This window comes from Aeromonas sp. ZOR0001 (assembly GCF_000801015.1).
Lineage (GTDB): Bacteria > Pseudomonadota > Gammaproteobacteria > Enterobacterales > Aeromonadaceae > Aeromonas > Aeromonas veronii.
On sequence record NZ_JRJY01000164.1, the window covers coordinates 1 to 57,671 of the forward strand.

Annotated in this window: 49 protein-coding genes and 1 other RNA gene (1 of these 50 running past the window's edge); 29 read left to right on the forward strand and 21 right to left on the reverse strand. The window is 55.0% G+C overall.

The features are described from left to right. From L972_RS19325 to L972_RS19365, 9 genes are all read right to left on the reverse strand, one after another. Positions 1-446, reverse strand: a 446-nt coding sequence (locus L972_RS19325) for an aminotransferase class III-fold pyridoxal phosphate-dependent enzyme (protein WP_047440398.1), incomplete at its 3' end; no start/stop codon positions are given. Further along, complete coding sequence (locus L972_RS19330) at positions 443-1,198, reverse strand: cytidylyltransferase domain-containing protein (protein ID WP_052200103.1); 756 nt, start codon at positions 1,196-1,198, stop codon at positions 443-445. The genes L972_RS19330 and L972_RS19325, both read right to left, overlap by 4 nt. Continuing rightward, the gene (locus tag L972_RS19335) at positions 1,195-2,040 is read right to left on the reverse strand and encodes an aldo/keto reductase (protein WP_047440400.1); all 846 of its coding nucleotides are present in this window, start codon (positions 2,038-2,040) and stop codon (positions 1,195-1,197) included. The genes L972_RS19330 and L972_RS19335 overlap by 4 nt, the downstream gene beginning before the upstream one ends. After that, entirely contained in the window at positions 2,031-3,173 is a 1,143-nt protein-coding gene (gene pseC / locus L972_RS19340) for a UDP-4-amino-4,6-dideoxy-N-acetyl-beta-L-altrosamine transaminase (RefSeq protein ID WP_047440401.1), read from the reverse strand. Before pseC ends, L972_RS19335 begins: the two co-directional genes overlap by 10 nt. Further along, positions 3,170-4,174, reverse strand: a complete 1,005-nt coding sequence (pseB, locus tag L972_RS19345; protein ID WP_047440403.1) for a UDP-N-acetylglucosamine 4,6-dehydratase (inverting) — start codon at positions 4,172-4,174, stop codon at positions 3,170-3,172. Before pseB ends, pseC begins: the two co-directional genes overlap by 4 nt. Before the next feature lie 105 nt (positions 4,175-4,279). After that, the gene (locus L972_RS19350) at positions 4,280-5,125 is read right to left on the reverse strand and encodes a cobalamin-binding protein (RefSeq protein ID WP_047440405.1); all 846 of its coding nucleotides are present in this window, start codon (positions 5,123-5,125) and stop codon (positions 4,280-4,282) included. Beyond that, positions 5,118-6,080 carry a cobalamin biosynthesis protein CobD/CbiB gene (locus L972_RS19355; protein WP_047440407.1) on the reverse strand — a complete coding sequence of 321 codons (963 nt, stop codon included), beginning with the start codon at positions 6,078-6,080 and terminating at the stop codon, positions 5,118-5,120. Before L972_RS19355 ends, L972_RS19350 begins: the two co-directional genes overlap by 8 nt. After that, entirely contained in the window at positions 6,077-6,769 is a 693-nt protein-coding gene (gene mtnN / locus L972_RS19360; RefSeq protein WP_040067225.1) for a 5'-methylthioadenosine/S-adenosylhomocysteine nucleosidase, read from the reverse strand. Before mtnN ends, L972_RS19355 begins: the two co-directional genes overlap by 4 nt. A gap of 168 nt (positions 6,770-6,937) precedes the next feature. Then, complete coding sequence (locus tag L972_RS19365; RefSeq protein WP_047440409.1) at positions 6,938-7,870, reverse strand: ZIP family metal transporter; 933 nt, start codon at positions 7,868-7,870, stop codon at positions 6,938-6,940. 337 nt (positions 7,871-8,207) lie between these two features. On the opposite strand from L972_RS19365, the gene L972_RS19370 reads away from it, so the two are divergent. Continuing rightward, positions 8,208-9,839 (forward strand): methyl-accepting chemotaxis protein, encoded by a 1,632-nt coding sequence (locus L972_RS19370; protein ID WP_047440410.1) that lies wholly within the window; start codon positions 8,208-8,210, stop codon positions 9,837-9,839. A gap of 405 nt (positions 9,840-10,244) precedes the next feature. Here L972_RS19370 and suhB read toward each other — a convergent pair whose 3' ends face one another. Continuing rightward, positions 10,245-11,048: an inositol-1-monophosphatase gene (suhB, locus tag L972_RS19375; RefSeq protein WP_005352992.1), complete on the reverse strand. Its 804-nt coding sequence runs from the start codon at positions 11,046-11,048 to the stop codon at positions 10,245-10,247. Positions 11,049-11,247: 199 nt separating this feature from the next. On the opposite strand from suhB, the gene L972_RS19380 reads away from it, so the two are divergent. From L972_RS19380 to emrD, 3 genes are all read left to right on the forward strand, one after another. Further along, positions 11,248-11,703 carry a hypothetical protein gene (locus L972_RS19380; protein WP_047440412.1) on the forward strand — a complete coding sequence of 152 codons (456 nt, stop codon included), beginning with the start codon at positions 11,248-11,250 and terminating at the stop codon, positions 11,701-11,703. A gap of 168 nt (positions 11,704-11,871) precedes the next feature. After that, entirely contained in the window at positions 11,872-12,534 is a 663-nt protein-coding gene (locus L972_RS19385; RefSeq protein WP_047440414.1) for a glutathione S-transferase family protein, read from the forward strand. Between the two features lie 262 nt (positions 12,535-12,796). After that, on the forward strand, positions 12,797-13,993 hold the full coding sequence (gene emrD, locus L972_RS19390; RefSeq protein ID WP_047440416.1) for a multidrug efflux MFS transporter EmrD: 1,197 nt from the start codon (positions 12,797-12,799) through the stop codon (positions 13,991-13,993). 196 nt (positions 13,994-14,189) lie between these two features. Here emrD and ssrS read toward each other — a convergent pair. Both ssrS and zapA read right to left on the reverse strand, forming a co-directional pair. Beyond that, positions 14,190-14,371: non-coding RNA, 6S RNA (gene ssrS, locus L972_RS21180), on the reverse strand. Between the two features lie 16 nt (positions 14,372-14,387). After that, positions 14,388-14,720 (reverse strand): cell division protein ZapA, encoded by a 333-nt coding sequence (gene zapA, locus L972_RS19395; RefSeq protein WP_005333910.1) that lies wholly within the window; start codon positions 14,718-14,720, stop codon positions 14,388-14,390. A 173-nt stretch (positions 14,721-14,893) separates the two neighbouring features. On the opposite strand from zapA, the gene L972_RS19400 reads away from it, so the two are divergent. The 3 genes from L972_RS19400 to L972_RS19410 all read left to right on the forward strand — a co-directional run bounded on the left by L972_RS19400 (position 14,894) and on the right by L972_RS19410 (position 18,270). After that, entirely contained in the window at positions 14,894-15,463 is a 570-nt protein-coding gene (locus L972_RS19400) for a UPF0149 family protein (RefSeq protein WP_047440418.1), read from the forward strand. Positions 15,464-15,641: 178 nt separating this feature from the next. After that, a complete protein-coding gene (ubiH, locus tag L972_RS19405) occupies positions 15,642-16,865 on the forward strand; it encodes a 2-octaprenyl-6-methoxyphenyl hydroxylase (RefSeq protein WP_047440420.1) in 1,224 nt (407 codons plus the stop codon). A gap of 136 nt (positions 16,866-17,001) precedes the next feature. Next, complete coding sequence (locus tag L972_RS19410) at positions 17,002-18,270, forward strand: FAD-dependent 2-octaprenylphenol hydroxylase (protein ID WP_047440423.1); 1,269 nt, start codon at positions 17,002-17,004, stop codon at positions 18,268-18,270. Between the two features lie 212 nt (positions 18,271-18,482). Here the strand turns inward: L972_RS19410 and L972_RS19415 are convergent, their stop codons facing one another. Then, the gene (locus L972_RS19415) at positions 18,483-18,710 is read right to left on the reverse strand and encodes a hypothetical protein (protein ID WP_047440425.1); all 228 of its coding nucleotides are present in this window, start codon (positions 18,708-18,710) and stop codon (positions 18,483-18,485) included. Between L972_RS19415 and gcvT the strand changes: the two genes are divergently transcribed. The 15 genes from gcvT to L972_RS19490 all read left to right on the forward strand — a co-directional run bounded on the left by gcvT (position 18,687) and on the right by L972_RS19490 (position 41,010). Next, on the forward strand, positions 18,687-19,784 hold the full coding sequence (gene gcvT / locus L972_RS19420) for a glycine cleavage system aminomethyltransferase GcvT (RefSeq protein ID WP_047440426.1): 1,098 nt from the start codon (positions 18,687-18,689) through the stop codon (positions 19,782-19,784). The two genes, L972_RS19415 and gcvT, sit on opposite strands and share 24 nt — an antisense overlap. A gap of 86 nt (positions 19,785-19,870) precedes the next feature. Continuing rightward, on the forward strand, positions 19,871-20,260 hold the full coding sequence (gene gcvH, locus L972_RS19425) for a glycine cleavage system protein GcvH (protein WP_047440428.1): 390 nt from the start codon (positions 19,871-19,873) through the stop codon (positions 20,258-20,260). Between the two features lie 299 nt (positions 20,261-20,559). Beyond that, positions 20,560-23,436 (forward strand): aminomethyl-transferring glycine dehydrogenase, encoded by a 2,877-nt coding sequence (gene gcvP, locus L972_RS19430; protein WP_047440430.1) that lies wholly within the window; start codon positions 20,560-20,562, stop codon positions 23,434-23,436. Between the two features lie 308 nt (positions 23,437-23,744). Continuing rightward, positions 23,745-24,335 carry a restriction endonuclease subunit S gene (locus L972_RS19435; protein WP_047440432.1) on the forward strand — a complete coding sequence of 197 codons (591 nt, stop codon included), beginning with the start codon at positions 23,745-23,747 and terminating at the stop codon, positions 24,333-24,335. 50 nt (positions 24,336-24,385) lie between these two features. Next, entirely contained in the window at positions 24,386-25,909 is a 1,524-nt protein-coding gene (locus L972_RS19440; RefSeq protein WP_043850675.1) for a type I restriction-modification system subunit M, read from the forward strand. Beyond that, complete coding sequence (locus tag L972_RS19445; RefSeq protein ID WP_047440435.1) at positions 25,899-27,125, forward strand: restriction endonuclease subunit S; 1,227 nt, start codon at positions 25,899-25,901, stop codon at positions 27,123-27,125. Before L972_RS19440 ends, L972_RS19445 begins: the two co-directional genes overlap by 11 nt. Before the next feature lie 12 nt (positions 27,126-27,137). After that, the gene (locus tag L972_RS19450; protein ID WP_047440438.1) at positions 27,138-29,054 is read left to right on the forward strand and encodes an ATP-dependent nuclease; all 1,917 of its coding nucleotides are present in this window, start codon (positions 27,138-27,140) and stop codon (positions 29,052-29,054) included. Between the two features lie 56 nt (positions 29,055-29,110). Further along, positions 29,111-32,380: a type I restriction endonuclease subunit R gene (locus L972_RS19455; protein WP_231560960.1), complete on the forward strand. Its 3,270-nt coding sequence runs from the start codon at positions 29,111-29,113 to the stop codon at positions 32,378-32,380. 4 nt (positions 32,381-32,384) lie between these two features. Then, positions 32,385-33,158, forward strand: coding sequence for a M48 family metallopeptidase (locus L972_RS19460; protein ID WP_047440443.1), 774 nt, complete (start codon positions 32,385-32,387; stop codon positions 33,156-33,158). Between the two features lie 440 nt (positions 33,159-33,598). Then, positions 33,599-34,471: a TnsA endonuclease N-terminal domain-containing protein gene (locus L972_RS19465; protein ID WP_047440445.1), complete on the forward strand. Its 873-nt coding sequence runs from the start codon at positions 33,599-33,601 to the stop codon at positions 34,469-34,471. After that, positions 34,461-36,617 (forward strand): transposase, encoded by a 2,157-nt coding sequence (locus L972_RS21185; RefSeq protein ID WP_081990767.1) that lies wholly within the window; start codon positions 34,461-34,463, stop codon positions 36,615-36,617. Before L972_RS19465 ends, L972_RS21185 begins: the two co-directional genes overlap by 11 nt. A 2-nt stretch (positions 36,618-36,619) precedes the next feature. After that, complete coding sequence (locus L972_RS19475; RefSeq protein WP_047440447.1) at positions 36,620-38,059, forward strand: AAA family ATPase; 1,440 nt, start codon at positions 36,620-36,622, stop codon at positions 38,057-38,059. Beyond that, a complete protein-coding gene (locus L972_RS21190) occupies positions 38,056-39,015 on the forward strand; it encodes a TniQ family protein (RefSeq protein WP_081990768.1) in 960 nt (319 codons plus the stop codon). Before L972_RS19475 ends, L972_RS21190 begins: the two co-directional genes overlap by 4 nt. A gap of 3 nt (positions 39,016-39,018) precedes the next feature. Next, positions 39,019-40,650: a TnsD family Tn7-like transposition protein gene (locus tag L972_RS19485; protein WP_081990769.1), complete on the forward strand. Its 1,632-nt coding sequence runs from the start codon at positions 39,019-39,021 to the stop codon at positions 40,648-40,650. Positions 40,651-40,710: 60 nt separating this feature from the next. Continuing rightward, entirely contained in the window at positions 40,711-41,010 is a 300-nt protein-coding gene (locus L972_RS19490; protein ID WP_047440453.1) for a hypothetical protein, read from the forward strand. Positions 41,011-41,226: 216 nt separating this feature from the next. Here the strand turns inward: L972_RS19490 and L972_RS21195 are convergent, their stop codons facing one another. Beyond that, entirely contained in the window at positions 41,227-41,724 is a 498-nt protein-coding gene (locus tag L972_RS21195; RefSeq protein ID WP_320615031.1) for an antitoxin Xre/MbcA/ParS toxin-binding domain-containing protein, read from the reverse strand. Between the two features lie 392 nt (positions 41,725-42,116). On the opposite strand from L972_RS21195, the gene L972_RS19495 reads away from it, so the two are divergent. After that, positions 42,117-42,809, forward strand: a complete 693-nt coding sequence (locus L972_RS19495; protein WP_047440455.1) for a CopG family ribbon-helix-helix protein — start codon at positions 42,117-42,119, stop codon at positions 42,807-42,809. A 229-nt stretch (positions 42,810-43,038) separates the two neighbouring features. Here L972_RS19495 and L972_RS21200 read toward each other — a convergent pair whose 3' ends face one another. Then, on the reverse strand, positions 43,039-43,626 hold the full coding sequence (locus L972_RS21200) for a helix-turn-helix domain-containing protein (protein ID WP_047440456.1): 588 nt from the start codon (positions 43,624-43,626) through the stop codon (positions 43,039-43,041). A 225-nt stretch (positions 43,627-43,851) separates the two neighbouring features. Between L972_RS21200 and L972_RS21685 the strand changes: the two genes are divergently transcribed. Beyond that, positions 43,852-44,028: a hypothetical protein gene (locus L972_RS21685; protein WP_162849154.1), complete on the forward strand. Its 177-nt coding sequence runs from the start codon at positions 43,852-43,854 to the stop codon at positions 44,026-44,028. Between the two features lie 469 nt (positions 44,029-44,497). Next, positions 44,498-44,620, forward strand: a complete 123-nt coding sequence (locus L972_RS22185; RefSeq protein ID WP_269428994.1) for a hypothetical protein — start codon at positions 44,498-44,500, stop codon at positions 44,618-44,620. A gap of 323 nt (positions 44,621-44,943) precedes the next feature. On the opposite strand, the gene L972_RS19505 is transcribed toward L972_RS22185, so the two are convergent. Both L972_RS19505 and L972_RS19510 read right to left on the reverse strand, forming a co-directional pair. After that, positions 44,944-46,497 (reverse strand): methyl-accepting chemotaxis protein, encoded by a 1,554-nt coding sequence (locus L972_RS19505; protein WP_047440458.1) that lies wholly within the window; start codon positions 46,495-46,497, stop codon positions 44,944-44,946. Between the two features lie 325 nt (positions 46,498-46,822). Next, entirely contained in the window at positions 46,823-47,893 is a 1,071-nt protein-coding gene (locus tag L972_RS19510) for a permease (protein ID WP_047440460.1), read from the reverse strand. 106 nt (positions 47,894-47,999) lie between these two features. Between L972_RS19510 and L972_RS19515 the strand changes: the two genes are divergently transcribed. Further along, positions 48,000-48,326 (forward strand): ArsR/SmtB family transcription factor, encoded by a 327-nt coding sequence (locus tag L972_RS19515; RefSeq protein WP_005344826.1) that lies wholly within the window; start codon positions 48,000-48,002, stop codon positions 48,324-48,326. A 100-nt stretch (positions 48,327-48,426) separates the two neighbouring features. On the opposite strand, the gene L972_RS19520 is transcribed toward L972_RS19515, so the two are convergent. After that, positions 48,427-49,809 (reverse strand): amino acid permease, encoded by a 1,383-nt coding sequence (locus L972_RS19520; RefSeq protein WP_005333893.1) that lies wholly within the window; start codon positions 49,807-49,809, stop codon positions 48,427-48,429. A gap of 386 nt (positions 49,810-50,195) precedes the next feature. Here L972_RS19520 and L972_RS19525 point away from each other — a divergent pair, with 386 nt between their 5' ends. After that, the gene (locus L972_RS19525) at positions 50,196-50,492 is read left to right on the forward strand and encodes a hypothetical protein (protein ID WP_231560961.1); all 297 of its coding nucleotides are present in this window, start codon (positions 50,196-50,198) and stop codon (positions 50,490-50,492) included. Positions 50,493-50,731: 239 nt separating this feature from the next. On the opposite strand, the gene ppsR is transcribed toward L972_RS19525, so the two are convergent. Next, positions 50,732-51,544: a posphoenolpyruvate synthetase regulatory kinase/phosphorylase PpsR gene (ppsR, locus tag L972_RS19530; RefSeq protein WP_005344832.1), complete on the reverse strand. Its 813-nt coding sequence runs from the start codon at positions 51,542-51,544 to the stop codon at positions 50,732-50,734. A 347-nt stretch (positions 51,545-51,891) separates the two neighbouring features. Between ppsR and ppsA the strand changes: the two genes are divergently transcribed. Next, the gene (gene ppsA / locus L972_RS19535) at positions 51,892-54,264 is read left to right on the forward strand and encodes a phosphoenolpyruvate synthase (RefSeq protein ID WP_047440462.1); all 2,373 of its coding nucleotides are present in this window, start codon (positions 51,892-51,894) and stop codon (positions 54,262-54,264) included. A gap of 67 nt (positions 54,265-54,331) precedes the next feature. On the opposite strand, the gene L972_RS19540 is transcribed toward ppsA, so the two are convergent. Together L972_RS19540 and asp are read right to left on the reverse strand one after the other, a co-directional pair. Next, positions 54,332-54,790, reverse strand: coding sequence for a serine protease chaperone (locus L972_RS19540; protein ID WP_047440464.1), 459 nt, complete (start codon positions 54,788-54,790; stop codon positions 54,332-54,334). Between the two features lie 18 nt (positions 54,791-54,808). Next, positions 54,809-56,683, reverse strand: coding sequence for a serine protease Asp (gene asp, locus L972_RS19545; RefSeq protein WP_047440466.1), 1,875 nt, complete (start codon positions 56,681-56,683; stop codon positions 54,809-54,811). A 603-nt stretch (positions 56,684-57,286) separates the two neighbouring features. Between asp and L972_RS19550 the strand changes: the two genes are divergently transcribed. Then, on the forward strand, positions 57,287-57,671 hold the beginning of the coding sequence (locus L972_RS19550; protein ID WP_052200106.1) for a MetQ/NlpA family ABC transporter substrate-binding protein. The gene runs 401 nt beyond the window's last position; only the first 385 of its 786 coding nucleotides appear in the window; its start codon is at positions 57,287-57,289; its stop codon lies beyond the right edge, outside the window.

Below are 57,671 nucleotides of genomic sequence, written 5' to 3' on the forward strand. Positions count from 1 at the left end.
CAGCCGTGGTAGCCACAAACGGCTACCCGCTCGCGGCCTGTGACCGCACGGGAGAGCCTGATACAGGCTGAGGTGGCATCAGTCCCGTTTTTGCCAAAGCGAACCATTTCGGCGCAGGGGATGAGCTCAATGAGCTGTTCAGCGACTTCGGTTTCCAGCCGGTGAGGAAGGGAGAAGATCGAGCCCAGATTGAGCTGTTCCATTACCGCTTCATTCACATCCGGATCACAATATCCAAGACTGATGGCCAACAGGCCGCTGGCGAAATCAAGATACTCGTTGCCATCTACATCCCAGACATGTGCACCTTTGCCGCGCTCGATAAAGAGTGGGGCGGCGCCATAGGGAAAACAGAGGCGGCTTTTGGAGAAGGTTTGGGAGCCGAGTGGAATGCTCTGTTCCGCCCGAACCGAGAGAGCAAGTGAATGTTGATAACGTGGGGTCATATGTGATTCTCCTTGGCTAGCGAATTAGCCAATCCTTCGTTGCGTTGGTGCCGGGTATTCAGTGTTGCCAACTCCGGCTGCTGCGCCAGCAGGTCGAGGATATCGTCGGTCGTAAAGGTTGGGTTGGCAGGATAGAGAGCCTGATAAATGCGCTCCACCAGCTCAAAATCGGCAGGCTCATCGACAGTCCAGCGCAGGTGGGCCAGCGAAGGCGAGCGCTGCAGTTCGCCGATAGAAAACTGTTCGGAATGACAGCGAACGTAATAGGTGACATGTTCCCGCTCGGTCTGCGTGGCGGCCTTTTCCTGCAAGGTTGCCAGAGTCGCTCCACTCATGATCTCGGCATCCAGCCCATCCGGATAACTGGGATTGCCGCAGTTGCTGCTGTAGTCGAACTTGCCCGAGAGATGGAGGGCTATCAGCTCGTCTATTACCATAGGGTCAGCCAGTGGGCAGTCACCGGTGAGACGTACAACATGGGTCGGACTGTAGGGTTGGGCCGCCAGATAGAAACGCAGCAACACATCGTCAAGAGGACCGCAGAAACAGGGGATATTCAACCTCTCGCACAGCTCGGCAATGGCGCGATCTTCCGACTGATCGCTGGTGGCAACCAACAGTTTATCCAGCAGCTTGCTCTGTTGCAGCCGTTCAATCTGCCTTGCCAGCATGGGTTCGCCCAGCAGTTCCTTTAGTACCTTGTTGGGCAGGCGGGAAGAACTGGTTCTGGCCTGCAGAATACCCAAGATCATCGTGTTCTCCAGAGTCCGGGGTTGATAAGTTCCTGTTCCATAGACGCCAGGTGTGCGATATCGGCCTCGTAGCACTCGTGCTGTACTTGACTGGCCGCAACGATGGCGGTCAGCTCTTGGGCATGACAAACACCGACAACAAAGCGGCTCACCTGTGGTAGGGCTGTCATGATGGAGAGGGCTCTGCCAAGCGGGGCCATCGAGGGATGCCAGTGGTCAAACCGTTCAAGTGCGGTAGCGAAACGCTGAAAATAGTCAGGTCGCTGCGCTGGTTGCATCAATAACAGACCCTGTAAAAAGAGCGAGCGAACATGGATTTCACACCCCATATCTACCAGTTTGTCGAGCCATCCAGTGCGTAAAAAGCGTTGATCGAGCAAATTGGCAGGTAATTGCACCAGTTCCAGAGGATAGCCAGCTGCGCTCCAGGTATCGAGCTCCTCCGGGGAGTAGACGGAGATCCCGAGTTTTCCGATCGCGCCCTGTTGCTGCAAATCGGTGAGTAACTCGAACAAGGCAGGTGAGGCATCTTGGCTACGGTGCAGCAGCAAACCATCGAGCCGTTTTCGCCCCAGCCAATGCAAGCTGTTGTTTAGCGCTGCCTTAACATCGGACAGCGGTAGCCCTGGTGCCAGCTTGTCGATGAGAGTGAAGTCGGTGATATCTCTTTGCCCCAGCCTCTGTTCGGCATTGCCATAGGCCTGCGCCGTATCCAGGGTATCGATACCTGCATGACGAGCCAACGCAATGATCGTGTCGAGTTCCTCATCACTGACTTGTCCGTCGTGATTGCTGATCCCGTAATCCAGACCGAATTGCACCGTGCCCAGAGCTAGTCGCATAGTGCCTGCTCCAGCACATCTACGACCTGTTGCTGCTCTGAGTGTGTCAGAGCCGGGAACAGCGGAAGGGAGATTGCACCCTGATAGTAGGCTTGCGCGCCCGGATAGGCAGCCGGATCATGTCCCAGACCACGGTAGTAGGGCTGGGCTGGGATAGGAATATAGTGAACGTTGGCGCCAATACCGGCAGCACGCAGCCGGGCAAATACCTGATCGCGTTTAGCTACTTGGATGACATAGAGGTGATAACCGCTCTGGCGGTGATTACTCTGCTGCAACGGCTGGACTGGCAAGGGTGATAACAGCGCGTCATATCGCCTGGCAAGGTCACGTCGCTGGGTAATGAACTGATCAAGACGGCTCAACTGACTCAGCCCGAGTGCCGCCTGAATATCGGTCAAGCGATAGTTGAAGCCCAGAAGTTGTTGCTCGTAATACCACTCTCCGGGGGAGGGCATGAGCAGCGCTTGTGGATCTCGAGTGATTCCATGGCTGCGATAGAGTCGCAATTTGTCGGCCAGCACCTGATCCCGAGTGGTGACAGCGCCTCCTTCTGCGGTCGTAATCGGTTTGACCGGATGAAAGCTGAAGACCGTCATATCGCTGTGACGGCAACTACCGATAGGTGACCCCTGATAGTGGGCACCCAGTGCATGGCAGGCATCCTCGATCAGAACGATTCCGAACTGGCGACAGAGCGCACCGATCTCTTCGAGATCGCAGGGCTGTCCGGCCAGATGTACAGCAATCAGCGCTTTTGGAAGGGAGTGGGTGCGCACAGCTTGCTGCAGTTTCTTATCCAGTGCCACTACATCGAGGTTACCGGTAGCAGGGTCAACGTCGACAAAATCAACGTTGGCATTGCAGTAGCGAACGCAGTTCGCCGAGGCAACAAAACTGACCGCAGAAACCCAAACTGTATCTTTGGCGCCAATATCCAGTACTGCGCAGGCCAGATGAAGCGCAGTGGTGCCGTTACTGCAAGCAACCGCATGCGGCACTTGGCAGTAATCGGCCAGTCCTTGCTCGAAGGCAGGAACGGCTTGGCCTTGGGTCAGATATTCAGATTTCAGTACGGCAACGACGGCCTCAATATCGGCATCGCTGATCGATTGGCGGCCATAAGGGATCATTCGGACAGCACCTGCTGGTTCATGCTCTGTAGTTCGGCTATCGACAGAAAGTGCTGATTATTTAGGGAATTGTATTCAAAACCTGGAGCGACCAGCGTGGCCGTTTCACCCAGAGCATTAATGCTGAAATCATTGTTGCAGCTATTGAAGCTGATGCTGGGGGCAATCACGTAGTAGTCGCTGAACTCATAGGTGTGGAAAGAGTCGTCTGCCGGGCACATTACCTCGTGGAGCTTCTCCCCGGGGCGGATCCCGATGATCTCCTGTTTGAGGGCTGGTGCCATGGCCGCCGCCAGATCGGTGATCCTGACCGACGGTATTTTTGGTACGAACAACTCGCCGCCACGCATGCGCTGGAAATTGCTGAGGACAAAATCCACCCCTTGCTGCAAGGTCAACCAGAAGCGGGTCATCTCTGGATGAGTGATGGGAATCGTATTAGCACCGCTCTTGATCAGATTATCAAAGAAGGGAACTACCGAGCCCCGTGAACCGACGACGTTGCCATAACGCACGACCGAGAAGATGGTTGGATTCTTGCCCGCCATATTGTTGGCGGCGATAAAGAGTTTGTCAGAACAGAGCTTGGTGGCGCCGTAAAGGTTGATCGGGTTGGCGGCTTTGTCTGTTGATAGTGCGATAACCTTTTGGACACCATTGTTAAGTGCGGCCTTGATGACGTTCTCGGCCCCCCCAACGTTGGTTTTGATGCACTCCATCGGGTTGTATTCAGCGGCGGGGACTTGCTTGAGCGCCGCGGCATGCACCACGAAATCGACATCGCGCATCGCCATGTCGAGGCGTTCGCCATCGCGAACATCGCCGATAAAGTAGCGCATGCAGGGGTCATTGAAATGCTGCTGCATTTCAAACTGCTTGAGTTCATCACGGGAGTAGACGATCAGTCGTGCCGGTTGGTAGCGGGATAGCACGGTTGCAATAAATTTTTTGCCAAATGATCCGGTGCCACCGGTAACGAGAAGTGTTTTTCCATTAAACATGACGGTGTCCCACAATGAGGTTTGGTATCTATAGAATTTTAAAGCACTTTTTATGCCATTTGCAGACGTATATTGGCAGGTGTGATCTGAATGGCTGTTTTTTGGCTACTTGTCACCACGCATGGTGCTAGCGCTGGCGAGTGTGCGGCATATATCCTCCACCGCATTGAGGGCTCTTGGGGTGAATCGGTGCAGTTCATCGGAGTTGACCAGCATCAGTCGGTGATGTTTAACCGCATCAAGGTTTGGCCACTGCTGCCAGTGACGCAGGGCGTCAGGATCTTGACTCCCGGCCAGGATCAGCGCGGGGTTGGCTCTGATCACCTGTTCCATGTCCACTTGAGGGTAGGGGGTCTTGGCATTCGCCATGACGTTGATCCCGCCGCAGAGCTCGATGGCCTGAGCGGGCCAGGCGTTGCCGCTCACGCTGGTGAGCGGCGGGTACCAGAGCTGGTAGAACACCTTGACGCCGGTTGGTTGGCCATAGCGCTGTTGCAGGGAATGCAGGCGTGCCAGATAGCGATCGGCGGCTTCGTCGGCGCTCTTTTCCACCCTCAGCAATTTGCCGAGAGCCCGCATCTCGGTAGCCAGCGAGGCAAAATCGGTGGGCTCCGAGTAGAAGATCGGGATCCCGAGCTGTTCCAGCGGGGCCAGCATCCGTGACTGGGCCGATCGCCAGCCGAGAATGAGATCCGGCTTTTGTGCCAGCACCGCCTCGACGTTGATGCTGCGATAATTGGCTACTTTGGGCTTAGTTTTGACCTCGGGGGGATAGTCTGAGGCATCGTCGATGGCCACCAGTTTGTCACCGGCGCCGATGTCATAAAGCAGCTCGGTCAGGTGGGGCACCACGCTCACCACCCGGCTCGGGGTCGCCGCCAGAAGCACACCGGGTAACCAGGCAGCCAGCACGCAGGACAGCCAGATAGGCAATCGCAACCATCTAGCCATGAAATAACCCCGCCACCGTGACAACCAGCGCCAGCATCAACCAGCCCCAGCCCATTGCTTGCAGAATATTGAGTACCTTGCGTGGTGACTCGCCATCGGGGTCACCACTGTTGCCAAGTACCGGCCAGCGTTGCAAGGTTCCATGATAGTAGCGAGGGCCACCAAGGCGGCTCTGGCACTTGTCAGCAAGTAGCGTCAGCAGCATCCCCATGGCGGGATAGGGCCAGAGCGCACCATCGCGCAGCAGCTGGGTGGCCTGCTGGAGCCGTGGTAGCAGGAGCGGCAACCCCAGCAGCAGGATGGTAGGGGCATTGAGTCCCTGATAGAGGGCGCTGGCGGCACGGCCAAAGTAGCCAAAGGCGGGGTCTTTGCGACTCCAGCTCTGGTTCATCAGCTGCACCAGCCGCCAGAGCAGGGCGCCCTGTACGCCAGCCAGAGCAAATCCCAGCAGCGGGCCAGCCCATTGGCCGACCAGACGCAGGGCGCAGCTCTCCGTCACCGCTTTGGCGAGCCCCATGGCCGAGAGTTTACCGGTCTCCCGTTTGAGCCAGGGGGCAGCCTGCAATCTTGCCAGCGGCAGGGTCTCCTGGGTGGCGAGCGAGCGGGTGGCATGGGCGAGTTCGCGCAGTGGACGGGATTCGAGCATCAGCAGCAGGAACAGCAGGTCGAAGAGCGGCTCGCTCAGGGCAAGATTGCGCAGCGACCAGAGCCCGGCGGCGCAGGGTACCCATACCACCAGCATCGCCAACATACCAGCTTGTACCTGCTGGCGTGGCGTGCCATCGGCCCTGTGTACCTTGTGCCCCAGCCGGGTCAGCAGGGTCGTGACGGCCGAAAGACGCAGATGGGATGGCCACGGGATCACCGCCTCCAGCAGGGCAGCCCCCACCAGAATGGCCGCCGTCGTCGAGAGGAGGGCGTCGGCCATCAAATCAAGCGAGCCGGTCTCGATCACAGCTTGCCGAGCATCTTGATAATCACTTCGGCGGAGTGTTTACCCGCGACTTCAATAAAGGCGTCGAAGGATTCAACCTGTTCCTTGCCAGCGATATCGGACATGGCGCGCACCACCAGATAGGGCACTTTGAACATGTGGCACACCTGACCGATCGCGGCACCTTCCATCTCGACCGCCAGCATCTGCGGGAAGTCGGCGCGAGCCTTGGCGATGGCGTCCGGTTTGCACATGAACTGATCGCCGGTGCAGATAAGGCCGACCTTGGTCTGGTGCTTGCCCTGCTCGGCAATGCAATCCTGAGCGACCGCGATGAGCTTCTCGTCGCAGGGGAAGGCGGCGGGTTGCTGCGCCATCTGGCCCATCTCGTAACCAAAGGCGGTCACGTCGACATCGTGGAAACGCATCTCGCTGGCGATCACCACATCACCGATATGCAGGTCTTGGGCAAAGCCGCCCGCAGAGCCGGTATTGATGACGCAGTCGGGGGCGAATTTTTCCAGCAGCAGGCTGGTGGCCACGCTGGCGGCGACCTTACCGATACCGGAGCGGGTCAGGATCACCTCTTTGCCTGCCAGCATCCCTTGATAAAACTCGCAGCCGCCCAGTTGCAGGGTGGTGGGGTTACTCATCTGGCTGCGCAGCAGGGCTACTTCTTGCTCCATGGCGCCGATAATACCTACTTTCATTGCTGACCTCGTCTTGATAGCCGTGTGGCTGAATTTAAGTTGCTGTAGATCATAACAAAAGATGGCGTCGGCGCCGAGAGGCGCAAGCGAAAGGAGAGATGAAACGCGGCGCTCCATATGGGAGCGCAGCAGGTGACAAAAAGCATTGATGAGGCAGGGAGAAGGCCTTTAGCCGAGCGCGGTATCGAGGGTCATCATCAGGGCAAAGCCTGCCATCAGGCCGAGGGTGGCATAGGTCTGGTGACCGTTGCGGTGGGTCTCAGGGATCACCTCGTGCGAGACCACAAACAGCATGGCGCCGGCGGCGAGCCCCAGTCCGATGGGATAGGCGATGGCAAGGCCGCTGGAGAGCCCGACCCCGAGCAGGGCGCCAACCGGTTCGAGCAGGCCGCTGGCGATGGCAACCAGCACCGCCACCGAGGGGCGAAAACCGGCAGCGCACATGGCCAGCGCCACCGCCAATCCCTCCGGAATATCCTGCAGTGCGATGGCAGTGGTAAGCGGCAGCCCCACCGACATATCCCCCTGCGAGAAGCTCACCCCGATGGCCATCCCCTCCGGCAGGTTGTGCAGGGCGATGGCAAAGACGAACAGCCAGACCCGGGAGCAGCTCTCATGGCCGGGGCCGCAGGGGCCGGTTTTGTCATGCTCGTGCGGGGTGAACTGATCCAGTCCCAGCATCAACAGTACCCCGAGGGTCATGCCGACCACCACCACGGCGGCGGCGCTAAAGCCGTTGCCGGTGATCCCCTCGGCGGCCTCCAGCCCAGGCAGCAGCAGGGAGAAGGCACTGGCCGCCAGCATCATGCCGGCGGCAAAGCCCAGCATGGTGTCCTCTACCTTTTGCGGCACCGAGCGCAGAAACAGGGCGGGCAGGGCGCCGATGGCGGTGGCGGCAAACCCGGCGGCACCACCGACAAGGCCGTAGCGCACGCCGCTGGTTACCTCGCCGGTAGCGAGCATGATGAGACTCTGCAACAGCAGCAACAAGACGGCAGCCAGCGCGATAAATAGGCCGAGAGCAGTGAGCGGGCGACTTTGCATCTGGCTGCGCAGTTGCTGTGACCAGGATAACGGAGGAAGAGCTGAGAGATGGTCCATGGCATGGCCTCGAGTGTGCAAAGTGGATGGTGGCATTACATCCACTTGGCCGCCCCTTGTCTATGTCTGCAAGGCGATTGCCGCTATCGAAAAATGGCGTCAGGTGAATATGAAGTTTTTTGTGATCCGGCTCCGATTGTTGGTTTTGTTAAGTTGCTTTTAATTTTTAAAGAAAAGTGAGGGCGTGGTCGCTTTGTGCTAGAGTGCGCGCCTTTGCGGAACTCTACCTTCCCGGTGTTCTGCATTTTTTCCCGTCAGGAAGGTCCGGGGATTTGCTCATAGGGACGTGATCGCCACACTCCATTCGCCTGTCAGCAGTAGAGGATCACCCGCCACTATGTTTTACAAGAATCTCTCCATCGGCAAAAAGATTGCCGTGGTTTTTGCGGTCATTGCCGCAGTCAACGTTCTCTTCGGTGTTTTTCTCTCCAGCGAATTGCGCGGTGTGCGTGATCGGGTGCTGAACTTTACCGACTCTACGCTGCCGAGTGTCCTGTCGGTTGAAACCCTGCTCTATGACGTCTCCTATGTCCGTCGTGCCCAGTTCGCCTTGCTGATGGTGAACGATGCCGCTGATCTGCAGGCTCGCCGCAGCCGGATCCAGCAGAATATCCAGAAAGTAGACAACGCATTTCACGCCTATGAGGCGACCGTCGGTGCTGATCATGAGCGTCAGGTGTTTAATCAGGCCAAACAACAGTGGCTCAGTTACCAAGGTGCAGTGAACGAGTTTGATCAACTGCTGGTACAAGGACAACAAGAGCAAGCCAAGGCACAGTTATTTGCCTCGAATGCGGCTTTTGGATCTTTGGAGCGGGCTGTTAATGCTCTGATCGATGTGAACCTCGGTTTTGTGAAGGAAAACCGCAGCAGCTTGCTTGGCAGCGTCAGCATGGTGACCACTTTCGCCATGGTGAGCATTGGTGCTCTGCTGGTGTTCATGGTGGTGATGACCTGGTTCCTGACCCGCCAGATCTGCCTGCCGCTGCAAGCGGTAGTGGCTCAGGCCAACGCCATTGCCGCCGGCGATCTGACTCATCAGCTGGAGCGTCAGCATATCGGCCGCGACGAGCTTGGCATGCTGGCCAAAGCTTCCCTCAAGATGCAGGACAACCTGCGTGGTCTGATTGAAGAGGTGGTGGCTGCGGTTACCCAGTTGGGGGCGGCGATTGACGAAGTGAGTGCGGTTTCCGAACAGTCTGCCAAGGGTATTCAGAGCCAGCAGCAAGAGATTTCGCTGGTGGCGACAGCCATGACCCAGATGAAGGCGACCGTTGCTGATGTGGCGGGCAATACAGAGCACACCTCTGAGTCTGCCAGTGCAGCTAATACCTTGGCCCGCAAAGGCAACCAGGATGTGCAGCGTTCGCTGGTGGCGATCACCCGTGTGGCTGAAGAGATTGAGCAGGCTGGCACGCTGGTGGCCGAACTGGAGCGTGAATCCGCCCAGATTAACGTAGTGGTCGATGTTATTCGCAGCATTGCCGATCAGACCAATCTGTTGGCTCTCAATGCCGCCATTGAGGCAGCCCGTGCCGGTGAACAGGGCCGTGGCTTTGCGGTGGTTGCCGATGAGGTGCGCACCCTGGCGGGCCGCACCCAGGCCTCTACCGGCGAGATCGTCGCCATCATCGAAACCCTGCAGTCTCGCGCCAATCAGGCCAAAGAGGTGACCGGGCTGAGCTGTGACATGATCCGTCAGTGCGTCACCCAAAGCGAGCAGACCGGCACCGGTATCCAGCAGATCGAAGAGGCTGTCGCCCAGATTGCCGATATGGCGATCCAGATTGCCAGCGCCTGTGGTGAGCAGGATGCGGTGTCTGATGAGCTGGGTCGCAATGTTGAGCGGATCAACGAATCCGCCAATGAGGTGGCGCAGGGGGCGGATCATACTGCCCGCGCCTGTCTGGAACTGAGCCAGCTGGCGGTGGGTCTGAAGCAGACTATCGGTCGCTTCCGCCTCGCCTGATAAAAAGGCTGGCGTACGCCGGCCTCTTCATTCAGAAAACTCGGGGGCTTTGCTTGCTCTCACGACACCCGGCCATGTGCCGGGTGTTTTTTTATCTGGCGATGGGGACGAGGCCAGATGGTCGGGGTTCTTCGCAAGGGGATGAAGGTCAGGGCAACAAACAGGGGGCAGATGATTATCCCGGCCTGTGCGCGGTGATATTCAAGAAGGTTGGTTAAGGCGTATTTGCTAACGAGAGAAGGGCGACGAACGGTTTTGGAGATGGGAACCGGGGCGAGCGGTTGGGGTGTGCGCTACGGGGAAGAAGAGCATAAGCAGTTGGTTGGAATGCCCGAACAGGGCATATCGCAGCAATAAAAAAACCGGCTTGCGCCGGTTTTTTTATCTGTCTGCTCGAAGGCTGGCTTATTTAGCCAGAGACTCCGGCAGCTCTTCACGGATCTTGCCGAGCATCTCTTTCAAGACGCGCGGGTTGGCAACCACGATGTTGCCGGAGTTTTCGTAGTTGTGACCACCTACGAAGTCGGTGACGATGGCACCAGCTTCTTTGGCCAGCAGTTCACCGGCAGCGGTGTCCCAGGGCTTGAGGCCGATTTCCCAGAAACCGTCGACACGACCGGCAGCCACGTAGGCCAGATCCAGTGCGGCAGAGCCGGAGCGGCGGATGTCGGCACACTCGATGAACATGCTCTGGAACATCTTCAGGTAGGACTCGATGTGGTGCTTTTGCTTGTAGGGGAAACCTGTGGCCAGTACGGTGCCAGCCAGCTCTTTGGCTTTGCCGACACGGATACGGTAGCCGTTCAGCTGGGCGCCGCTACCACGAGTAGCAGTAAACAGTTCGTCACGGATGGGATCGTAAACAACGGCTTGTTCGGTTTTGCCTTTTACGCGCAGGGCGATGGAAACGGCAAAGTGCGGAATGCCTTTGACAAGGTTGGTCGTGCCATCCAGTGGGTCAATGATCCATTGGTAGTCCGGATTGGTACCGGCAATCTCACCAGACTCTTCAGCAACAATGCTGTGCTCCGGGTAAGATTTTTTGATGGTGTGAATGATGGCCGCTTCGGCTTCACGGTCAACGTTGGTCACGAAGTCATTGCTGCCTTTTTGGATAGCCTCAATGTTCTCAGGCTGGGAGAAGGCTTTTACTACAACTTGACCGGCGTTGCGCGCAGCGCGCACGGCGATATTCAGCATCGGATGCATAGGTTCACCACTGGATGTTAAAGAACGGGGGATAAAAGGACGCGGTATGATACCAGTATTTTGTGCGATGGCAACTGTTATCCCCCTACGACCAATTGATTACCACTGCCAGATTTGACGGCTCCAATATAGACCAGATCTGCGCTAGTCTTATCCCAGCAGCCGGATACAGGCTGTCATGAGCATAGGGATGTGAACCATGAATTTGTCATTAGTGAGTCAGAACGTGTCAGCGGCCAGCGAGGGACTGTTGGCCATCTTGCGGTCATCACCCGAATATGGTGATCACTTTGCCCACATCACCGTGACCCCCCTGGCCCAGTGGCAACCGGCCAAGACGGAGGCGGCGATCCTGCTGATCGACGGCGATGCGCCCTGGCAGGATGCCGGATTTGCCCGGGGAGAGGATGAGACGATCGGTTTGCCGGTCTTGCCGCTGTTGATCCGCAAGGGAGACAAGGAGCTGACGGTCTGCGGGCCGGATGTGCGTGACCCCCGTTTCTATTTTGTCTCAAACGACATCGTGCTGGATGAGTCGGAGCTGGCCGAGCCTGCCTGCAGCCGGGTGCTGTTGCGCAAGCTGGAGTCCTACTTCCCGCTGCTTTCCCGCCTGATCATGCTGCGCCAGCGCAAGCCGGTCGCCGTGATTAACTAATATCAACTATTGCCAGAGAGCACCAGCGGCGCACCGTGGCCTTGTTTGGCCTACGGTGCGCCGCTTTTTAATGGTCTGGAGCCGGTCACTTGTTGCAAGATGAGGCGGCTATGGTGTTGCACCCTGTTCCAACCGTGCAATCTGGCTATGACCAACAAGGAGTGAATCATGATCGACTTTTACACCGCCGCGACCCCCAATGGTTTCAAAGTGGCGATCGCCCTCGAAGAGTTGGGTTTGCCCTATCGGGTCATTCCTCTCGATCTTTCGGCGCTGGATCAGAAGAAGCCCGAGTTTCTTGCCATCAACCCAAATGGCCGTATTCCGGCTATCGTCGATCGGGATAACGACGATTTCGCCGTATTCGAGTCGGGGGCCATCCTCATCTATCTGGCGGAGAAAGCAGGCAAGTTGCTGCCCGCTGATCCCAAACGCCGCTCTCAAGCCATCCAGTGGCTGATGTTCCAGATGGGCGGGGTAGGACCCATGATGGGGCAGGCCAACGTCTTCTACCGCTACTTCCCCGAGAAGATCCCCGCCGCCATCGAACGCTACCAGAAGGAGGGGCGCCGCCTGTTCGAGGTGCTCGACAGCCATCTGGCCCATCACGAATATCTGGCGGACGAGTACAGCATCGCCGACATTGCCACCTGGCCCTGGGTGCGTATTTATGACTGGAGCGGCATCTCCATCGAGGGGTTACCCCATCTACAAGCCTGGATGGATCGGATGGTCGAGAAACCTGCCTGCCAGAAGGGGATCACCATACCGCCACGCAAGGAGCAGCCCGATGAGCTGATCAAGCAGGCGCAGCAGATGGTAACACGTTGATTTTTAACTGCTGACGGGGCGTGCTGCCCCGTAATATTAGAAAAACTAAGGCAAGCCGATTATAAAGATTCGTTCGTTTTCTGTGAGCTGAATCACTATGATGCCCCCATACCACCAAGCGTCCTGTGCGGTGGCTTGGCGGGCTCCCCGCCTACTGTTTCCAACACTGTTTTTGATTGCATCACAGCCTCTGTGATCAGATTCCTCTGGGCCATTTTGTGCCAGAGGGGCGGCAGCATTTTTTCGATTTTTTGGGACTGATATGGATCGGCACAGTTTTTATCCGTTGTTTTTACTGACCATTCTGATGGTCGCTGTGGGCCAGATGACCCAGACCCTTTATGTTCCCTCCATTCCCATGATGGCGGGGGACTTCAATGTGGCCTCGGGCCAGTTGCAGGCGGTGATGGCCTGTTACCTGATCCCCTATGGCCTCTCCCAGTTTGTCTATGGGCCGTTGTCGGATCGTATCGGCCGTCGCCCGGTGCTGATCGTCGGCATGATGGTGTTTCTGGTGGGCACCCTGATCATTCAGGTCATCCCCCATTTTGCCGCCCTGCTAGTGGGTAGCTTTATTCAGGGGCTGGGTACCGGTGCCGGTGGCGCCATGAGCCGTACCGTGATGCGCGATCGCTACAACGGCGCCGAGCTCAACCGCGCCAACAGTCTGGTGAGCATGGGGGTGATCTTCTCCCCTCTGCTGGCCCCGGTGCTGGGTGGCTGGCTGACCGAGCTGTTCAACTGGCGCGCCGGTTACTGGTTCCTGTTCGGTTTTGGTGCCGTAGCCACCCTGGCGATCATGGCCTGGTTTGGCGAGACCCTGCCTGCTGCTGCCCGTCAGCCACTGCGCGTCGGTGCTGCCTATCGCCATGTGCTGGGCAACCCCAAGTTTCAGGGCAACCTGCTCTGCCTGATGGCGACCTTTGCCGGTTTGGCAGTGTTCGAGGCTGCGGCCGGTGTGCTGCTGGGCGATGTGCTGAAACTGAGCGCCCGTACCGTGAGCGTGCTGTTCGTGCTGCCGCTGCCCGGCTATTTGTTCGGGGCCTGGCTCTCTGCCAAGCTGAGCTTCCGTTTGACTCAGGGCAAGCTGATGCGTCTGGGGATCGCCTTTCTGGCGCTCGGCTCACTCATCATTCTGGTGCCGGGGCTGTTCGGGGTGGTGAGTGCCGCCTCGCTGCTTGGTGGTGCGGCTGTCTACTTCATCGGTAGCGGTATTCTCTACCCGACCGCCACTTCCTGTGCCATCGAGCCCTTCCCGGGTCAGGCCGGCACCGCGGGGGCCATTCTCGGCGGGATGCAGAATCTGGGGGCCGGTGTGGTGACCCTGCTAGCGGCCGGTTTCCCGATGACCGGTCAGGTGACCCTGGGGGCCATCATGACACTGATGGTGCTGATCGTGGCGCTGAGCTTTGTCTGGCTGCGTCACCACGGCTCCCCCCACGAGCAGATGGCCATCTAAATTTGCTTGCCAGTTGCAAAACAAAGCCCGCCTGTTTGGCGGGCTTTGTCGTTATGGCAGTGTCCGTTTCACACCTTGTCCCATCGGGTTCTCCATTTATTGGGGGGGAAAGGTGTAAACCATATTCAGGACGGGACAGTTCGTTGATCATCAGGCAAAGAAAAAGCCCGTCACGCTGGTGACGGGCTTTTGCTGTTGGTACCCCGAGATGCCGTTGCCGGTTTGGGCCCTTGAACCGTCGGTTCAAGGCGGGGATCGGATCTGACCGCAGGCTTCTCGGTCGTGCCGAGCATGCGCAATAGCCAGAAGGCAGATCCCCTGTTTGGTATGAATATCGGCTCGGGGACTTGAACCGGCTGACAAACATCCCAGGGAATTTTAAAACGGTTTGCGATTAGGGCTGTTGCCCCTCTTCGCTGGAATCACCATATTGTCCGTGCTCGATCAGGGCCGCTTCGATGGTGCGCTGCAGCATCTTGATCCGCTTGTCCATGGTCTCAGAGTATTGGTGGTTCTTCTCTTTTTCAAGGCAGAGCTCATGACAGAAATTGAGCGCCGCCATGATAGCCAATTGCTCGTTGCTGGAGACTTTGGAGCGTTGACGCAGGTCGATCAACTTGTCGGTCAGCTGCTCGGCGGCCTGGCGCAGGGCATCCTGCTGTCCCAAGGGACAGGATACCTTGTAGGGACGTCCCAAAATGACGATTTCTACGGCCTCTGTGCTCATGCCTTCCTCAATACGGCGGAGCTGATTTCCGCCTTTATCCACGTGGACAACTGGGCGGGACTATATAGCGCAGATGCATAAGTTTCAAGGCCTTGCTGGCTCTGCAAGAGGGAGAATGCTAGGATCCTGACCATTAATTCTGCAAATTTGACTGAACTTTGAGCGGATCCTCGATGAGCAAAACGAACCCCCTTAAATATGCGGCAGTGGCCGACATCATGGAACAGCATGAGCTGATGGCCAGCGCAGTAGAAGCCCATGGTGTGATCTGCGGTCTGGTGTGTGGCGGCGTAGCACTGGACGACAAGAGTTGGCTGCCCCATTTCAACGATCTGGTGAACGACGGTTTCGGCCTGCCGGCCCCGGTGCGCCAGGTGATGACCGATCTTTATCACAATGTGGTCGAGAGCCTGATGGCCCAGAAGGGCGTCGAGCTGCTGCTGCCAAGTGATGATGCCCCCCTTGATGAGCGCATCGATTCGCTGGTGGATTGGTCACAGGCATTTCTGGCCGGTTTCGGCGTGGCGCAGCAGGAGCTCTCCCGCGCATCGGAAGAGCTGCAGGAGATGATCCAGGATATCGCCAGCATCACTCAGGTCTCCGCCGAGTTCGATCAGGAAGATGACGAGAACGAAGCCTCTTTCCTGGTGCTCTACGAACACGTCAAACTGGGTGTCATGATGGCCTTCGAAGAGTTTGGCAAGCGCCCCGATACCCCGAGCGCGCCGCCAACCCTTCATTGAGGTGCGGGTCAACGCGACCCTTACTGAATCTGCAAGAGCGCCTGATGGCGCTCTTTTTTTATTCCCTTGTGGTGGCTAACCCTGTGAGGCGCAACCGGTTTTTTGCCGGTGACCTCGCATTCGGCCAGCGGCTTTGTGATAGCATGAGGCCACCTTTTTCACTTCTTCCTCTCTGCTTATGTCTCAATCTGATGTGCGACAGGTCGATGTCACCCTGGTCGGCGGTGGAATGAGCGGTGCCGTGCTGGCCCTCTCGCTGGCAGCCCTGTTTCGATCCGATGGCTCCCCCCTCGAGATCCTGCTGCTGGAGGCAAGCGTCCCCGAACAGCACACCCATTCAGGGTTCGACGCCCGCGCCATTGCGCTCTCGGCCGGTACCTGTGATGCGCTGTTGCGACGCGGACTCTGGCCGCTGTTTGCCCCCCATTGCGCCCCCATCACCCAGATTCATGTTTCGGATCGGGGCCACTTCGGGCAGGCTCGCCTGTCGGCTGCCGAATACGGCCTGCCCGCGCTGGGCCAAGTGATCGAGCTTGCATCCGCCGGCAAGGAGCTGCAACGGGCGATGGCGGCCTCTCCCAATATCCGGGTCTGTTGTCCGGCCCGGGTGAGCGAGATTGTGCCCGATGAAGAGAAGGTGACCCTCACCCTCGAGAGCGGTGAACAGATTGAGACCCACCTGCTGGTGGCGGCAGACGGCGGCAACTCCTTTGTGCGTCAGCACTTCAAGTTGCCGGTGACCCGCCACGACTTTGAGCAGCACGCCATCATCGCCACGGTCAAAACGGCGCAAGACCCTGAGGGACGCGCCTTCGAGCGTTTTACCGAAGGGGGGCCGCTGGCCCTGCTGCCGATGCAGGAGGGGCTCTCCTCGCTGGTGTGGAGCGTCGGGCAGCATGAGGTGGATGAGCTGACGGCCCTCGATGAGGCGGCGTTTCTTGCCCGTCTGCAGCAGGCCTTTGGCTGGCGGCTTGGTCGCTTCGAGCGATGCGGCGTGCGTCACGTCTATCCGCTCATTCTGACCGCCTGCGATTACCCGCTGGCCCAGCGCACCGTGCTGGTCGGTAATGCCGCCCACGCCCTGCACCCGATTGCCGGACAGGGCTTCAACCTCGGGATGCGGGATCTCGACCTGCTTACCGGCGCCGTAGCCAAGGCGTTGGCAGAGGGGGAGGATATCGGCAGCTTCAAGGTACTGAGTGGCTACTGGCAGCAGCGTCAGCGCGATCAGGAGCAGACCGTCTGGCTCACCTCTTCGCTGGCCCAGCTCTTCTCCAATGGTCACGATCCGCTGGTGGCGGGGCGCAATCTGGCGCTCACCCTGATGGGGCGATTCCCGTGCCTCAAGGCGCCGCTTGCCTCGCGCACCTTGGGCTTTGTCGCCGATGTGTGCGGCAACTAGCCAGCACTTGTTGAGTGGAACCTGTTGACCGGAAGATGGTGACCACCATTCGTTGATCAAAACCTATTGAATAAAGAGGTGATGCCTGCGGGCGTCCCCTCGCTGGCCAGCCGGTCAGCCCTGAAAGGATGAGATGATGCAGATGCAAAATGTGGATGTGGTGATTGTCGGTGGCGGCATGGTGGGGCTGGGGCTCGCTGCGGCCTTGAAACATAGCGCCCTCAAGGTGCTGGTGGTGGAGGGACAACTGCCCGACCCGCAGTTGGGGGAGGTGGCCGATAACCGGGTCAGCGCCCTGAGTCTGGCCAGCCAGCAGATCCTGCGCCATGTTGGCGCCTGGGACGGCATTGAAGCGCGTCGCCTGCAGGCCTACGACAAGATGGCGGTGTGGGAGCAGGACAGCTTCGGCCATATCGACTTCGATGCCGCCAGCCTGCGTCAGGCCAATCTCGGCCACATCGTCGAGAATCGGGTGATCCAGCTGGCACTGCTCGAAGCCATTGAAAGTGCCAGCAATATCCAGCTGCTGACCCCCTCCAGAGCCAAGAGCCTGCAGAGCGGCCCGGCGGGCGCCCTGCTGCTCCTTGAAGATGATCAGGCCATCTCGGCCAAACTGGTGGTAGCCGCCGATGGCGCCCACTCCTGGGTGCGCCGTCAGGCTGATATCCCGCTCACCAGCTGGGATTACGGTCACCACGCGCTGGTGGCGACGGTGCGCTGCGCCGAACCCCATGAAGCTGTTGCTCGCCAGATCTTCACCCCGGATGGCCCGCTCGCCTTTTTGCCGCTGTGGCAGGAGAACCTCTGCTCTATCGTCTGGTCGCTGCCTGCGGCCCGCGCCGAGGCGCTCTGCACCTGCGATGACGAGCAGTTCAATCGCCAGCTTACCGCCGCCTTCGATGCCCGGCTCGGTCTGTGCAAGGTGGAGGGGGCGCGCAGCGCCATTCCCCTCACTGCCCGCTATGCCCGCGACTTTGCTCGCGAGCGGTTGGTGCTGGTGGGGGATGCCGCTCATACCATCCACCCGCTGGCGGGGCAGGGGGTCAACCTTGGCCTGCTGGATGCTGCCACGCTGGCGGAGCAGATCTTGCAAAATCATGCCGCGGGCGAGGATATCGGCCTGCTCGCCAACCTGCGCAGCTACGAGCGCTGGCGCAAGAGCGAAGCGGCTCGCATGCTGGCGGCAATGGAGGGGCTCAAGCGGCTGTTCAGCGGGGCCAACCCGCTCAAGAAGCTGGTGCGGGGCGTGGGATTGCGCGCGGCCAATCTGCTGACGCCCTTCAAGGAGGGGGTGATCCGCGCCGCCATGGGGCTGGAGGGAGAGTTGCCCGCATTGGCCCGTCCTGACTGGGCTGTTGCTGCGACCAAAGGCAGTGCCATGCAGGCCAAGGGTGAAAAAAACTAATATTACTCGCCGTTTTTGACAACAAAAGTAATCCGACAAGGCTGATGACCTGTTTTGGGTGTCAGCCTTTAATTTTGCTCTGGAGCGAAACGTTTTTCTGCAAATTGTGACGAAACGGTAAAAATCAAAATTTAATCTCGCCTGAGTCGGCTTATGGCTGTTTTTATCACTGCATTTATCTTAGTGTCTGGAGTCAGTTTTACGGGAGGGGATTAGTTTTTTTTGAGCGGCACGCTCGCCTGCTTGTCATATAATCCGCTCCGTTCAAGGAATCCCTCTTGCCTGGCAAGGGCAGGAGCGAGCACACACTTTTGGATCCGGTCGCTTTTTGTTGCACGCTGTGCAGTCAGAGCGGTGGCGCGGGTCGCGAGGGTGGTCGCCAAAGCGAAAAGGCTTTTTGCTAAGGAAAGAATGCGATGATCCAGACTACTGTACTGCATCCCAAACACCTGGAAGCCGGCGCCAAGATGGTGGACTTCCACGGTTGGGAAATGCCCATCAACTACGGTTCCCAGCTGGAAGAGCACCACGCGGTGCGCAGCGATGCCGGTATGTTCGATGTCTCCCACATGACCATCGTCGATTTGACCGGCGAACGGGTCAAAGCCTTTCTGCAACACCTGCTGGCCAACGACGTGGCCAAACTCACTGCCCCCGGCAAGGCCCTCTACAGCGGCATGCTCAATCCGGAAGGCGGCGTGATCGATGACCTCATCACCTATTATCTTGGCGATACGTTCTACCGGCTGGTGGTCAACTCCGCTACCCGCGAGAAGGATCTGGCCTGGATCCGCCATCACGCCATCGATTTCGACATCACAGTGACCGAGCGTCCCGAGCTGGCGATGATCGCGGTGCAGGGCCCCAACGCCAAGGTCAAGGCCGCAGCCGTGCTGAGCGCCGCCCAGCGCACTGCCGTAGTGGGGATGAAACCCTTCTTCGGCGTGCAGGCTGGCGATCTCTTTATCGCCACTACCGGCTACACCGGCGAAGATGGTTATGAAATCGTGGTGCCGCAAGAGAAAGCCTGTGAGCTGTGGCAAGCGCTGCTGGATAACGGCGTGGCCCCCTGCGGCCTCGGTGCCCGCGATACCCTGCGCCTCGAAGCGGGGATGAACCTCTATGGTCAGGATATGGACGAGTCAGTCTCTCCGCTGGCCGCCAACATGGCCTGGACCATCGCCTGGGAGCCGAGCGATCGCAACTTTATCGGCCGCGACGTGCTGGAAGCACAGAAAGCGGCGGGCAATCAGCCTAAGCTGGTGGGTCTGGTAATGGAGGAGAAAGGGGTGCTGCGTGCCGGTATGCCCGTTACCTTCACTGCGGCAAACGGTGAGAAGCGGGAAGGTGTGATCACCTCCGGCTCTTTCTCCCCCACCCTGGGCTACAGTATTGCCCTGGCACGGGTGCCCCGTGATATCGGTGAACTGGCCGAGGTGGAGATCCGCAAGAAACTGGTCACCGTGAAGGTCACCAAGCCCGCTTTCGTCCGTAACGGCCAGAAGCTGGTTTAACATCGTCTTGGGGGAGGGCTGTGCCTCCCCCCCATCCCTTTTCATATTCGTTTTTAAACGCGACTCAAAGATCAAAGGAAGCACAAATGAGCCATATCCCGAGCGAACTGAAATATGCCACTTCCCACGAGTGGATCCGTGTTGAAGCCAACGGCGAGGCCGTGGTCGGTATCACCGAGCACGCCCAGGAGCTGCTGGGTGACATGGTGTTTGTCGAGCTGCCGGAAGTGGGCAAGCAGGTCAGTGCCGGTGACGACTGCGCCGTGGCCGAGTCGGTCAAGGCGGCCTCCGATATCTACAGCCCGGTGAGCGGCGAGATCATCGCCGTCAACGAAGAGCTGGAAGGGAGCCCCGAGTTGGTCAACTCCGACCCCTACAGCGCTGGCTGGCTGTTCCGCATCAAGCTCGATGACGAGAGCGAGCTGGCCAACCTGCTGGATGCCGAAGGCTACCATAGCGTGGTGGATGAAGAGTAATGCCCCCGGGCCCTGCCAACACAGCAGGGCCCCTTTGTATGACCGCCAGCCGGGCAAGCACCGGCCGGTGGAAGGGTGAAGTCGCCCGCGCTTGCCGTTTGCCAGCCTAGGTGCCTAGGGGGCAAACAGGCCGGTTCGCAACAAGGCGACCCCCTCTTGATGCTGCCGCAGCATCCGGTGCCGCACCCTGTCTGCGGGACCCAGAACATGAGTGGAGTCGGTATCAGCCGACGATCAGGAACATCAGGTCTTGGTTATCAGGATGTCATGCCAGGACTTATTTATCAGGAAATAGGGAAATGACCCAGTCACTGTTTGAACTCGAACAAAAACACGATTTTGTCCGCCGCCATATCGGCCCGGGCGAGGAAGAGCTGCGCCAGCTGCTGGCGACCGTCGGGGCCGAAAGCCTAGACGATCTGATTGCCCAGACCGTGCCCGCCGCCATTCGCCTGCCGGGCCCGCTCGGCATCGGTGCCGGCATGACCGAAGTGGAGGCGCTGGCCAAGCTCAGGGGCTATGCCGCCCAGAACAAGATTGCCAAGAGCTATATCGGCATGGGTTATCACGATACCCATGTACCCCACGTCATTTTGCGCAACGTGCTGGAAAACCCGGGCTGGTATACCGCCTACACCCCGTACCAACCCGAGCTGGCGCAGGGCCGTCTCGAAGCCCTGCTCAACTTCCAGCAGCTGACACTGGATCTGACCGGCATGGATCTGGCCAGTGCCTCCCTGTTGGATGAAGCGACCGCCGCCGCCGAGGCGATGGCGCTGGCCAAGCGGATGGCCAAGTCCAAATCCAACCTCTTCTTCGTGGCCGACGACGTGCACCCGCAGGTGATCGACGTGGTCAAGGAGCGCGCGGTTCACTTCGGTTTCGACGTGGCGGTCGGCGCCGCGAGCGACGCGGTGAGCGAAGAGGTGTTCGGTGCCTTGTTCCAGTACCCCACCACCACCGGTGAGGTGAAAGATCTGCGCGCTCTGATTGCCGCGGTACAGGCCCAGAAAGGGCTGGCCTGCGTCAGCGCCGATCTGCTCTCCCTGCTGCTGCTCAAGTCCCCGGGCGAGCTGGGCGCCGACGTGGTGTTGGGCTCCGCCCAGCGCTTTGGCGTGCCCATGGGCTACGGTGGTCCCCATGCCGCCTTCTTCGCCACCCGCGATGCCTACAAGCGCTCCATGCCGGGTCGCATTATCGGTGTCTCCAAGGATGCCCGCGGCAAGGCAGCGCTGCGTATGGCGATGCAGACCCGCGAGCAGCATATCCGCCGTGAGAAGGCCAACTCCAACATCTGTACCGCACAAGTGCTGCTGGCCAACATGGCAAGCTTCTACGCCGTCTACCACGGCCCGGTGGGACTGAAAACCATCGCCTCCCGCGTGCACCGTCTCACCACCATTCTGGCGCTCGGCCTCAAGGCCAAGGGCGTGGCCCTCAAGCATGCCAGCTGGTTCGATACCCTGACCGTGCAGACTGCCGACAAAGCGGCGCTGATTGCCAAAGCCGAGGGGCTCGGCATCAACCTGCGTGCGGATCTCGACGGCGCGGTAGGGGTGTCACTCTCTGAGACCACCACCCGTGGCGATGTGGCGGAGCTGTTCGATCTCTTCCTCGGTCAAGGCCATGGCTTGGATATCGAGGCACTCGACAAGGCGGCCCAGGCCCATCACGCCATCCCGCAGGATCTGCTGCGCACTGACGCCGTGCTGACCCACGAGGTGTTCAACAAGTACCACTCCGAAACCGAGATGCTGCGTTATATCCACCGTCTCGAAGCGAAAGATCTGGCGCTCAACTACGCCATGATCTCCTTGGGCTCCTGCACCATGAAGCTCAACGCTACCGCCGAGATGATCCCGGTGACCTGGCCCGAGTTCGGCAAGTTGCACCCGTTCGCTCCGCTGGCGCAGGCCAAGGGTTACCAGCTGCTGCTGGCCGACCTCGAAAACTGGCTGGTGAAGGTGACCGGTTACGATGCGGTCTGTATGCAGCCCAACTCCGGGGCTCAGGGTGAGTACGCTGGTCTCTTGGCAATCAAAAAGTACCACGAATCCCGCGGCGAGGGGCATCGCGACATCTGCCTGATCCCGGCTTCTGCCCACGGCACCAACCCGGCCTCTGCCCAGATGGCGGGGCTCAAGGTGATCGTCACCGCCTGTGACAAGTCCGGCAACGTGGATCTCGACGACCTGCGGGCCAAGGCGGCCGAGGCGGGGGATCAACTCTCCTGTCTGATGGTGACCTACCCCTCCACCCACGGGGTGTATGAGGAGACCATCAAGGAGGTGTGCGACATCGTTCACCAGCACGGTGGTCAGGTCTATCTGGACGGTGCCAATATGAACGCGCAAGTCGGGTTGACGGCGCCGGGCTTTATCGGGGCGGACGTCTCTCACCTCAACCTGCACAAGACCTTCGCCATTCCTCACGGTGGTGGCGGCCCGGGCATGGGCCCCATCGGCGTGAAGAAGCATCTGGCACCGTTCGTGGCTGGCCACGCCGTGGTCAAGACCGACAAGGAGAGCCGTGACAACGGCGCCGTGTCGGCGGCACCGTTCGGCTCGGCCAGCATCCTGCCCATCAGCTGGATGTATATCGCCATGCTGGGTGACGAGGGGCTGAAGAAATCCACTCAGGTGGCCATCCTCAACGCCAACTATCTGGCCAAGAAGCTGGGGGAATCCTTCCCGGTGCTCTACTCCGGCCGTAACGGTCGGGTGGCACACGAGTGCATCCTGGATATCCGTCCGCTCAAAGAGGCTTCTGGCATCAGCGAGATGGACGTAGCCAAGCGGTTGATGGACTACGGCTTCCACGCGCCGACCATGAGCTTCCCGGTAGCGGGTACCCTGATGGTCGAGCCGACCGAGTCGGAATCCAAGCGCGAGCTGGATCGCTTCGTCGAGGCGATGACTTCCATCCGCGCCGAGATTACCAAGGTGCAGGAGGGGCAGTGGAGCCTCGCCGACAACCCGCTGGTCCATGCGCCGCACACTCAGGATGACGTGATGGATGCAGAGTGGTCCCGTGGCTACAGCCGCGCCGAGGCGGTCTTCCCGTCCGACGCCGTGCGCGCCAGCAAGCTGTGGCCATCTGTGAACCGCATCGACGACGTCTACGGCGATCGCAACCTGTTCTGCTCTTGTATCCCGACTGAGGATTACGCCAAGTAAGTGGCGTTTATGATCACGGCCATTTAAGTTGGAAACCGTGACATTGAAGTTGGAAACCGACCATTCAAGTTGGAAACTCAAAGGCCCTGCAACAGCAGGGCCTTTTTATTTTGTGCGGTGAATATCTGTAATTAAATTACAAAAATGATCTCAGTTGGATCTTTCAGGCAGGTCAGGGTCTACCTCTTGTCAATGGCACACATAAAAGCATCATTCCTATTGATGCAAAAATAATGGGCGTTGATATTGACTCAGTAGTGTCATATGCGACACACTGTAACTGCATCATTAACGATGAAGAGATTTTTGTGAAGCTGAACCAAATTGCCACCATCAGTGCTGGGCACCCCTATCGCGGTAAGATTCCGGAGATCGATTCCGGCTGCCTGGCTGTGGTGCAGATGAGAGACGCCTCGCCAGAAGTAGGAGTTGACTGGCCTGCCTGCCTTCGCTCCGAGCCTACCAGCAAGAAAGAGCCTGATTGGTTGCAAACCGGCGATATCTTGGTGGCGGCCCGTGGCAGCACTAACTATGCCGTGCTGGTTGATACCGGGCTTGCACCATTGCCCGCCGTAGCCGCCCCTCACTTCTATGTGGTGCGGTTGCATAGCGAGGCGCTCAGTCCCGAATTTCTGGCCTGGCAGCTCAATCAGTCCCCTTGCCAGCGCTACTTCGAGCTTCACGCCGAAGGCAGCGCTGCCAAAAGTATTCGTCGTCAGGTGTTGGCGGAGACCCCCATCGGCATCCCATCTCTTGCGAGACAAGTAGCCATCATGAAGATGGTCAACATCCTGCGTGAAGAGCGACGTCTGACGCAACAACTGCAACGCAACGGCGAGCAGATGATGCAGGCCATCGCTGCCAGCCTGCTCGAACAATCCGATCAGCAACCGAAATAGTTTCGCTGAGCAGCCCATTTTTCCAAGAAATACCCAAGGAATTGTGACTTATGACTACCTCGATAAACCAGGATGATATCAACAAGGCCCTCTGGTCTGCCTGCGATACCTTCCGGGGCACCATCAGTGCCGATACCTATAAAGATTTCGTGCTCACCATGCTGTTCCTGAAATACATCTCCGATGTCTGGCAGGATCACTACGATGGCTACAAGGCCGAATATGGCGATGAGCCGGAGCTCATTGAAGAGATGCTCAAAAACGAGCGTTTCGTGCTGCCCAAACAGGCCAGTTTCTACAGCCTGTTCGAGCGTCGTCACGAGCCGGGCAACGGCGAGCGGATCGATCAGGCGCTGCACGCCATCGAAGAGGCCAATGGCACCAAGCTCAAAGACGCGGGCAAGAGCGTGTTTCAGGACATCAGCTTCAACACCGACCGCCTCGGCGAAGAGAAGCAGAAAAACACCATACTGCGCCACCTGATGGAAGATTTTGCCAAGGATGAGCTCAACCTCAAGCCGAGCCGGGTCGGCACCCTGGATGTGATCGGCAACGCCTACGAGTATCTCATCAAGAACTTCGCTGCCAGCGGCGGCCAGAAGGCGGGGGAGTTCTATACCCCCCCCGAAGTTTCCGATCTTATCGCCGAGCTGCTGGAGCCGATGCCGGGCGACACCATCTGCGATCCGGCCTGTGGCTCGGGGTCACTCTTGATGAAGTGCGGCCGCAAGGTGGTGGCAAACCATGGCGAGAAGCACTACGCCCTCTACGGGCAGGAGGCCATTGGCTCTACCTGGTCGCTGGCCAAGATGAACATGTTCCTGCACGGGGAAGACAACCACAAGATCGAGTGGGGCGACACCATCCGCAATCCCAAGCTGCTGGATAAAAACGGCGATCTGATGCGCTTTGATATCGTGACCGCCAACCCGCCCTTTTCGCTGGATAAATGGGGTTATGAGGAAGCGGGAAATGATAAGTTCGGTCGCTTCAAGCGCGGGCTGCCGCCCAAGACCAAGGGGGATTACGCCTTTATCCTCCATATGATTGAGACCCTTAAGCCTAAGAGCGGCCGCATGGGGGTCGTGGTGCCGCACGGCGTGCTATTTCGGGGTTCCAGCGAGGGGAAAATTCGCCAGCAGTTGATCGATGAAAACCTGCTCGATGCGGTGATCGGCTTGCCGGAGAAGCTCTTCTATGGCACCGGCATCCCCGCCGCCATCCTGATCTTTAAAAAGCAGAAGGTGGATGACAATGTGCTGTTTATCGATGCCAGCCGTGAGTTCAAGGCGGGTAAAAACCAGAACCTGTTGAGTGCGGACAATATCGCCAAGATCGTCGCCACCTACCGCAACGGCGGCAATGTCGATAAATACGCCTATCTCGCCTCGCTTAAAGAGATCAAGGAGAACGACTACAACCTCAATATCCCACGCTATGTGGATACCTTCGAGGAGGAAGAGGAGATCGACCTGCTGGCCGTGCGTGCTGAGCGCGAACAACTGAAAACCCAACTTGCCGAGCTGGAAATCGAGATGGCCAAATATCTGGAGGAGCTGGGTTATGGTGCCTAATGGATGGGAGGTAAAACATTTATCAGAGCTGGCAAGCAAAGTTAGTGATGGCATCCATAAAACGCCGTTATACGCTGAAAGTTCAGGCGTTTATTTTATCAACGGTAACAATCTCAAGAATGGCTCAATAGTAATCCAAGACTCAACAAATTTCGTCGACGAAAATGACGCAGAAAATCACCGAAAAGATTTAGGTGAACGTACTATTTTAATGTCGATAAACGGAACTATTGGGAATTTGGCATATTACAGAGGTGAAAACGTTGTTCTCGGAAAAAGCGCTGCTTACATAAACGTGAAGAATAGCGTTGATTTGGACTTCGTTTACTATGTCCTATCTAGTTCAAAGACACAGGCCTTTTACGAATCAGAGCTTACAGGCACAACGATCCGAAATTTGTCGATCAAATCTATAAAGAATACTAAGGTAGATACTCCGCCTCTTCCTGAACAAAAGAAAATCGCCCAAATCCTCTCCACTTGGGATAGGGCAATCAGCACTACCGAGCAACTGCTGGCCAATAGTCAGCAGCAGAAAAAGGCGCTGATGCAGCAACTGCTCACCGGCAAAAAACGCCTGCTGGATAACAATGGTGTGAGGTTTAGTGGAGAATGGCAACAATGTATTATTGAAGATTTCTTTGATGTTGGCTCAAGCAAGAGGGTGTTACAGGATGATTGGAAAAATGAAGGAACGCCATTCTATCGTACTAGAGAATTGGTATCCCTGAGTAAGAATGAGCCATTCAGGAGTGAAGTTTTCATTGCTGATGAGCTCTTTCATGAATTGTCTATAAAGTATGGAGCCCCCAAGCCAGGTGATTTTCTTGTGAGTGGTGTAGGCACGCTAGGTATTTCATATCAGGTTAAAGATGGTGACAGATTTTATTTCAAAGATGGCAACGTACTTTGGTTTAAAATAAAAGAAGGTCTTTTCTCTGATTATTTTAAATATTGTTTCCAGTCAGATTTCTTGCAGGAACAGATTGTTGCTCAGGCATCCATTACAACGGTAGGGACCTATACCATTCAAAATGCAAAAAAAACCAAGTTTTGGTGTCCTCCATCTATAGCAGAGCAACAAAAAATCTCCGCAGTTCTCTCAGCTGCTGATCAAGAAATTGCAGCCCTGCAACAGAAACTCGACGCTCTAAAGCAAGAGAAAATGGCCCTGATGCAACAACTTCTAACCGGTAAAAAGCGGGTCATTGTGTAGGATGACATAATTATGAAATTACGTATTAGTAGAATTGTTTTAAAAAACTTCAAAGCGTTCAAGGATATTTCCATCACTCCTAATGCTGATTTCAATATAATCATAGGTGAGAATGGTGCGGGAAAGTCCTCTGTATTTGAAGCAATTCATCTATGGGAAAAATGCTATAAAAATAATATTTTGGCATCTCGCAAAGGATTTTATAAAGTACAAAAATCGACAAACAGATACGTGAATTATCATGAGCTCGATTTTTTACGGATTACTAAGGATGAAGATCTCTTTCACGATCCTAAAGACCCTGATTTAGGGAAGTGCTCAGAAATTACATTATCACTTACAAGTGAAGATGAGGATATTGGGGTTCGCACATGGGATTTAGGCTTTAAGGTAACATGCCCAACTTCTATTCCTGATGCATTTTTCCGTATACAGCCAATAGAGGAAGCTCATTTTACTGCTTTTGCGACGGAATTTTGTCGTGGTGGACAATTTCTTGATGAAGCTGTTTTCATATATCAGACTAGACCTGTATCTGGTGTGCACCAATACGAACCTTATTACAATGAGGCACAGATAACTAAAAAGATACAAAAAGGATTATCACATGAAGTATTAAGGAATAAAATAATTGCAAAAAGAAAGTCTATTATTGAGTTGGAACGTAGTATTTCAGAGATTCTTGAAAAGAAAGTTAAATTTTCTATCCCAGCAGCAACGCGAAGAGAAAAAGATGAATATATAGATTTATGTGTTTCTATAAATGACTCTAAGTTTTATGACCTTCATCTCCAAGGCAGTGGCTTCCTCCAGATTGTTGAGATATTAGCGACTGTTGAGTTTGTTGATGCACCATTAAAATTGCTACTTGTTGATGAGCCGGATTCACATATTCATACCAAATTGCAACAAAACCTTCTTAGTCACTTAAGGAAGATTGATCACAATCAATTTTTTGTAATTAGCCATAACGATCAATTTGTGAATAATGCAGGAGATGGCGAAGTCTTTTTTATGAATGATGATGCTAAACGGCAGGGGCAGCTAGAGCCTGTCAGTCCTAGCAGTTTCGACATCATAAAAAGCTCTTTAGGTGGTGTTATTATATCACTTGAACGTTTGAATAACGCAAAGCAGATTGTGTTTGTAGAAGGTAATGATGATGCAGAATATCTAAAAAAACTCAATTTAAAATTAAAAGAAATTGCAAATCCTATAGGTTGTTTGTCTGATGTTGCGTTCTTCCCACTACGCGGTAAGGATAATATAGTCCAGAAAATTGAGTATAATAGAAGAACTCTAGCTTCGATGTTGAAAGGAAAAACATGGAATGTCATCTTTGACCGTGACTTCTCTACAAATGAGATTGATGAACATCTAAAAGCAAGTATAAGAGGTAAACATTGTGAGCCACATAGTCACGAAGGCTATTGCATAGAGTCCGTTTTATTTTCAGATGTTGACATTCTGAAAAGATACCTTTCGTCTCTTGTTCATAACATTGCTCAAGAAGATGTGTTTAATCATGTCGATGAGTTGCTAACTGAGTTGGCTGAAAATGTTCAAGATATCAACTCTTCTTCTAATAGAGAGATCGAATCTCGTTTTAATGGGCAGAAAAACAACAGACCAGAATTCTCAACACTCCAGTTCACGGACGTTGTTAGATCTTGGACAGACCAAGGTGTATTTAGGCCAGAAAGAGTGATGGCAAAACCAATAATTCGAGACTTCGTTATGGGTTTAGAATCTAAAATTGGGCTATCTCTATTTCTGCGAAGTTCAAATAATGATGAGGAAATTGCATCATTATTGTTGATTAAATATTTCGATTTTATTGCATCACTAGATGATTTATTTCCTTCTTTCCGTCAGTTATTTATCCAACTTCATATATTACAAGAAGAACAAGAAAACCAAGTTGCATAAAATCTGTTCACCTTGGGTTTCAAGTCTTGATAGAGATAGAACTAATGACGCAACTCATGCCTAAGTTTCAGGAAGAATACAGCTCCAAGATCCCGGCCCTGACCCTGCTGACCCAGCTGGGCTGGTCTTTCCTCTCCCCTGAACAGGCTCTGGCGGCACGGGATAACAAGGCCGATCAGGTGGTGCTGCGCCAACAACTGCGCAGCGTGCTGGCCGAGCGCACCTTTATGTTTGCGGGCAAAACCTATCCGCTTTCCCCTAAGTCAGTGGACAATCTGGTGAGCGAGCTGTGTAGTCCGGCGCTCAATGAAGGGTTGCAGGCGGCCAACGAGCGGCTCTATAACCACCTGCTCTATGGCATGTCCGTCACCGAGTTTGTTGATGGCAAGAAGGTGAGCCCCACCATCCCCCTGATTGACTGGCACAATCCGCACAATAACCGCTTTACCTTTACCGAAGAGTTTCGGGTCACCCGCGCAGGGGGCATCGAGTCGCGTCGCCCGGATATCGTCTGTTTCGTCAATGGCTTGCCCTTGGTGGTGATTGAGGCCAAGCGCCCGGATGGCAACGCCAAAAAAGGGCCGACCATCAAGGAGGGGATCTCCCAGAGCCTGCGCAACCAGCGCCCGGACGAGATCCCGCTGCTGTTTGCCTACAGCCAGTTACTGCTCTCCATCAATGGCATCGAGGGGCGATATGGCACCTGCGGTACGCCGGAGAAGTTCTGGGCTGCCTGGCGTGAGGAGGACATCGGTGATGGTGAGATGACAGCCATCAAGAATCAGCCGCTCTCATCCGAACAACGCTCTGCCCTGTTTAGCCACCGGCCCGCCGCCGATCTGGGCTGGTATCAGTCCCTAGTTGCGGCTGGCGAGCTGGCCGTCAGTGATCAGGATCGGCTGCTCATCAGCCTGCTCTCGCCGGAGCGGTTGCTGGAGATGACCCGGCTGTTCACCCTGTTTGACAAGAAGGCGGGCAAGATAGTCGCCCGCTACCAGCAGGTGTTTGGCATCAAGCGGTTAATCGAGCGTATCAACCAGAAACGTCCAGATGGCGGGAGAGAAGGTGGGGTGATCTGGCACACCACTGGTTCGGGCAAGTCGTTCACCATGGTGTTCCTCAGCAAGGCGCTGATCCTGCACGATAGTTTGAAACAGTGTCGCCTGTTGGTGGTGACCGACCGGGTGGATCTGGAGAGCCAGCTCAGCAAGACCTTTGCCTCCAGCGGTGAACTCGCGGGCAAGAAAGACAAAGAAGCGGCCATGGCCACTTCAGGCAAGCGGTTGGCCGAGCAGATCGGTAAGGGCAGCGAGCGGATCATCTTCTCGCTTATTCAGAAGTTCAACTCAGCCACCAAGTCGCCGGAATGCATCAACAAGAGCCCGGATCTCATCGTGCTGATCGATGAGGGCCACCGCAGCCAGGGGGGCGAGAACCATATCCGCATGAAGCAGGCGCTGCCCAACGCTGCCTTTGTTGCCTTTACCGGCACGCCGCTGCTCAAGGATGACAAGACCACCAACAAGTTTGGTCCCATCGTCCATGCCTACACCATGCAGCGGGCGGTCGAGGACAAGACGGTGACGCCGCTGCTCTATGAGGAGCGCATCCCCGATCTGGAGGTCAACGAGCGGGCCATCGACAGTTGGTTTGAGCGTATCACCCTGGGGTTAAATGAGCAGCAGCAGGCCGATCTGAAACGCAAATTTGCCCGCAAGGGCGAGATCTACAGCGCGGAGGATCGCATCAAGCTGATTGCGTTCGATATCGCCAGTCACTTTTCAAACCACATTGTCGAGGGGCTCAAGGGCCAGCTGGCCTGCGATAGCAAGGCATCGGCGGTGCTCTATAAAAAGTACCTCGACGAGGCGGGGCTGTTCGAGTCGGCGGTGGTGATGAGTCCGCCCGACAGCCGGGAAGGCAACACCGAGGTCGATGAATCGACCACCCCGCTGGTCACTCAGTGGTGGAAGGAGAATGTCGGCACTCAGGATGAGCAGGTGTATTCCAAGGCGCTTATCGAGCGTTTTGCCGATGAGAATGATCCTCTCAAGTTGCTGGTCGTGGTGGACAAGCTGTTGACCGGCTTCGATGAGCCAAAGAACACCGTGCTCTATATCGACAAGCCACTCAAAGAGCACAACCTGATCCAGGCGATTGCGCGGGTCAACCGGCTGCACCCGAAGAAGAAATTTGGTCTGCTTATCGACTATCGCGGCATCTTATCCGAGCTGGATACCACCATCGGCAAGTATCAGGATCTCGCTTTCCGCACCCAAGGCGGCTATGACGTTGACGACCTCAAAGGCCTCTACAACCAGATGGGCACCGAGTACAAGCGCTTGCCGCAGCTCTACCAGACCCTGTGGGGTATCTTCGCCGGGGTGAAGAACAAGCAGGATATCGAGCAATTGCGCCAAGTGCTGGTGCCCAAGATGGAGGATCTGGACGGCGAACTGGTGGATGTGAACCTCAAGGTGCGAGAAGACTTCTACGAGGCGCTCACGGCATTTGCCAGTTGTCTGAAAGTGGCGTTGCAGTCGGCCTCTTTCTTCGAGGACAGCGCCTTTAGCGAGGCGGATCGCCGTCACTACAAGGAGACGGTGAAACAGCTCTCCAGCCTGCGCCAACTGGTGCAACAGGATGCAGGTGAGAAGGTTGACTACGACGAATATGCCGAACAGGTGAAGAAGCTGCTGGATAAGCATGTGGTCGGGGTAGAGGTTAAAGAGCCGGGTGGCGTCTATGAAGTCGGCAAGATGGGCCAAAAGCAGCCAGAAGAGTGGAGCGAGAACAAGACCCGCAACGAGACCGACATCATCAAGACTCGCGTCACCCGCATGATTGAGCAGGAGCTACGTGATGACCCTTACGCCCAGGAAGCCTTCTCCAAGCTGCTGCGCCAGGCCATCCTTGATGCGGAGAAGCTGTTCGAGCACCCACTCAAGCAGTACATGCTGTTTCGGGAGTTCGAAGAGCAGGTACAGGAGCGCCGCCTGAGTGACATTCCTGACGCCTTTGCTGGGCATCGCCACGCTCAGGCCTACTTTGGCGTGTTCAAGAAGGTGCTGCCTGAGGTGTTTGCCATCGCCGACAGCCAGGTACAGGACAAATGGATAAAGCTGGCCTTCGAGATCGATACGGTCGTGGATGCGTCTGTGGCCGAGCACTCCATCAACCCGCAGAACATCGAGGCGGGTATTCGCAAGCAGTTGCTGCCGCGTATGTTCCAAGAGTGCAAAGCAATCGGCAGTGGTATGGAGCAGGCCAAGAAGATCGTCGAGATGGTGGTGCAGATCACCCGAGTCGGCTTGAGCGGAGTCTGATCAGATGAATGTGCCTATTCGGGTCAAGGGCGATGCTCAGCCCCAGGCTCCAGCTCCATCCTTTAGCTTTCGCTACGGCGATGAGCGGATCGCCTTCGAGCGGGTGCAACGGAGACAGGCTAGCGGCAAGGTGCTTATCAAGGTGCATCCCGATTGCCGCGTCGTGGTCTCGGCCCCGCGTGAGACGGCTGATGATGCGGTTCTCGCAGCGGTCAAGCAGCGCGGACGCTGGATCTACGAACAGTTACGCGACTTTCGCCAGCAGTTGGAGCACGTCACCCCACGCCAGTACATCAGCGGTGAGAGCCACTATTACCTCGGCAAGCAGTACCTGCTCAAGATGATCGAAGCCCCTGATTCGGTGCAGGGGGTCAAAATGCTGCGTGGCAAGTTGGAGGTGTCGGTTCGACAACGTAGCGCCGAGAAAGTTCGTGAGCTGCTGGCAGACTGGTACAAGGCCCGTGCCAAAGAGGTGTTTGCCAGACGCCTCAACGCCATGCTGGATCAAGCCATCTGGGTCACGGGCAGACCAGCACTGCGCATCCTGACTATGCAGACACAGTGGGGCAGTTGTTCCCCCCATGGCCGGATCACGCTCAACCCACATTTGGTCAAAGCGTCCCGCGAGTGTATCGATTACGTGATCCTGCACGAGCTCTGCCATATCGCCGAGCACAACCACAGCGAGCACTTTTACCGGCTGATGAGTCAGGTAATGCCCGGTTGGGAAAAGACCAAAGCGAAGCTGGATGGCATGGCTAATCGCTTGTTGACCTGAGTTATCTGCTCGTCAGTCACCCGCAGCCCGGCAGGCCCCCTTGCCGGGCTGAATTTTTTGGTGTGGATGCATTGATTGCTCTTCGCATGGAGCCTTTTGTAGCCAAAAACGGACATTTTTTCTGAGCGGAATCATCAATCGCTTCAGAATAATGTTCTATATCCGCCACCCTCTTATGTCAAAAAAGGAATAAAAAACATTTGCTTATTATTTATAAAAATAAATATTCGTGATTATGTATGCTTATGTGATTTTTTATAACTATATGTTTTTTAAGATAAAAAATGAAATTTTGTTGAGTGTGGCATTTTTGCCATGATAGCGTCGATAGTTATTATTTATAAAAATAAATAAGTAAAAACAACGCCTTACGTGCACTATTGCGGTTGACGACCCCCTGCCCAGTTACTAGGTTGTATGCAGGTCAGGTAGGAGTAGTCATGCAGCAAAAAACGGTTCAGCAGCCCATCGTCACCGATGCGGAGATCGCAAAAACAGCACGGTACAACCGAGACATCAAAGCTTCGGGGTATCGCCCCTGGGTCACGGTGCGGCAGTCCCACACCTACGGCCAGGGGCAGATTGTATTTAGCCACAAAACGGGTCGTGAGCATCATCTTCTCAGCCGTGGCGAGAGGGCACCATTTTTCTATTTCGAACGCGATCCAACTGTTATCGACATTCTCGAACAGTATCCGTTACCACTGCATGAAACGCTCAAAATTGCGGCATCTCTGCACATTGTCCATCCTGGTAATTACAAAGAGCGGGCGAATTATGGTGGCCGCATCCCAGCCAAAACTATGACTCAGGATTTTGTCATTATTCGGCAAACGGAGGCAGGGAAGCATATATTGAGTCCATATAGCTTCAAATATTCTGATGCGCTGGATCCGGAAATAACATCCCCCCGTGTTGTTAATCGTACAAGGGCAAAGGAGAAAATTGCCATTGAATATTGGCGTACTCAAAATATTGATCATGTGCTGTTAACGGAAAAAAGCTTCAATAAAGTACATATATATAATCTGGAATTCCTGCGTGAGTGTTTTGATACGCCTGAGTATATTCAGGTATCTGAGACCATATACCTCATTGTATTGGGACGAATCAAACATCACCTGATTGCCCGTCCCTCAAATACCTTGTTAGTGTTGATCCAGCTGGTGGCCAAGGAGTTGAATATTTCTGACGTGCAGGTGAAATGTGTATTTCAATATGCAGTTTACCATGGTGTTATAATCGTTGATCTTACACAACGTTTAGAGTTGTATAGGCCTGTGCCATTCAACGAGGTGGTCCATGCGAGTTAACCAGAAACTGATCACTAATACAAATGGTGGTTCAGAGTTTCTGATTGTCTCTATTTGTTATGACATGGGGTTGTTAGCTGTAAGTGAATTATTAGATGGGCCACCAAAACGGCCGACTAATCTATTAATCGAGAATGTCGAGTCTAATATTGAAAGTGGTGAGTGGACTCTGGCTGAACATCAATTTCCAAAAGTTTTATTTTCCTCTGATAGTGAGCTAGAACCTCAATGGATCAATATTCGCAATGAGAGGTTGGCTGTAATTAGTCCGTTGCTTAGTCAGCCTGAATTGTTACATCGCTATTTATATGGTGATGCAAGTGGTATATTGAAAACGTTGATTGAACATTCCGGCCGAAGTAGGAAATACATTTGCGCTCAATTGAATAGTTATTTCTTTTTTGGGGCATTTCCAAATTCATTGCTTCCACACTATTTTAATTGTGGCAGCAACTTTCAACTACCAGATGTGCCATTAGGTCAGAAAGCAACCAAGAGTGGCCCAATTACTCGATATGGTACACCATATCGTGGCATTACTCAGCGAGATATTATACAAATTGAGCGTTTTTCAAAATCTATTAAATCTGGCTCTGAAGTGAGGTTGTCAGAGCTATACTTTGACTATTGTTTGAAATATGAATGTGTCAATGTTTTACCGAAGGGCATTGAGGATTGTGACATAGCAGAACCAATTAAAATGTTACTTCATAGGGAATATTTAATATCACCAAGAATATTTAAATATCATCTGAAAAAGTTCGTCAGTGATCTCACGTTCCTGAAAAAGCGAGTAGGCAGTATTAATTATTCCCGTGACCATGCAGGAAAACCAGGTCTTGCCCGTGCCGGCCTGCGGGGGCCAACGTCACGATATGAAATAGACAGTACTATTGCCGATGTTTACATCCGTTACCCGTACAGTAACGATGAGCTACTGAGTACTGGAAGACCGGTTATATATTTTGTCGTTGATACCGCCAGCAGTATGATTGTTGGATTGCATGTCGGTTTCGACTCGCCTTGTTGGCATGGAGCAAGTCAAGCATTATTCAATGCGATGAGCAGTAAGCGAGAGTTTTGTCGGCAGTATGGTGTGGAGATCGAAGAGGCTGACTGGCCCTGCAATTTACCATGTCGTGAATTAACGTTCGACCGGGGCTCTGAGAATACTGATACCAATATTTGCAGCCTGCTGCGCGGACTCATTGGTATCACAGTCGGTAATTTTAATGCCTATCATCGCGGGGATATGAAAGGCCAAGTGGAGAAAACTTTCGACATTATTCAGACTTTAGCGATCCCGTTCGAGGCAGGCAAGGTGGTTAAGTATCCACATAAGGAGGATCAGCACGCATCTCGTCGCCCCCTGTTGACGTATGAACAGTTCATGTATCGACTCATTAATATCATTATCTATTCAAATAATCATCGTCAGCGCGTGACCTCGCACAACCTAGAAATGTCACGTGATGGGGTTGGTTTTACTCCTCGTGATGTATGGAACTGGGGTCTGAAAAATTCAGTGATAGTGAGGCCTGTTCCCATAGACCGCCTGCGATTTGCGCTGTTGCCAGAGGATGAGGCTACGGTGCGTGCTGATGGGATATTTTTTCGAGGCCTTTACTATAGCAGTAATGAAATTGTTCGAATGCAGTGGCTGGATCAGGCGAAAAATCTCGGACGTTTCAAAATTAGAGTCAGGTACATAGATACATGTACTAATCATCTTTGGTTTAAAACTGAGGATAGTGATGAGGTCTATCAGGTTGAGCTGACAGATCGCAGTGAGGCATATCGGAATCAGGTTTGGGCAAATGTCATGCATCGCCTGTATATTGTTAAACAACAATTGGCTGCGTTGGATGAGAAGAGATTCAATGCTCGCGCAGTGTTAGAAATGGACTTTCGTGAATGTGATGAGGTAATTCGAAAAACTAATCGTGGACTGAAAAAATCCATTGCAAAAAATATACAGTCAGGAATGAAAATCCATAAACAGGTCGAAGGGAACTTGCAACGTCATCATGAGGAAATGGCTATTGCTGCTGATTTAAGAAATACATGTCGGCAAGATAATTATATTAAAAAAACACCCAGTCAGAACCTTGCTGATCCGACAATATTTACAGTTCAGGAGAAATAATCATGGCCGCACCTCAATATTACCCACATCCCAATTCAAAATATCGGGGAAACCCCTATATCGAGGGGCTTGGCTTGCCGCTCTCAACGGCACAATTTTATGCGAACTGTGAGATCCCTTTTCAGTGTGATCTGGATCTTGCAGGGGTGGATGAATCGCTGCATTCATATTTTATCCGCACTGCCATTGATCAACTGGCGGACGTGTATACCTCTCCAGATGAGGCGTACCGTTTATATGACCAGATACGACGGATGATCGAGGCTGGGTATGCTCGACGCAATCCAATTGGGGCCGATGTACGCCGAATATTAGCTGCGATTGATCGTGACAAGGCCGAGCCATGGAAAGCTTCACATGTATTGGAACTAGAATTGTCTGTTCAGTATAGCCTGTTACTGCTAGGGCTCAGTGGACGTGGGAAGAGCACGATGGTTAGGCAAATTTGCCAACAGATACCACAAACGATAGAACATGATCGCTATACGGACCTGCATGGTCACGAAATTATTGTGAGTCGAGTGCAGGTGACCTATCTGTACATTGAAATTCATGATCGCCGTGGCCAAAAAGCACTTTTGCTGAACTTGTTAGAATCACTCGACGCTGTCACTGGTGAGAGTTATAGCCATACCCATAGGAACCGCTCTGTTAATGAGTTGATTTCGGTAGTGCAAAAATCGTTTATCGGCCATGGGGTTGGTTTGCTGATCCTTGATGAAGCGCAGAACCTGGCCAGGTCTGCCAAGAATGAAGTGATCAGTAACAACGAGAAAACGACCATGAAATTTCTAGAGGAACTATTAAATCGAGTGGGGATCCCGTTGATGTTTGTCGGAACATTGGCCACGATGAAATTGTTTGATAGCGAAATGACGCTAACCCGCCGAGCAACTAAAAATGGATTTATGCAGTTGGTGAGCTGCGATATACATAGCTCATTTTGGCTGCGTTTTATCCGCCTGATATGTCAAACCAGATTTCTGAAAAACCAGAAAACATCAGAGGATGTATTACGCCAACATATACATTATTTGAGTGCCGGTATCCCGGCTATTGCAACCAGTCTAGTTCGCGCCACGCTATCATATCTAACCCTGCTGAAACCAACAGATCAAGATCTCTCGATCGCTGCATTGGACTTATGTTTCAATCGCGAATTTAAAATCCTCCAGCCTGCGTTGAGTGCTCTGCGTAAGGGTGATTACTACCAATTTGAGGACCTATCGCCGATGTTACTGCTCGAATCAGTGGGAAATAGTCAGGTTGTTGATGGAGACACATATTCAGCAGAGGGAGAAATCCTGCTGCAAGGTGAGGTTAAAATCACCAAAAAGCTGCCAAAAACAGAGGAAAAGAAGCTAAAAACTTTAGAGCAATTATCCCCGGATTCATTGCTGGGGCAACTCGGTTACTCTGTAGATAAGGGGCCGTGCAAATGATCCTCCATCGGTTGGAGTTGCTACCTGGTGAGCATTTAGGGGCGGTAGTTGGCCGGATGCATGTGCTGAGCACGCACGGGACGTTTACTGCAACGGCCCAGATGCTGGGGCTGAGCAGCCCACAAATCCGTCCCCATCGTTTATGTCATCCCGACGATCCTGTCCTCGATACCCAATTTCGGGCCCGACAAGTTCAACGTGCGTGGCAGGATCACTCTGTCGGCAATTATTTAGCTTCTTTTTTGACTCCGGATGAGCAGAGGATAGTGGCATCAGCACTGGCGGGCCGTTCCCAGCTTCGGTTACGGGTGACTGGCCTGCACAATGTACAACACCAATATTGGCGCTGGTGCGCAGACTGTATTGCCGAGGATTATGAGCTCTATGGTATGCCCTACTACCACCGAGATCATCAACTACCAGGAGTGTTCCATTGTCATCGGCATCAACGCGGTTTGTCTGGTCACTGCGCAGGCTGTGGTTTTTCCGCCAAATTGTTGTCGGAGCAACTGATCCCGCCCTACGACAGCCTCTGTTCCCATTGTGGACACTGGATGGGGGGATACGATGGTCATTTTTCCGAGCGGATGCACGAGATTGAGTTGGCGTCGCTGGCATTGGCCCAGTCCACGAGCACTCTCACCCTGTGTGCACTAACTCAGCTGGTGACTGATTCGATGGGCATCTCGGGCGAGGCGATGCGCACGGTCAAAAGTATCAAAACGATCAATGCGTGGTTTCAGCAGATGGACTCGCAATGTGATCCCCTGGCACTTACTGCGTATTTCACCAATAGTGGGGGGCCAGGTCAGGTATGGCAATTACCCCCACAGCTGCGCAATGCACGGGGCTACCATGAGAAGTCAGCCCGAGATCCGTTGCACCCTCTGGCCCACCTAATGATGTTGCAGCATGCAGGCGTCGATCTGGTGAGGCTCTTGGGATCTGAGGGGTGATCGGTGTTGACCTCGGTGATCCCCACCTATATCCCTGGCGAGTCGGCCTACAGCTGGGTCAGCCAGTATTTTGTTCATTCGGCATACAGTGATCGAAACCATTTTTGTAACCAGCTATTCCACTGTCCTGCTGTTCGGTTGCATCCGGCATTACCAGGCCATATTGAGGCGGCTGCCCAAGCGGCGGGGGTGGATCCGCAATACCTGCTGCACCACGGCTCGGCCTTCCCATTGTTCGCCCTGACGCTGAACAATAAGCGCCAAGTCCACGCCCTGGCTGCCGCTATGCTGGGTGAGGGGAGGGGAATAATGGCCCTGTCAGGACAAGCCGCCAGCAAACTGAGCAAACTGAGGGTCGGTGGCGCTTGCCTGAAATGGTGTCCGGCCTGTCTTCTAGAAGATGAAAAGCAGTTCGGGTGTGGGTATTGGCATACGGTACACCAGTTGTATGGGGTCACGGCCTGTGCCAAGCATGAGCTACGATTGCAAACCCTGGCGGCCAGTGCGGGAGGTATTGATCGGCGACTGCTAATACCGGATCCCGAGATACCCTGTGGACCATCGCGTCCATCTGAACAGGAAATCAACATTTCTACATATATCACCGCTATGCATCGGTATCTGTGCGTCCAGTCGCCAACGGAGTCGCTAGCGGAGCTGTACCAGCGATGGCTCGGGCAACAGGGCTATCTGACGGCCAGAGGCCATCTGCGTAGCCAGCCCCTGTTGCAGGCCATGACGGAGTTCTGGCAGGGGTTGTTTGCCGATATAACGCCAACAGTGCCACCGGGGCTGGCCAACTATCGATACGTCTCGGGGCTGGTGCATGGCAACCGCAATCACCACTACCTAAAGCATGCGATGTTGATGGCGTTTGTAAGCCGTAGCCCAGCGGAATTTTTTTCTATCAGTAGCCCAGCTGCGGTGCAGATACAATCCACTATGCCTAGCGACGGACAGCTATCAGAAACAGCAATACTGACATTGTTGGTGAAGCGGGTTTCCATGCGACAGATTGCCTGCCAGACCGGATACAGCATCGGCTATATCAAGCAACTCGCCCTGAGACACAATCAACCGATTGATCACCGTGCCAAGCGCATTACAGCTGAAGTTGAGCGGGGAATATGGCGTCAGGCGTTCATGGGGGGATCACGGCAGCAGATCGCGCACAGTCATGGCGTTTCTGTCGGGGCGGTCGAAGCCATTATTCAGAGCCACCAAGGGCTGTCTGACTGGCGACGGCATTTGAGAAGGGTTAACCGTCTCCGTGAGCACCGTGTAACGGTGGCTGCATATTTGGCAAAACATGCTGATGCTAGTCGAGGCTGTGTCGAGCAGGTGTGCAGAACGGCTTTCACCTGGCTCTATAAACATGATCGTGCTTGGTTGTATCAACAGTTACCTGCCGCCAAGCGAGCAGTTCACCATCCCAGTGTGGATTGGGAAGAACGGGATAGGAAACTGGCTGAGCAACTGGGGCAGCTGGCCGAGCAGGCAAGTTCGCTATCTGCATTGGAACGGGCAGTCGATAGGCCAGACTGCCTGAGGAAGTACAAAACACGTCTACCGCTCAGTTACGCATTGGCTGTGCGGCTGGTTGCGGCGTATGCCGCTCAACATCCTATGCCCTGATGTTCGCCGTCGATACCTATACAGGTTCTGATATCAGGCATCATAACGAGGAGTATTGCCATGAAGGTCGAAGCAATCGTTCCTACCACACAGGTCGTCGATATTTTGTGTGATGTCTGTGGTGCTAGTACTACTAAATCGTTCGGTACGCAGGAATTCGGCACGCTGGAGGCTTGCTGGGGTTATGGTTCGCAGCACGATGGTGAACGATATCAGGTACACCTATGTGAAGGCTGCTTTTTTGGGGCGCTGGCCAACCTGAGACAGGAGCATCGGTTGATGAATATGTTTTCGGATGATTATCAACCCGCAGACCCTGATCAATTTGGGAAAATTGAAGGCAATCGAGAGCTTATCTAACCACGATTTGAGTGGTTGTGTTGATCGGCTCATCAAGTGAGTCGATTGGTCGAGGTCATCGGCTCATCAAGTGGGTCGGTTGGTCGAGGTGATCGGCTCATCAAGTGAGCCGATTGGTCGAGGTGATCGGCTCATCAAATGAGCCGATTGGTCGGGGTGATCGGCTCACCAAATGAGCCTATTGTTGGTGCTTTATGGTCACGTATGAACTGTTAATCAACAGGGGATGCCATGCCTAATCCGGCCGACAAGATCGATAACTGCCTGCGCTCCCATAGGCGTAGTAATCACATCGGCCGGTTTTTCACCACCTAATCCCCACGCAGAGCGGGTGAGCCATCTCATCGTTTTAGCAGTATCTCCCCGGTGTAGGGATATGGCTGCGTCCACTGCTAAGGCTGCCCAGTAAACGCGATCTCCCTGAGCTGTCGATAAGCGATTGCCCCGTTTGATTTGGCGATTCAGTGTGTCTCGGCTAATGCCAATCATCTGGCAGATTGTTCGGGTATTAGACCCCAATAGCTTGCTCAGTTTGACGACGATCTCAGGAGATACACCAGACACTATGTGCTGATGGGCGGCTAGCCAGTTACGTGGTAGACCGAGCGACTCCAGAACAGATAGATTGCTGGTTGGGGGAGATTGCTCTACATGAGTCATGATGAGTCTGCGCCTCCGTCTGGGGGTTGTTGATGGCAGCCCAATGCGAATCATCACTCAGGAGTTCATTGGGTCATCATCTAGTTTGGGGCATTTCGCAAGTCGTTGGCTAAAAAATTGACATTATGAATTAATTCTATATAAATCAATGCCTTAAATTAACCTACACCTATTGACTTAGTTGTCGTTCAACACCAGCGTGCACCATTGAGTTGAAGGTCTCCATATGACAACCATTGTGCGTTCAATCTGTTCCCTTTCTGGCCACCAATAGCTGTGCAGTCATGATAAGCACATAGTCACGTCACTTCTAAACTCAACTTCCGCCAATCATCCTCACACCATTGTATGTCATTTTGTATTGCCATTTGTGTAATCAAAATGCATACTCATGTAATGCAAAATGATTACAGGCAGTGTGCATCACTTTAACCAGAGGTTATGATATGAGCATCATTAAAGAGGCAATAAAAAAAAGCCTTTCAAATCAAGCTGATGATAATTCAACCACACCGATTTCCATCCGGCTTCCTGTCGTTCTTAGTAACGAACTTGATGAGCTTTCCCTTACTCTTGACCGTTCAAAGAGCTTCCTTATCAGTGAGTTTATCAAAGCCGGTATAGAGGAAACTAATTCACTTTTAGCTGAGCGTTCTCTGCTTACTGACGCAGATCAGAAGCAAATACCTAGTGAGCAGGAAGGCAACAAAAAGAGGGGTGTTCTCAAAGCAAAAAAATTCATGCTGAACACTAACTACAATAATGATAAGGATTCGCACTTTGATATGTTGAAAAACAGCGAGGCTGCTGCTTTTTGTAAAGGCTGGAAAGAGTACATCTGTCAGTTATCTCTAGGCGACAAGGTTTATTTGTACCAGAGTGGCGTGGGTATTGTTGCAGTTGGCACAGTATCGGGGGACTTGAAAAAAAGTGAGTATCACGGTATTGCTGACGATAAATATGCTAAACAGCTTAAAGATTTTAAGTCCGGGTTTAAGGCAATATCCGCCCGCCGATTTAAAGAAATTACTGGGGGGGGGGCTAATTTCCGTCGCACGATGGTTGAACTCACAACATATCAAGCTTTGGAGATTGATAAGGAAGTCGAGCGGCTATCTGCATGTGCTACAAACATTTGATCCGTCAGTAGGGGCATTAAAAGCACGATATTCACATTTTCAAAGAAAATGTGAATATCCACTACTTTACGGAATCATCATGCCATATATGCAAGCGGTATATAGCTTGAGTTTAGCTAGTCTTTCTGCCTAGTGGTATCACGCGTCAACAGTAAGTCTGTTTCTCTGGAGGCCGTACCACACTTGGCTCATATGAGGGGATAAATAAGCGTAATTTCCCCTTATTCAATTACCTACTCCGGCAATGTTTGCACCAGCTTTGGTGAGTGGAACCCTTCGAAGAATTTCTCAAGCCAAAAAGTTCCTGCAACTCACCGGGGGTTTTGGCAGTAGTGGATTTACAGTTTGGGCAAGTGTGAGGGAGTGGATCCCACAATTGACTTAATACGTTGCCCACTAAACTAAATAAAGCAGTCCCAACAATTGGGATGACAACATTTTCCGCAATACCAGCTGCAACCATATCTTTAGCCACAGATTCGTTATTCTTTTCTGTTTCTTGCTTAACTAGATCTTTTGGAGATAGTTGCGTTGATTCAACTTTAATTCCATGATCAGAAATACATTTTCCTGCGGCATCAGCCACTTCCAAAATGTCCCATGGTGTATTTCCTAAAGCATCAGCCACAGCCTTTAGCTGGTCTATCGATAACCCGCTCTCACCTTTCTCTATGCGAGACCATGTAGACGCTCCAACCCCGACCTTTTCTGCTAATCGGACCTGTTTCATACCAGCTATGGTTCGCATTTCTACTAGAACTGCGCCGAGCACTGCCCCTGTGGTCGTCATGTTAGTCACACTTTTGATGTTACTCATAGGGGATCTCCTTCAACATATGCAAACGTGCAACATATCACATCCTGCGCCTATAAGCAAAACAACACCACTGAATCAAAAGTTGCACCTAGGCAATTCTTGTTGTTTTGGAATCTTGCAGTGTGTGCAATGTTGTTGTATCGTTTGTTCTGTCGACGCTAATCACGCGGTATAGGTTGGCCAAATGATTTATCTATCCTTGGACAAAGTACACAGGAGACGTATATGTCTATGCTCGATTTTCTGGGAGATGTAGTGAAGGGAACTGCTCTGGCTGCGACAACAATCGCGTCTCTACCGGTTTTAGGTGCAGTGGGTACTATTTCGGCGGCGGGAGCGGTAGTCGCAGTGGCTGTCGGCACCACTGCGGCAGCGATTGATCATACTAACAAGGATGATTAACAAAACCGGCTCGATGTAGGGCGTCCACATGAGTGTTTGTTTTTTTGACCATGTGAAATTTGCTGTTGTGTAACAGCTGTTTGATGCAGTTGCGTATTGAGTGACTTGCACAGTTTGTTTACCTCTGTGCGAATACAATAATGCTCAGTCTACGAACATACCAACATGCATAACTACTTGGAAAACGTTCGCATTGTCGCCCTGAGGTTTGGTGCCATCCGGTTTATTCAGGGGGTAACATTAACCAGCCTATACCGCCTTATGATCTTACCCGCAGCACTTAATAAGGATTTAGTTATGTCAGGAAGTATTCAGTTGCCTCACACTTGTCCACATTGCCAAAAAGTAACGGCAAAGACCTATCAGGAACTTGAGGCTAAATTTGGCTTTCGAAATCAAAAGCAGACAGTAACCAAGCAAAGCTGGTGCCGAGTTTGCCGTTCAACCAAGGAATAGGCGGAGGCTACACATGTTCGATGCATTAGGTTCTCTGATAGCTAAAGCAGCAGAGATGGATGTAGAGAAACTCGCGATGGTGTGTATAGTTGCCATCGTCATTGTCGCAAAGAGCGCTAAAGAAGCTAAAAGTTGATGAGTCATCAAGACCGTGTAATAAGGGGGCGTTACGGTATATCGGCGCCCTTTTTGTAATTTAGTTACATGAAATTTATTACGTCAGCCAAAGCTTGGTTTCCAACTTCAATGTCTTGCTTGTTCGTTGAGCAGGCGGAGGATTGCTATCGAGTTTCCAACTTAAATGTCACTTGTGGTGTCGCTAAGTTACTGAATCGATTGATCAGCTAGTTTCCAACTTAAATGGTCATGATCAGTTTAGGAGCTACAGTTAAGCCTTATAAACAACAGGGCCACCCAGACGGGTGGCCCTTCGTTTACATGGACTTTATCTGCATGCTGCTATCCGAATGTCCGGCTTAAGTCCTTGAGCTGGCTCGCTTTGCTCTGCAAGTTGGCACTGGTTTCACTCACCTGATCGATTTTGAGACTGTTATCGTGAGAGAGCGAGGATATCTGGTTGATATTGCGACTGATCTCCTCGATGACCGCTTGTTGCTCGGTGGCAGCGGCGGTGATCTGGTTTGAAAAATCAGAGACCTTGTCTATCTCGATCACAACCTGATTCAGGTTGCCGGTACTTGCCTGGGTGGTGGCGAGGCAGGCGTTGGTTCTGGTCACATTGAGATGCATCATCTCTTTCCATCCCCCCAGGGTTTGCTGGATATGGCCAATGCTGTTCTGGATCTGCTCTGTCGCCTTGTGGGTTCTGGTCGACAGGCTGCGAACCTCGTCCGCCACCACTGCAAAGCCACGCCCCTGATCGCCTGCCCGTGCGGCTTCGATGGAGGCATTTAGCGCCAGCAGGTTGGTTTGATCCGCAATGCCGCGAATTTCGCTCATGATGGTGCCAATCCGCTCGGACTCGCTCGCCAGCTCAACGGCTGACTGAAAGGCTTGCTCCGCTTGGGTGGCCAGCGCCGACATCTCTTCTCCTGCTTCCGAAAGCTGGGTGCTGGTGGTGATGCAGTGGCTACGGGCCTCTTCAATCTGGCTGTTGCTGTCTTGAATATTGCGGTTGATCTCCTCGGCGGCCGAAGCCATCTGGGTGACGGCGGTGGCAATCTGCTGGATCTGCGTGTCTTGCGAAGAGATATCCTGGCTTGCCAGCGAGGCGGAGCCACGCAGGTCATTGGCCATGGCATTGAGCGACGCGGTGGTGTCATCTACCCTGCCGAGTACGGTACGGATCTTCGCTTGCCCGAGCTTGATATGGAAATCGGCAATGCTGTGGGGGGCATCCCCCGAGAAGATAAGGCGGCTGATGCTGTCGTAATCCTGTTCGAGCTGCTGCAAGAATCGCGGTGTGAGGAAGAGAGGGTGGCGATTGAACCAGATGGCTGCCAAGAGGGGAATGATGACCCAGAGCGCCTGCAGCGGTGAGAGCAGCCAGACCGCGCTGATCACGCTGACGAGCAGCAGGGGGATGGTCATCATGGCTGGCGTGAGCTGACGCAGGCCCATGTGAATGGCAGAGCTGGTTTCACGGGCTTTAAGGGTTTTGTACATCTTGCTGGCACGCGCTTTGTGCTCTGCGGCGGGACGGCAGCGGACGGATTGGTAACCCACCATCTTGCCATCTTCATAAATCGGGGTGACATAGGCATCAACCCAATAATAGCGACCATCTTTGCAGCGATTTTTTACCATGCCTCGCCATGGTTTGCCTGCCTGCAGGTGGGCCCAGAGATCGGCAAACGCTGCCTTGGGCATGTCGGGGTGGCGCACCAGATTGTGATGCTGCCCCAACATCTCTTCCAGGCGATAGCCTGCCACCTGACAAAACGCCGGATTGGCGTAGGTGATGTCCCCTTTGAGGTCGGTCGTCGATACCAACTGGATATCGTCGGCAAATTCAACCTCGGTATCTGTGGTGTGAAGCGAGCTGGTTACCATGATCAGGCTCCGGTTTCGGCGTAACGGAATACTTCGTTTGAGTATGGCAGAGGATGTTCATTTATTGTGTTGTTGCACATTAACTCTTGTGCTACTGCGTGGGGACGGGATGGGTCTCACATTTTTACAGCACAGTTCGGCGAGGGGAGGCAGGCCAAGTCACATGGCCCGGAGAGCAGCAAACCCCTCATCCTTTGGCTGTCTCAAATTGATTGCCGTTAGGAATAGACAAACGCCGATCAGTTGAGCGGCGTTTTGTCTATGAGGTGCCGGATGGTTTCACACTCGGCTGCTTTGGCATTTTGCCTGTTTAAAGATGGGCGACTTAAAACAGCAGTTGCGTCAGGTAGCCCATCAGGATCGCCATGCCGAGGATCACGGTAAGAAAGGCCGCAATCATCGGTGTTCTGAACATCGATTTGAGCAGGATCACCTCGGTCAGGCTGGCACCGGCACTGCCGATGATCAGCGCCATGACGGCGCCCATCCCCATCCCTTTGCCCAGCAGTACCGACGCCAGCGGGATCACGGCCTCGGCGCGGATGTAGAGCGGGATCCCGACGATGGCGCTGAAGGGGATGGCCAGCGGGTTGTCGGCGCCGGCATGGGCGGCGATCCACTCGGCTGGAATAAAACCGTAAATAAACGAGCCGATGAGCACCCCCAGCAGCAGGAAGGGCAATACCGCTTTGAACTGTTGCCAGGCATCGAGGCGAGCTTTGATCCAGGCGGTGGGGAGCTGTGGCGCTCTGGTCAGGGCTGCCGTGCCATCGCTGCAGCAGGAGAGGGTGGCCTGCTCTGCCATCTCTGGTTGCGGAGCCGGGCAGCACACTGCCCCGTTGAGGGGTTTGATTGCGCGAATGGCACTGCGTTGGTTGTCACTGGAATGTGCTTGAGTGGTGGCGCGGGTCGCCGGGCCACAGCCGCTACCGCAAGAGGGGGTGGCCTCTTTGGGGTCGATGACATGGCGCTCGAATCCCAATCTGTCGAGCAGCATGCTCGCCATGACGGAGACGCTGGCGGCGATCACGGCGTAGAGCAGGGTCACTTTCCAGCCGAAGGTGGCCCACATCAAGCCGATGATGATGGGGTTCAGCAGTGGCGAAATAAACAGGAAGGTGAGGGTGGGGCCAAAGCCAGCCTTGGCCGAGAGCAGCCCTCTCAGCATGGGGATGGTGGAGCAGCTGCAAAAGGGGGTGACGGCACCGAGCAGGGCCGAGAGCAGATAGCCCTTGCCATGGCGCGCCCCCAGCATCCGCTGGATCTTCTCGTCGGGGATCTTCTGGCGGATCAGGCTGACCCCGGCGCTAATGACCACAAACAGCACCGACAGCTCGACAGCCAGAAACAGGAACATCTGGGCTGCATCGGTCAGCATGGTTAACCACTCATTCATTGTCGTATCCTCACCTGGTTTCTATATTTCCAGAATAATCGAAACAAATGGCCGGTCAAGATATTTCTGGTATTATCGAAATATCAAATTTGTGGAGGGCGCAGAGATGCAACTGGAAGAGGTCGCCAAGGCATTGAAAGAGCTGGGTCATCCGACCCGGCTGTTTATCTTCAAGCATCTGGTCAAGGCGGGAGAGCAGGGGCTGCCGGTGGGGGAGCTGCAAAAGCAGCTGGCGATCCCCGCTTCCACCCTCAGCCACCATATCGCGGCGCTGGTCTCGGTGGGGCTGGTGAAGCAAAACCGGGAGAGTCGCACCCTGCTTTGCGTCTCTCAATACGCGGTGCTGGAGGAGATCATCGCTTTTTTCCGCGATGAGTGTTGCGTCAACAGCCCGGAGCATCGGCAAGATCAAAGGCAAGAGCTGCCTTCCTGAGGGCTATGGCTGCTAGTAGTGCGGTCAGTTGCGCTGCGCGCAATAAAAAAACGCCGATCATGTGATCGGCGTTTTGCATTGATGTCGCTAGATTCGGGCATTAACCCAGATTGGCTGCGACCTTGCTTTGGGCTTGTCCTTTGCGCTTGATGACAAAGCCAATGCCCAACACCACCAGCCAGGCTGGGATCAGTTCGACCGAGATGCGAAAATCCGGGGTCATATACATGATCACCAGAATACCGGCCATGAACGCGAGGCAGAGATAGTTGCCGAAGGGGTACCAGAACGCCTTGAACTTGGGCTGGACACCCTCTGCGACCTTGGCCTTGCGGAACTTGAGGTGCGCGAGGCTGATCATCGCCCAGTTGATCACCAGTGCGGAGACCACCAGCGCCATCAGTAGACCGAACGCCTTGCCCGGCATCAGGTAGTTGATCAGCACGCAGAGCAGGGTGGCGATGGCCGAGACCGAGAGGGCAACCAGCGGCACGCCGCTCTTGTTGGTCTTGAGCAGGGCTTTCGGGCCGTTGCCCTGTTTGGCCAGACCGAACAGCATCCGGCTGTTGCAGTAGACGCAGCTGTTGTAGACCGACAGTGCCGCCGTCAGCACCACGATGTTGAGTACGGTGGCGACCAGATTGCTGTCCAGTGCATGGAAGATCATCACGAACGGGCTACCGCCTTCCACCACTTTACCCCAGGGGTAGAGGGACATCAGGATAGCCAGAGCACCGATATAGAAGATTAGGATGCGGTAGATCACCTGATTGGTGGCCTTGGGAATGCTCTTCTCGGGATTGTCCGCTTCGGCGGCGGTAATACCCACCAGCTCCAGACCGCCAAAGGAGAACATGATCACCGCCATCGCCATCACCAGACCGCTGATGCCGTTGGGGAAGAAGCCCCCTTGTGCCCACAGGTTGGTGACGCTCGCCTCGGGGCCACCGGCACCAGAGATGAGCAGATAGCCGCCAAAGCCAATCATGCCGATGATGGCGACCACCTTGATGATGGCGAACCAGAACTCCATCTCGCCAAACGCTTTGACGTTGGAGAGGTTGATGGCGTTGATCAGCACGAAGAAGAAGGCTGCCGACATCCAGGTCGGGATCTCGGGCCACCAGTACTGGACATAGATGCCCACCGCGGTCAGCTCGGCCATGCTCACCAGCACGTAGAGCACCCAGTAGTTCCAGCCGGACGCAAAACCGGCAAACTCACCCCAGTATTTGTAGGCAAAGTGGCTGAATGAACCGGCTACCGGCTCTTCCACCACCATTTCGCCGAGCTGGCGCATGATCAGGAAGGCGATAAAGCCGCCGATGGCATACCCCAGCAGGACCGAAGGGCCTGCCATCTTGATGGTTTGGGCAATGCCCAGAAAGAGGCCGGTGCCGATGGCGCCGCCCAAAGCAATCAACTGAATGTGGCGGTTTTTAAGGCCGCGCTTCAGCTCCTCACCGTCTTGTTTCAAATCCATGGGTCTGTCCTTACGTCTCTGTTATCTCTGGTCGGTGTTGGGCTCATCCTGAGCAGGCCGCAGTGCGTAGCCAAAACCTGACGAAAGCTGTATTTGTTTCGTTACGCCACGCCATTTTCAATTTTTAGTGTTGGCTGGCAACCGAAGCAGAATAGTGATAATCCGCCATGAATGCACCTGTTTTCCATCTCTAATGGCCGTGTTTTGTACCAAAGGCAGCTTTTTCATGATCTGAAGAGGCTTCTCGGTAGTTTCTGGTTGATGTTTGTGCAATCGAATTCTGTTTTGTTGACATTTTGTCTTGTTGGTGCGCTTTTGTGGTGCCAAGCCACAAATGGATGCAAATGATGCCAAACAAGCGAGAGTACAGGGAAGAGTGCAGGGAGTTGGAGTACAGAGAGCGCGAAAGCGTGCTGCAACAAGGGGTTGCCCGGGGTGTACTGGTGGCGCTCTGGTTAGGGATTGCCGCGAGTCCGCTGTTGTTGCTGGTGGCCGCCACCATGCTGCTGGGCTGGCTCTCGCTCGGTGATCATGGGTTGCTGCACTACTGGCAGCCGCTGTTGCTGGTTGGTGGGGTAACGGGGGCGCTCGTTGGCGGCTGGCTGGCGGAGCGGGTTCGCCTGCGCCACGGTTTGCTGGCCTTCTATGGCCGGTTGATGAACAACCCTGAGCTCAATCGTTAGTGAACGCTGGCTGTTTGCCGAGCGCAGCAGAACGGAATCGAATAGCGGCTAACTGGCAGCAGGTGACAAGGGCACAACGCCAAGGTCGACAAGAAGAGGGATAAGCATTTGTGGTGCTTATCCCTTTTTTATCCACGCTTTTCACTGTCATCTATGTGAATTGCAGTTCGCCACAGCTGACTTTCGCCGCGACACTGTAATTTTTATCTTTTGTTGATGCCGATAGCTGTAAAGCTGGCTTAACAGAGCTGGCGGCGCAGACCGGTTGCCTCGAGGACCTTGGCGCTGATCTCCTCCACCGAGTGGGAGCTGGTATCGAGGAAGCGGATCGCCTCCTGGCGAAACAGCCTCTCCACGCAGGCCAGCTCCTGCTCGCATTGTTCGATGGAGGAGTAGCGGCTGTTGGCACGGCGCTGGTTACGGATCTCGTGCAGCCGCTGCGGCGCTATGGTGAGGCCAAACAGCTTGTGACGGTTGGCCTTGAGGGGGGCGGGCAGCTCCAGCATCCCCATGTCCTGCTCGATAAAGGGGTAGTTGGCGGCGCGAATGCCAAACTGCAGCGCCAGATAGAGGCTGGTGGGGGTCTTGCCGCAGCGGGAGACCCCGATCAGGATGATGTCCGCCTCATCGTACTCCTTGGTGGTGATACCATCGTCGTTGGCAAGTGCGAAGTTGACCGCCTCGATGCGATCGTCATAGAGCTTGCGGTTCTCCATGCCGTGGGTGCGGTGGAGGCGGGGCTCGGCTTTTACCCCCAGCTCCTGCTCCAGCGGGCTGACGAAGGTATTGAGAAAGTCGTGGCCGCACGCCTCCGATTTCAGTACCTCTTCCCGTACCAGCGGGTCGACGATGGTGTGAAACAGGATGGGGCGTACCCCGGTCTGGCGAAACTGCTCGTCGATCCGCATCCGTACCTGACGGGCTTTCTCCAGTGTCTCCACAAAGGGGATAGTGATCTGCTCGAAGGCCAGCGGAAACTGGCTCAGTACCGCGTGGCCGAACACTTCGGCGGTGATGGCGGTGCCGTCTGAAACATAAAATACGGTGTGCACGTAGGGCTCCTGTGATACCGCGGGTGGTGTCGCATGGGGTAAGGGGTGAGAAGTATCTCCCGAAACCATACCAGTTTTGTCAACCGGTCTGCTGTGCCCAAGTTGTGAAGTGGCTTGCAAACCTGAATCGTTATCTTTTTGTGTCGCCATTGTAGAATGTTCCGGTCATTCGACCATCCCCAACTCTTGCTCGGGGATTTTTTTGAAAATAAGTAGAAAACGTTTTCATGGTCGTTGGCAACAAAAGAAACAGACAATAACGCACCTGACTTACCCATAACCTCATCGATTAAATCGGGCGCTCGAGGTGCTATGGCATCGGTGCCCACCAACCTGGAGACATCCAAGTGCAACAGTACGTGCTCTGGTACGAACAACTCGGAATGCAGGACGTAGAACGAGTTGGCGGCAAGAACGCATCCCTTGGCGAGATGATCAGCAACCTCTCTGGCGCCGGCGTATCCGTGCCGGGGGGCTTTGCCACCACCGCCTTTGCGTTTAACGAGTTTCTGGAGTCAAGCGGCCTCAACGGCAAGATCCACCATCTGCTCGACAATCTCGACGTGGACGATATCGCCGCCCTCAACCGGGCCGGTCAGCAGATCCGCGACTGGGTGATCGAAGCTCCGTTCCAGCCCGAGCTGGAGCAGGCTATCCGGGTTGCCTATGAAAAGTTGAGTGCCGGTGTCGAGGCCTCGTTTGCGGTGCGCTCCTCCGCCACTGCCGAGGATATGCCGGACGCCTCCTTTGCCGGTCAGCAGGAGACCTTCCTCAACGTACGTGGCATCGATGCCGTCATGACGGCGGTCAAGCATGTGTTTGCTTCCCTGTTCAACGATCGCGCCATCTCCTATCGGGTGCATCAGGGCTACGACCACAAGGGTGTTGCCCTCTCGGCCGGGGTGCAGCGGATGGTGCGTTCCGATCTCGCCGCCTCCGGCGTCATGTTTACTCTGGATACCGAGTCCGGCTTCAACGACGTGGTCTTTATCACCGGCGCCCATGGTCTGGGCGAGATGGTAGTGCAGGGAGCGGTCAACCCGGACGAGTTCTATGTGCACAAGCCGACTCTCAAGGGGGGCCGCCCGGCGGTGGTGCGCAAGACCCTCGGCTCCAAGCTTATCAAGATGACCTATTCGGACGATGCCGGTCACGGCCGTCAGGTGAAGATTGTCGACACCAATGAGGCCGAGCGCCGCCGCTTCTGCATCACAGATGAGGAGGTGATGGCGCTGGCGAAACAGGCCCTCATCATCGAGCAGCACTATGGCCGCCCGATGGATATCGAGTGGGCCAAGGATGGTCAGGATGGCCAGCTCTATATCGTGCAGGCCCGCCCGGAAACCGTGCGCAGCCGCCAGGAGGCTAACACCCTCGAGCGTTTTGCCCTCAAGCAAGCGGGCAAGGTGTTGATCGAGGGGCGTGCTATCGGTCACAAGATTGGTGCGGGCCCGGCGCGGGTCATCTCCTCCATCAGCCAGATGGACGAAGTGCAACCCGGCGATGTGCTGGTCACCGACATGACCGACCCGGACTGGGAGCCCATCATGAAGCGGGCCTCCGCCATCGTCACCAACCGGGGGGGGCGCACCTGTCACGCCGCCATTATCGCCCGTGAGCTGGGCATTCCGGCAGTGGTGGGCTGTGGCAACGCTACGGATCATATTCAGCCGGGCCAGCGGATCACCGTGTCCTGCGCGGAAGGGGATACCGGTTTTATCTATGACGGCGAGCTGGACTTCGACGTGGCGGTGACCGAGGTGGGCAATATGCCGCGCCTGCCCATCAAGATCATGATGAACGTCGGCAACCCGGACCGCGCTTTCGACTTTGCCCAGTTGCCTAATGCAGGCGTAGGGCTGGCACGCCTTGAATTTATCATCAACCGGATGATCGGGGTGCACCCCAAGGCCTTGCTGGAGTTTGACCAGCAAACCCCAGAGCTGCAGGCCACCATCGCCAAGATGATCGCCGGCTACGACAGCCCGCGGGAGTTCTATGTGGCCAAGCTGACCGAGGGGATCGCGACTCTGGGGGCCGCCTTCTGGCCGGAGCGGGTGATCGTGCGGATGTCGGACTTCAAGTCCAACGAGTACGCCAATCTGGTGGGCGGTCGTGGCTACGAGCCCCACGAGGAGAACCCGATGATCGGTTTTCGTGGCGCATCCCGCTACATCGCCGATAGCTTCCGCCCCTGCTTTGCCCTCGAGTGCGAGGCGATCAAGCGGGTGCGCGATGTGATGGGGTTGACCAACGTCGAGGTGATGATCCCCTTCGTGCGTACCGTGGGCGAGGCGGAGCAGGTGATCGACATCCTGGCCGAGAACGGTCTGCGCCGCGGCGAGCGGGGGCTCAAGGTGATCATGATGTGCGAGATCCCGAGCAATGCCCTGTTGGCAGACAAGTTCCTCGAGCACGTGGATGGCTTCTCCATCGGTTCCAACGACATGACCCAGCTCACCCTTGGGCTGGATCGGGATTCCGGGCTGATTGCCCACCTGTTCGACGAGCGCAACGAGGCGGTCAAGGCACTGCTGTCGATGGCGATCCAGGCAGCGCGCAAGGCGGGCAAGTACGTGGGGATCTGCGGTCAGGGCCCATCTGATCATCCGGACTTCGCCGCCTGGCTGGTGGAGCAGGGGATCGACTCGGTGTCGCTCAACCCCGATACCGTGGTCGATACCTGGCTCTATCTGGCGGAGCAGCATGGCGCCAAGTAAGTCACTGTCAAAATGAGCAGCAGAAAGGGGGCCATAATGGCCCCCTTTGTTATCTGCGTGTCGCGACCTATTTCGGCTGCTGTTCTGCCCCCGACAGCTCGATCTGCACATTCACCCCTTCGCTCTTGAGCTTGGTGGCGATGGCGTTGAGATCGGTGCCCGGTTTGGCCTCAAGCAGGGCGATGCCGCCGCTGCTCTGCTTGAAGTTCAGGCCGTGGCGGCTTGCCAGCGCCTTGGCGGTGGCATCGTCAGCTTCCACCAGCAGGGTGCCGCTTACAGTCAGCTCGGGGCTGGCGGCCCCTTGCATCAACACGTCACCGCGGCGCAGGGTCTGTTGCGGGACCTTGCTGTCAAGGCTGCGGGCGACCCGCTTCTTGCTGCCGTTGTCAGGAATGAGGTAGGTCTGGCCGTTCACCTCTATGGTGCTGTACTGCTTGCCATCCATGGTGATGGACTCCTGGGCGCAGAGCTGTCCCGAGAGGGGGGCCAGCAGGGTTGCCAGAAGCAAGGTAACAGGTTTGTTCATGGTAATACTCCTAGCGTGTTAGCTGCGGTTGGCATCGTGACCCAGGACCCGCAGGGACCATGAGATCAGCTTGCCCGGTTGGCGATTGTTGCGCTCGGTCAGGGTGGTGCGCTCACGGGTCTCGCGATTGAGCAGAGAGACCTGACGGGTACCGTTGGCAACATCGGTCACTTCCAGTCGCCATGTGCCTTGCGCCGATTCGCCGTAGAACTTGTTGGATAGCATCCGCATGTCGCGCAATCCCTTGGTTCGTACAAAGCCCAGCTGCTGCTGGTCGAGAGATTGGCCTACCAGGCTGTTGAAGGGGCTCAGCAGGATGCTACGGGTGCCGGCGGGGGAGACCAGTTCGATCAGCAGATCGGGCAGACGCTGGTGATCCAGGCTCACCATCACCTGAACCGCTTCTACCGTCAATGGTGTCGCGATGCGGGTTGTCGAGCTGGTCGGGCTGTTGCCCACATCCGCAATGGCGGCGGCACTGCCGGTGACATTGATCTTCTGCCACGGCAGTTGCACCAGCGGGGGGAGGGGTTGGTGATTGGCTGCCAGCTCAAGGGCCTTGTTGACGTCGATCAGACCAAAACCGTAAGTCGGGTTGAACCACATGCCGGCGGCATTGCGCTCCCACCCTTCCAGCCCTTTCACATCACGCACCTTGCCGGTGCTGCTGGTGTAGCTGACCATCACAGGTTTCTGTGTGGCATCGACCCGGGTTGCGCTGCGCGCCAGCAGATCCCGCAGGTCACGTACCGACAGATCCGGGTAGGCGGACATCAGCAGCGCCATGGCGCCGGAGGTGCTGGGGGTGGCGGAGGAGGTGCCGTTCATTACGCCGTTGTAGTCGCAGCTGGCATCCAGTTGCGGGTTGCCGTGCAGCCGGTTGGTGCTGGGATCGTCGGTGCGGTTGTAACCCATGTCGCAGCCGGGCAGATCCGTGGTCACCATCGCCGGAGAGTCGGTACCGTACTCGCCGCCGGTCGCGCTCAGGAAGATGTTGCTGCCGACGCTGGAGTAGGAGGATCTGACGCCATCGGCGTTGAGAGCGCTTACCACCAGGTTCCAGAAGTTGCTGTTGGAGGGATCGAGGTTGCTGTTTTCAAACGGCAATTTGGGGCCATTGCCGATGCGGTTAAGCACATAGCCGCCCGCCGCTATCTTGTTGAAGCCGTTGCCGGCGGCCTTGATATAGGCCGCGCTCTGCGCCTTGAGGGTCTGTTGTTCAAACAGACGATCAAGCTGGGATTGACCCAGAGAGTTGGCCGAGCGGGGATCCACCACACTCATGCCGTAGCTCTGGTTGAACACCCGGTTGTCGCGACTGGCATCGCTGTCGCCAAGGGCGTAGAGCCAATCCTTCTGCAACTGCTGGCTGTTGTCATCCAGCAGGTTGAATCCCTGCAGCTGGGCTCGCGGGGCAATTCCCTTGGTACCGATGGCGTTGTCTACCGCCGCAATAATGCCGGAGACCGAGGTGCCGTGGGCCGTATCCGGATCGGTCGGTGTCGGGTCATCGCTGCCGGTTACCACGTTTTTCGAACCCGGACGCACATTCTCCGCCAGATCCGGGTGGGCGATGGCCAGACCATCATCCACCACGGCCACATTGACTCCCTGGCCCAGCACGCCGGTGCGATGAGCCCACCAGAGGTTGAGATCATTGCCCGCTATACCGCCACGGGCGCTGAATCCATCCTGGCCGCTGTTGAGCAGATACCACTGCTGATCCTGCAGGGGATTGGCACCTGGCAGGCAGCGCTCGGTGCTGCTGCGTCCGATATCCATGCCGCTCTCCTTGCCGGTGAGCGGCGCACAACCTTCATTTGCCTGAACGAGCGCACTGGGCAGGGTCGACAGCAGTGCTGTGATCGCCAGTGCTAACGATGTTTGCTTCATTATTTTTTTAACTCCATCTTGGATCGCACCATCCTGAGTGCGACGGAAATCTATACACGGGTGGTAGGGGTTCAAAAAGAGCCATTTTCAAAAAACGCAATGAGGTTCAAAGAAATCCGATCTGGTTTATGGTAGGTATTCCAATGACGCTGGTTATGTGTTTTATTGAGAATGGTTCTCACCGTTCGCTACTGATCTTTTTATCTGTAATTCACTCCTCTCGCGACTCTCCTTCGCCGCAGCCATCTCGATTCGGGGCAATCCCGAGGGGAGCTCGTGCGCTCTTGAACGTGAGTTGCATGGTTGTGTGTGCCAACGTGAGTGCAGCTATGCATTCGGGGGTGACAGCAAGGGTGATGATGTGGAACCAGCGGTTTATTGCTTGGCGGCGGTGGATGGCTCTGTTATGGTAATTGAAATAGCCGTTTGGATGGCTAGAATGCTGTGGTTTGAGGGGCCTAATCTCTGAGAGCCACCCCGCCGCAGTCCCATAGCTTGATGCGTACCTGACAGGGAGTCCCTATGCCGTTTCGTTCCTTCTTATCTTCTCCTTTGACTGCTTCCTTGCGCGCCACTGCTGGCGCCAGCACTTTTATTGCCGCGATGGCGGTCGGGAGCCTCTCTTTTTCCGCGGTTGCCGCCGATGCGCCCTTGCCGACCAAGCAGGAGATTGTGATTGGTACCACGGTGGGGGATTTTGCCGACATGGTGACCGATTCCATCAAGCCGCAGCTGGAGGCCAAGGGGTACAAGGTCAAGCTGGTGGAGTTCACCGACTATGTGACCCCCAATATTGCTCTGGCTGACGGATCACTGGATGTGAACTGCTTCCAGCACAAACCCTATCTGGAGAGTTTTGCCAAAGATCGCGGCTTGTCGCTGGCGCCCATTACCCAGGTGCCAACCGGTCCGATGGGACTCTATTCCGGCAAGCTGGCAGCACTCGACAAGGTGAAAGAGGGGAGCACGGTGGCCATCCCCAACGATC

Excerpts from the sequence above, each read along its gene's own strand:
- emrD (WP_047440416.1), top strand. The coding sequence starts at position 12,797 with ATGGATCGGCACAGTTTTTATCCGTTGTTTTTACTGACCATTCTGATG.
- L972_RS19330 (WP_052200103.1), bottom strand. The coding sequence starts at position 1,198 with ATGATCTTGGGTATTCTGCAGGCCAGAACCAGTTCTTCCCGCCTGCCC.
- ubiH (WP_047440420.1), top strand. The coding sequence starts at position 15,642 with ATGTCTCAATCTGATGTGCGACAGGTCGATGTCACCCTGGTCGGCGGT.
- L972_RS19450 (WP_047440438.1), top strand. The coding sequence starts at position 27,138 with ATGAAATTACGTATTAGTAGAATTGTTTTAAAAAACTTCAAAGCGTTC.
- asp (WP_047440466.1), bottom strand. The coding sequence starts at position 56,683 with ATGAAGCAAACATCGTTAGCACTGGCGATCACAGCACTGCTGTCGACC.
- L972_RS19520 (WP_005333893.1), bottom strand. The coding sequence starts at position 49,809 with ATGGATTTGAAACAAGACGGTGAGGAGCTGAAGCGCGGCCTTAAAAAC.
- L972_RS19510 (WP_047440460.1), bottom strand. The coding sequence starts at position 47,893 with ATGAATGAGTGGTTAACCATGCTGACCGATGCAGCCCAGATGTTCCTG.
- suhB (WP_005352992.1), bottom strand. The coding sequence starts at position 11,048 with ATGCATCCGATGCTGAATATCGCCGTGCGCGCTGCGCGCAACGCCGGT.
- L972_RS19365 (WP_047440409.1), bottom strand. The coding sequence starts at position 7,870 with ATGGACCATCTCTCAGCTCTTCCTCCGTTATCCTGGTCACAGCAACTG.
- L972_RS21200 (WP_047440456.1), bottom strand. The coding sequence starts at position 43,626 with ATGAGTAACATCAAAAGTGTGACTAACATGACGACCACAGGGGCAGTG.
- L972_RS21185 (WP_081990767.1), top strand. The coding sequence starts at position 34,461 with ATGCGAGTTAACCAGAAACTGATCACTAATACAAATGGTGGTTCAGAG.
- L972_RS21190 (WP_081990768.1), top strand. The coding sequence starts at position 38,056 with ATGATCCTCCATCGGTTGGAGTTGCTACCTGGTGAGCATTTAGGGGCG.
- mtnN (WP_040067225.1), bottom strand. The coding sequence starts at position 6,769 with ATGAAAGTAGGTATTATCGGCGCCATGGAGCAAGAAGTAGCCCTGCTG.
- L972_RS19460 (WP_047440443.1), top strand. The coding sequence starts at position 32,385 with ATGAATGTGCCTATTCGGGTCAAGGGCGATGCTCAGCCCCAGGCTCCA.
- L972_RS19495 (WP_047440455.1), top strand. The coding sequence starts at position 42,117 with ATGAGCATCATTAAAGAGGCAATAAAAAAAAGCCTTTCAAATCAAGCT.
- L972_RS22185 (WP_269428994.1), top strand. The coding sequence starts at position 44,498 with ATGTTCGATGCATTAGGTTCTCTGATAGCTAAAGCAGCAGAGATGGAT.
- L972_RS19515 (WP_005344826.1), top strand. The coding sequence starts at position 48,000 with ATGCAACTGGAAGAGGTCGCCAAGGCATTGAAAGAGCTGGGTCATCCG.
- L972_RS19415 (WP_047440425.1), bottom strand. The coding sequence starts at position 18,710 with ATGCAGTACAGTAGTCTGGATCATCGCATTCTTTCCTTAGCAAAAAGC.
- L972_RS19400 (WP_047440418.1), top strand. The coding sequence starts at position 14,894 with ATGAGCAAAACGAACCCCCTTAAATATGCGGCAGTGGCCGACATCATG.
- L972_RS19490 (WP_047440453.1), top strand. The coding sequence starts at position 40,711 with ATGAAGGTCGAAGCAATCGTTCCTACCACACAGGTCGTCGATATTTTG.
- zapA (WP_005333910.1), bottom strand. The coding sequence starts at position 14,720 with ATGAGCACAGAGGCCGTAGAAATCGTCATTTTGGGACGTCCCTACAAG.
- L972_RS21195 (WP_320615031.1), bottom strand. The coding sequence starts at position 41,724 with ATGATTCGCATTGGGCTGCCATCAACAACCCCCAGACGGAGGCGCAGA.
- L972_RS19335 (WP_047440400.1), bottom strand. The coding sequence starts at position 2,040 with ATGCGACTAGCTCTGGGCACGGTGCAATTCGGTCTGGATTACGGGATC.
- pseB (WP_047440403.1), bottom strand. The coding sequence starts at position 4,174 with ATGTTTAATGGAAAAACACTTCTCGTTACCGGTGGCACCGGATCATTT.
- gcvH (WP_047440428.1), top strand. The coding sequence starts at position 19,871 with ATGAGCCATATCCCGAGCGAACTGAAATATGCCACTTCCCACGAGTGG.
- L972_RS19455 (WP_231560960.1), top strand. The coding sequence starts at position 29,111 with ATGCCTAAGTTTCAGGAAGAATACAGCTCCAAGATCCCGGCCCTGACC.
- L972_RS19440 (WP_043850675.1), top strand. The coding sequence starts at position 24,386 with ATGACTACCTCGATAAACCAGGATGATATCAACAAGGCCCTCTGGTCT.
- L972_RS19445 (WP_047440435.1), top strand. The coding sequence starts at position 25,899 with ATGGTGCCTAATGGATGGGAGGTAAAACATTTATCAGAGCTGGCAAGC.
- L972_RS19465 (WP_047440445.1), top strand. The coding sequence starts at position 33,599 with ATGCAGCAAAAAACGGTTCAGCAGCCCATCGTCACCGATGCGGAGATC.
- L972_RS19475 (WP_047440447.1), top strand. The coding sequence starts at position 36,620 with ATGGCCGCACCTCAATATTACCCACATCCCAATTCAAAATATCGGGGA.
- L972_RS19350 (WP_047440405.1), bottom strand. The coding sequence starts at position 5,125 with ATGGCTAGATGGTTGCGATTGCCTATCTGGCTGTCCTGCGTGCTGGCT.
- L972_RS19370 (WP_047440410.1), top strand. The coding sequence starts at position 8,208 with ATGTTTTACAAGAATCTCTCCATCGGCAAAAAGATTGCCGTGGTTTTT.
- L972_RS19385 (WP_047440414.1), top strand. The coding sequence starts at position 11,872 with ATGATCGACTTTTACACCGCCGCGACCCCCAATGGTTTCAAAGTGGCG.
- L972_RS19410 (WP_047440423.1), top strand. The coding sequence starts at position 17,002 with ATGCAGATGCAAAATGTGGATGTGGTGATTGTCGGTGGCGGCATGGTG.
- gcvT (WP_047440426.1), top strand. The coding sequence starts at position 18,687 with ATGATCCAGACTACTGTACTGCATCCCAAACACCTGGAAGCCGGCGCC.
- L972_RS19540 (WP_047440464.1), bottom strand. The coding sequence starts at position 54,790 with ATGAACAAACCTGTTACCTTGCTTCTGGCAACCCTGCTGGCCCCCCTC.
- L972_RS19505 (WP_047440458.1), bottom strand. The coding sequence starts at position 46,497 with ATGGTAACCAGCTCGCTTCACACCACAGATACCGAGGTTGAATTTGCC.
- L972_RS19380 (WP_047440412.1), top strand. The coding sequence starts at position 11,248 with ATGAATTTGTCATTAGTGAGTCAGAACGTGTCAGCGGCCAGCGAGGGA.
- pseC (WP_047440401.1), bottom strand. The coding sequence starts at position 3,173 with ATGATCCCTTATGGCCGCCAATCGATCAGCGATGCCGATATTGAGGCC.
- gcvP (WP_047440430.1), top strand. The coding sequence starts at position 20,560 with ATGACCCAGTCACTGTTTGAACTCGAACAAAAACACGATTTTGTCCGC.
- L972_RS21685 (WP_162849154.1), top strand. The coding sequence starts at position 43,852 with ATGTCTATGCTCGATTTTCTGGGAGATGTAGTGAAGGGAACTGCTCTG.